Source organism: Alteromonas sp. ASW11-130 (genome assembly GCF_026183735.1).
In the GTDB taxonomy this organism is placed as follows: Bacteria; Pseudomonadota; Gammaproteobacteria; order Enterobacterales; family Alteromonadaceae; genus Alteromonas.
Genome location: NZ_JAPFRE010000015.1, coordinates 115344 through 173014, shown reverse-complemented (window position 1 = coordinate 173014; position 57671 = coordinate 115344). Strand labels below are relative to the sequence as shown.

The window sequence follows — 57671 nt, the reverse complement described above, 5'->3', positions numbered from 1 at the left end:
CCAACTTTCTTTCTAAACACGCTAAGGGGCAGGGCGTTGTTCACAAACAAGCCAAAGTTGTCGAGGTGAAAGTTGATGAATCAGGTGATATAGATAGTGTGATTTTGGATAGCGGTGAACCCGTACACGCTGATTTCTTTATTGATGCGAGTGGCTTCAGAGGGCTATTAATAGGTCAAACGTTGAACGAACCGTTTACTAGCTTTAAACAAAACTTGTTTAACGACAGCGCAGTCGTTATGCCCACCCCACAAATGGATTCTTTTAAACCGGAAACGCTAGCAACGGCGTTAAGTAATGGGTGGTGTTGGAAGATCCCGTTAATTAATCGAAATGGTAACGGCTATGTTTACAGTTCAGATTTCACCGATCATGATTCAGCAGAAACTGAACTAAGACGTCATTTAGGCTTACTCGACGCAGATGTTGAAGCAAGGAAACTCTCCATGCGCGTAGGTCAACGTGAGCGCCACTGGGTAAAAAACTGTCTGGCCGTCGGTTTATCGCAAGGATTCATCGAACCATTGGAGGCCACCGCATTGCATCTCGTACAAATAACGTTGGAATCATTCTTAACCAATGTGAAGGGAAACTATCTGGACGACAGCAAACAACCTGAATTTAACCATTCGATTACCCACCGTTTTGAACGAGTCAGAGATTACATTGTGGCGCATTATAAACTTAACAGCCGTCACGACTCAGAATATTGGCGGGCAGGTAGGGATATTAATACCATTTCTGCTTCTCTTGCAGGCATACTGGATACATGGTTTAAAAAAGGGGATTTAGAGGCTGAAGTACAGCGCCAACAGATACAGCACCATTTCGACGCTGTATCGTGGAATTGCTTGTTAAGTGGCTATGGTGTGTTTCCTCCTTTGGCGCACAACCAGCCGGGGAAAGGCGATTTGTATACCGAACAGCAGGTTAGTAATTTCTTAAATCGGTGCGCCCTAAATTTCACATCCCATAACGAAAACCTTTTTTTCCACTGAAGTGAGGCTTACAAAACACAATGCCTCCTTACAAATCCAACGGGATATCCTGAGTGTGATACCACTAACGTCAATGTATATTAGCTCATGCAAAACCTTCAAAAACATTGAGAGTGGACGAACTATTGAGGCTGCAGTGAGAGCAATAGCCATATAGTTTGTAATTATTGGCTAGTAGATATTAATACCCCGCATAGGCTGATATTGCGGTGGGGTCCCCGTGAGTTTTGATAACAAGTCAATTTTCTGAGGGCGCTAAAAGCTCTCTCGCGGACGCTGGCAGCTTGCTCATATCTACGTGAACATTCATGTTTGCTGTTTCCTGAGCAATGATAGCTCCGATTTGTTCTGGTGTTGCGTTAGGAGCGTTCTGCATGGCGGTTTCTACGGCTTCGAAAAACTTCTCGAAATGGCCAGGGGTCACTACGACTAACAGATGAGCTGGCTCATCATACGGATTCCAGAATCCATGCAGATGCCCGCGGGGCAAAGCGGCGATAGTACCGGCATCACCTTTTATCTCTTTGTCTTTATTTAAAAAGTGAACTGTTCCTTTTAGTACGATAAAGATTTCGTCTTCATTATCGTGCCGATGAGGTGGGGCGCCTAATGATTTTGGTGGCAAGGTTTCTTCAAATAAAGCGATTTTACTTTCTAAGTCGCCCGCTCGAACATGGTGATGAATATCACGACCAACGTATTGCGTGATTTTTCCTTCACCTAGTTTGGTGAATTTAGTGTGATGTTGCACGTTATCATCTTCTGCCCTCACTGTAAGCACACACATTACGGCGACAGAAGTAATAATTAGATTCAGGTTCATGCGTTCTTTTTGCCTTACGATTCTTTCGTACTCTTTAGGTTTAGAATAAAAAAAGAACGCTTGCAATAGAATAGAGAGACAAAATTTGATTTAACGAGTAGGGGTGAGCGGTTTTATTTAAGCGCCTCTTTTACGGCGTATTTGGTATGAATTTGTGTGGTATCGAAAAGCGGTATGGTGGCGAATGCCGCCATCTCCTAACTCGCTTAGTTGATGCAAAGGTAAAGTGTTGTTTTTGGAGGTCCCGGATAGGGCTTTGCCCTTCCGGGATGACGAAGTATTTTTTTTCGCCCTTCCGGGATGAGGAAGTACTTTTTTCGCCCTTCCGGGACGATGGGGTACTTTCTTCGTGGGCAGCGTATCCCGTCATGGTGGCGAATGCCGCCATCTCCTAACTCGCTTAGTTGATGCAAAAGTAAAGTGTTGTTTTTGGAGGTCCCGGATAGGGCGTCGCCCTTCCGGGATGACGAAGTACTTTTTTCGCCCTTCCGGGACGACGGGGTACTTTCTTCGTTGGCAGCGTATCCCGTCATGGTGGCGAATGCCGCCATCTCCTAACTCGCTTAGTTGATGCAAAGATAAAGTGTTGTTTTTGGAGGTCCCGGATAGGGCTTTGCCCTTCCGGGATGACGAAGTACTTTTTTCGCCCTTCCGGGACGACGGGGTACTTTCTTCGTGGGCAGCGTATCCCGTCATGGTGGCGAATGCCGTCATCTCCTAACTCGCTTAGTTGATGCAAAAGTAAAGTGTTGTTTTTGGAGGTCCCGGATAGGGCGTCGCCCTTCCGGGATGACGAAGTACTTTTTTTCGCCCTTCCGGGATGACGAAGTACTTTTTTTTCGCGCTTCCGGGATGACGAAGTACTTTTTTCGCCCTTCCGGGGTGACGAAGTACTTTCTTCGTTGGCAGCGTATCCCGTCATGGTGGCGAATGCCGCCTGCATCTGAGGTAATTGTTACTTCAACATATCCAATGTATTGGCGATACCTTTCATTGAAAGACTTATTTCATTTTCCTGATCTTGCGTAGAAAAATATCGAATGAGCAAAGTATCCTGAGCACGCATGTGCTTTTCTAATTCATCTGTAAGCGGGGCCATAACTGAGCATCCATTTTTCATGCACACCGTCATTGGGTGTGTTTGTTCATATTCGCCTATTTTAAAAGCTATGCCGGGCGGTAGATAAACGCCAAGAGGGAAGATTACCCTAAGCACAACCTGATTATTATTTTTAATGGCGCTGATCACTGCTGTAAATTTAAGTTTATTTTTAGGGTTTTCAAGTTGTTGGGTCGCAACACATTCATCGTCACACACCACTGTCCAATCTTGCTTTTGCGAGTGAGTTTGCGCCGCGGCGGCTGTTATACCCATGGCTATCGTTAACACTGTCAGACATAGTTTTAAAATCACTTCTCGACACATAACGAATCCTTATTTTAATAAAATATCACATTGCTAAATATAGAATATTTTTAATACAAAAAAACAGCAATAAGCCGGGGTATGCCGGCTTATTGCTGTTGAGTTTAATTGGCAACTGTCGAGTTTAAGCTTTACGACGAAGTCTCATTAATACAAACGCAGCGAGACCGAACATAGCAAAAACGGCTGGTTCGTCTACATCAGAATGAGGGGGTAAAGATACTCCTCCAACACCTGCAAAACCGAAAATGAAAGTAGGTGCCAAGTCAGTAGTTTCATCAATAAAGCCATCTTGATTGGTATCGTCACCAGACCAACCGAACGAGTAGGCCTCTGCGCCTACTAAACCGAGTGAAGTCAATGCAGCCGCTTCCCCAATTGCACCACCGTAAAAGATTTCGAACTCAAACGTGTCGCCCGCCGCTAACGCACCGAAGTCAAAATCAAAGTTAGCGCCATGGTCATTGGGCCCTGACGCATCAAAATCACCGCTAGCACCCGCTTCTATTGTACCGCAAAAACTGAAGGGGTCGGAACTACAGAAACCATCATCAGTAGCACCAATAACAGATGTCGCGGCGGCAGTGCCACCTATTGTGACAAACTCATTAAATGGCGTCGGTGAGGTGTCCCAATCAAAGGTTCTGCGATATCGCAGGTTGTCAATATCCGTCGCCGTCGTATTTTCAATTGACACGGTAACGCGATATAGATTGTCTGTTTCAGTTGCCAATTCGAAAGCATGAGTAACCTGCAGACTAGCGCTTGATACAACAGAAGTAGCGGTAGTAGCAGTTGAAACAAAACTGTCAAGTACTAAACCACCCCCACCCGCGGAATTATTGATAAAGCCAGATTCGCTTGTTTCAACAATACCTACACCCCAGCCTTCGCAATAACAGCCATGGGAGGTTGATTCATATTGAGAACCTGTCGCTGTATCAATGTAACGCATGCCGACAAATGTTTCACCCGCTACGTCAGCAACGCCTCCACCTATGTTGAGCTGGCCGAAATCATCAACACCGAGTGAAATATTGCCGTCAGTGATAATAGCGCTTGCACCTGCGTGTCCGGCGCACAACAAAATACCTACAGCGCCAATTAATTTAGTAAATTTAGAATTCATTCCTATCTCCTGTCCCGTCTGATTCTAGTTCCAACGTTAATTCTTATAATTACTTAAACGATCTACTGCAAAACTTTAATGTTGCTTAGTTTTTAATCATAGAGCATCATTTATGCCATGAAATTTATCCCTTATTTTTAAGGTGGTTAAAATCTGAACAAAATCGCATGTTGCTTTTTTGTAAAAAAAACTGACATTAAAATCATCAGGACGTAGGGTATCGCTGCGCATAAATGCTTTAACTGTGTGACGTACTAAGGTTTACGCCCCTGTTTTGCGGTCAATCTTGGTGTATAGAAAACTGACATGCATGAATATTGGTAAAAATTTCTTAATCACACCAAGGTGAAAACGAGTAAAAAATAGGATTTACATGTTTCGCCCTATGGAACATGAACATAGTAGTAAATCTTAATTATGTGACTTAAGGACTTACGCTATCGGCGAATATCACCTTCAACAAACGAGAAAGAATGCGCGAATTGACGCTTTTGTGGGGAGTTAATAATTGCCGTGCAGTAGCAACTTTTAGTATTTACATATGAGCCTTCAAACAAATCAGCTTACATACGGCTTTTAAAAATGAATTTTATATCTGTACGCATAAAAAATGCGTTTTGAATAAGGAAGGAAAGCGAAAAGGATTGTTAAACTTTCTTTAGGGCCTCATCAACAGCAAATTCCGCGTGAAGTTGTGCGGTATCAAATAATGGTACTTCGGTGTCCTCCTGCTCAATTAACAGACCAATTTCAGTGCAACCTAAGATAATTCCTTCAGCCCCCTCTTGATGAAGTTGTTCGAGAATACGTAGATAGGATTGCTTAGATTGGTTATTGAATTTCCCCTGACATAGCTCATTAAAAATTACGCGGTGAACCAATTCTTGATCACGCGCGTTGGGAATGAGCACATCAAGGCCAAACTGATTTTTTAGTCGGTCTTTATAAAACGGTTGTTGCATAGTGAATGCTGTTCCCAATAAACCTACAGTGGTGAGTCCTTGCTTTTTAAGCTTGATACCGGTGGCATCGGCAATATGTAACATGGGAATAGATACGGCGTCTTCTATGGCTGCTGATACACAATGCATTGTATTAGTGCAAAGAATCAGGAAATCAGCCCCTGCAGCTTGAATTTGTTGAGCCGCTTTAGCGAGTAATCCTCCTGCTTTTTCCCAATCACCCTTTTGCTGACACGACTCAATTACAGCAAAGTCAACACTGACCACAACAATCTGTGCTGAATGTAAGCCGCCCAGTTTTTGTTTGACCAAAGTGTTGATTAACCGGTAGTAACTGGCGGTACTTTCCCAGCTCATTCCTCCTATCAAGCCAATCGTCTTCATTTAATCCTCGCCCGTGCCTACGTTTCGCTCGCTCATATAGTTAGCCAAAGCTGTAGCGTCACTATTGTTACTCATTCGAAGCGAACGAAACACACCGGCTTGGTCTGCTTGATTCCTGTGTTGACCTAGCTTCTCTCGGGCGTCAATACGACTAATAATTATTTTGAAGCCAATAATGCCTTTTAATAAACCTTGTATATAGTGTTCAGGCATACGTTCATGGTCATTGAGTAACCTAGGCTCATACTGTGCAATCAATTGTTTCACCTGGCGCAGCGTCTCTTCTTCGTGTAATTGCTTAAGGTGGCCAAGACAATGCACTGCGGCGTAGTTCCAGGTGGGTACAGCGACTGGTGAAGCATCATACCAAGTAGGGGAAATATAACTATGCGGACCGGTAAATACGGCGAGTACTTCGTCACCATCACCAAATTTGCTTTGTATATTCGCCCTTGAAATATGTCCATATAGCGTTCCAAGCTTTCCTTCTTCCGGTGCAATTTGCAGTGGTAAATGGGTAGCGTCTAAAGTAGGCGATGCCAGCAGCGCAAACCCATTTTGTTCGATAAACCGACGTACTGCTTGTATATCATTCATTTTTTCCTTTTCGGGTGTATGCATTTAATTTCCTTTATTACATTTTGTTATGCTTTGTGCGCTAGTTTATGCGCATGTTTTTCCCATTCCTGCCCATTGAATTCGCTAATAGCAAATTCGGGGGGCTCGCCTTCTAAACAGCGTGCATTAACACTAATTCCATTAGGGTTTGAACGCGGAATATAAAACGATTTGATTCCACAGTAATTACAAAAATAATGTTTAGCGACATGCGTATTAAAGGTGTAGCAGTTTAAATTATCCCAACTCGTGTTCAATTTAAATTGGTTAATAGGAACGATTAGATGTAGAAAACCTGTTTTCTGACAAATAGAGCAGTTACATGCGTCAACATCGACTTTTTGTTCACAGGTAACGTCGAATTGAACCCGTTTGCAGTGGCAGCCGCCGTGGTATGTTTTCATCATTAATATAATTCCATATTGCGCCGAACTTAAATACGCTTAAGTAATGCTAATCCGATGACTTAAGCTTACTTTCAACCAATGCGCCACTATTATTTGAAATAGTATAAATAATTTCATAGCGGTCACTTGCTTAGTTATATTTACCCAACTTTAGAGTTATATCAGCGTTGTTGAAACGCTCTTTAACCATTGAGTTGCATAGGCATTACGCGTTCAGGCAACGTCATCTACATAAAAATAAATCTATCGATTAGCATGCCTGGGAGTTATTAAGCAAAATGGTATTTGCAGTACACTCAATTGGCTCTATTGTGCAATTTTCTGCTCTTCAACCAACACGCTTATATCCATAGACTGGGCTAATATTACCCAGTCTATGGATATAAAATAATGAAACATACAAAACAGTGAGCGCCCGGCGCATGACCATCCTTTTAGCTCGTATGTTTAATATACTGGCTAGTGGTGTGTTTTAACAAGGCCAAAAATGTTAGCGTCTAAGGAATAAGGTAGAGTTGTCAGAGCGAAAAAAATCGATTCATAAATAAAAAAGGCTCCTCGCGGAGCCTTTTAGATTATTTTGAGTTTGTACTTTCGAATATCTTGTCAGCTGATTCGGCTACAAAACCTTGATACAACTCGCCGTTGGGCATGTTGTAACGTTGGGCAAATTCGTAGAAACAGCTTGGAATTTCTTTCTCTTCGCTGCCGAATTGAACTACTTGGCGGTCAGCCATAATCGATGATTGTGCTAAGAATACACTTTCACCGCCTTTAATCTCTCCACCTACTGTATTTAGGGGGAAGCCTGCTTCTTTTAGTTCAGCGTTCACTTCCGCTAACGTATCAATGTGATGCAAATGATTTACACTAACAGTAAAATGATTGGCGCGGAAACCCCACGCAGCTAACCAGGCCGCGTATTCAGATTCTTCAAGCAGGGTTTCATACTCTTCTTTAGTCAGTTCCCAATGGCGGCCTGAATAAAGAAAATCTTCATTTTTCACAGCTTGCGCATCCATTTGCGCAACCAGCTTATTAATGATGGCCTGTGATTGTTCAGTGAGATCTTGAACGCGTAATTCGCTGATGAACACCTTTGGTTTGGTTGTATCCGGGTGTTCAAAGTGGCGAGCGTCTAATTTCTTCGCTTCAAAATCATAGCTACCTTTTTCTGCATAACCTAACGCCAAAAAATGCGCGGCTAATTTGTCTAAAGACGTCTTTTCCAGATTAAAAGTACGAAACGCAACATGATCGTTCACAATCTCGCTGCTATGTTCTTCATGTTTCAACAGTGCATGAACTTTATGCGCAGAAGGTGTAATGGCAACATAATCTTGCCACAAGTTGTCATACAAGGTATCAATATTGGTATGCATTAATATTAAGTCCTGCTAAGGCGTTATAGTGAGAGGCCAGGGCTTAGCTGACCCGGAAGCGTCACTTTCTCTAACTCGACTGAAGCTACAGGGTAGGCGCAGTAGTCCGCTGCATAGTACGCGCTGGCACGATGGTTGCCACTTTCACCTATACCGCCAAACGGCGCCGCGCTGCTTGCCCCTGTAATAGGACGGTTCCAATTGACAATGCCAGCACGAATACGGGCGAAGAAATAACGATAATCTTCTTCACTGTCACCGATAAAGCCCGCAGATAAGCCAAATCGCGTATTATTTGCTTCACTAATCGCTGTATCAAAATCATCGTAACGAATGATTTTTAGCAATGGACCAAAGTGCTCTTCATCAGGCATTTTATCCAGCATACAGGTTACATCAATAATACCTGGGGTTACGAAACCTTTGGCAGTATCTTGCTGTTCCATACGAACTAGTACATTTCCACCTAAGTTTTCCAATTCTTGTTGGGCACTAACCATCATGCTCGCTGCATTTGCGGAAATCATCGCACCCATGAAAGGCTGTTCTGCCGCATCATATTCGCCCACTTTGATGTTCTTGGTCACTTCAACTAAGCGGGTAACCAATGCATCTCCTTTTTCGCCCGCAGGCACGAAGAGCTTACGTGCACACGTGCAGCGTTGACCAGAGGTGACAAATGCAGATTGAACGATATCGTGTACAGCGGCATCAGTATCTGCTACATCTTTAACGATAAGTGGATTGTTACCGCCCATCTCAAGCGCAAGAATCTTACCCGGATGCCCTGCGAACTGTTCGTGCAGTAATTTACCGGTCCGAGAACTACCCGTGAAAAACAATCCATCCAGACCATCATGGCTAGCAAGCGCCTTACCTGTTTCAACTTCACCCTGAACAAGGTTAAGGACACCCGCCGGTAAACCTGCTTCGTCCCATAGTTTTACCGTTTCCTGTGCAACCAAAGGGGTAAGATCTGATGGTTTAAATACCACTGTATTACCAGCAAGTAGCGCAGGAACGATATGCCCATTTGGCAGATGGCCAGGGAAATTATAAGGGCCAAATACAGCGACCACGCCGTGAGGCTTGTGGCGAATAAACGCCTGCCCAACTGGCATTGGGTTTTCTACCGTACCAGTGCGTTCATTATACGCACGCTCCGATATTCCAATTTTACCCATCATCGCGCCTACTTCGGTGGCTGTTTCCCACTCAGGCTTGCCGGTTTCTTTGGCAATGACTTTGGTTAAATGGGGTTTATTCTTTTCTAATAGCTCACCAAAACGTTTGATTACCACCAAACGTTCCTCAGGCGTTTTCATTGCCCAGGCAACTGAGGCCTTACGAGCAGCTAGAATAGCGGCATCCACTTGCGCGGAGGAGGCAGATTTGCCGTCCCAGATAACTTCGTTTTTGGCTGGATCAATGGATTTAATGTCGTGGCCTTCGCCAGCTAACCACTCACCATTAATATAGTGTGTTGTTTGCATGTAAATTCCTGTAATTAGTCTCTGAACTGAACGGGGGCGAAGCGCACTGCGTCCCCTTCGCAGATATTTAACATTGCAGCGGTGTGTCTTGAGATAGCGACCACTTGCTGTTCTTCACTCACTGCCATTTCAGTTGCTACTGCGCGGAAATTTTGCACAGAAGTATTAATAATATAGTGTGTTTGCCCTTGAGCAGCTGTTTGATCGTCGATAACAACCGGCATTTTCCGACTGGCTAAGGCGGTGCGAATGCTGCTTAAGTTTGCTTCTACCGTTGGGCCTGCATCAAAAATATCCACATAACCCCTACAGCTAAAGCCTTCTTCTTCAAGCATGCGTAAGGCCGGCCGTGTCTTCTCGTGCACTTGACCTATCACTTGCTGGGCTTTTTCACTTAATAAGCTAACATACACCGGGTGCTTAGGCATCAGTTCAGCAATGAACTCTTTGTTCCCAATGCCTGAAAGGTAATCTGCGGTGGGAAAGTCCATTGAGAAAAAATGCTCTTCTAACCATTCCCAGAATGGCGAAGCACCGTCTTCATCACACACGCCCCGCATTTCAGCAATGACCGTTTCTGCAAACCGCTCACGGTGTTCCATCATGAATAAAAAACGGACCTTTGACAGAAATCGCCCGCTAATACCACCGCGCGCCTTTTCACGAAGGAACAAGGTACATATTTCGGTAACGCCGGTGTAGTCGTTACAAAGCGTTAAAATATCTACTGTATTGTGGATATCTAACTCACGAGACGAATGCACAACCTTACCCAGATGATAGTGATAAAAAGCGTCATCTAGCCCTACCGCAGATTCAATACCCGTGGTCCCAACTACTTCTCCGGTATTGGTATCTTCCATAACGAATAGATACGATTCACCACCAGGTTCAGTTGGGTTTGATGCAAATGCATCTTCCGCACGCTTTATTTTGTTTTCCAATAATTCCTGACAAACAGGTAACGATGTAAAACCGATACCTGACTCTTCAGCGATGGCATATAGCGCATCATAATCAGCTGATGTGATTGGGCGAATAATTCTCATGTCCGCTTGCTCGACTTCAGTTGTATTAATCAGCATTAACAACAGCAGCTACGGCGCGTTCAAAACGTGCCATACCTTCTCTGATGTCTTCTTCGCTGATAACGAGTGATGGAGCAAAACGAACAACGTTAGCACCTGCGACCAGGCACATTAATTTTTCTTGCGTCGCCGCGTTTAAGAAATCACGGGCTTTACCATGGAACTTTTCATTTAGTGCACAGCCGAGCAACAGGCCTTTACCACGAACTTCTTCAAAGAACGGGTATTTTTTGTTGATGTCATTCAGTAACGAACGGAATAATTCTTCTTTAGCAAGCACGCCTTTCAATACCGCCTCGTCATTGACGATATCCACTACTTTTTCTGCTACGGCACACGCCAATGGGTTACCGCCGTACGTACTTCCGTGCGTACCTGGTTTAAGTGACTCAGCGATTTCTTTAGTCGTTAGCATGGCGCCAATTGGGAAGCCACCACCAAGGGCCTTTGCCGTTGTCAAAATATCAGGTGTGACACCAAGATCCATATAAGCATAAAGGTGACCGGTGCGACCCACACCCGATTGTACTTCGTCAAAAATTAACAGAGCATTTTGCTTATCACAAAGTTCACGAACCCCTTTTACAAACTCAGGCTCTGGCGAAATAATGCCGCCTTCGCCTTGCAGAGGTTCCATCATAACGGCGCAGGTTTTGTCCGAGATGAGCGCTTCAAAAGCTGCTAAATCGTTATAGTCGCAATGTTCAATAGCGCCGGGTTTTGGACCGAAGCCGTCAGAATATGCTGCCTGGCCGCCGACAGTGACAGTAAAAAATGTACGTCCATGGAAGCCTTTGTTAAAGGCAATAATTTGATTTTTTTCTGCACCAAACTTATCCAAAGCATAACGACGCGCCAGTTTTAATGCCGCTTCATTTGATTCTGCACCAGAGTTGGCAAAATAAACACGGTCAGCAAAAGTAGCATCGGTTAGCTTCTTAGCTAAACGTAAGGCGGGTTCGTTAGTGAAAACATTACTTAAATGCCACAGTTTGCGACCTTGTTCTTCTAACGTATTTACTAACTCAGGGTGACAGTGGCCCAACACATTTACGGCTATACCACCTGCAAAGTCGACGTACTCTGCACCATCCTGATCCCACACCCGTGATCCTTCGCCACGAACTGGCACCATGCTAGCGGGGTTATAGTTAGGTACCATGACCTCGTCAAAAGTTGCGCGAGTAACGTTCATTTAAATTACCTCTGAGTCTGGCATTCACCCCTGCTTAACTTGCAAGTGAGAATGCGGAGTTGTTCAAATTAATTGCGCATTATGCCAGCAAATTGAACAGAAGTCTCCCCTCTAATATACCTGAACCCCTTTATATTCAAGGGGTTTGGCATAATTTGCAGTTTAACTGCATAACTATCTAATTAGGCGTGAGGCAATTTTGCCGCACATTAACTTAACGGGATTTCTATAGCGAAATAGGGGTTGCTATGGCAAAGGCAAAGCTTGTTGAGGGCACCTGAAAGGCGTATAGCTAGAACAATCCCACCCGACTGTACTTCTCAGGATTGCAGGTTAACGAACAGATAACCGTTGAATGATTATCCATAAATTTTTTAATTGTATCGTGCAGTCTGACTAAATGGAGGCGCTGACACCTGTGCGTGATTTAAAATGTCTACCGCCTCCTGTGGAAAACCAACACTTAACAAATGTATTTTTACCATCTTTCTATCGATACAGCGATGTTGAAGTAGCATCCTGACCTTAGCATATTCTCTTGCCCATGCAAGCACTCGACCCATAGGTAAAGGATTTTTGGTACTCAGTGAGTGTAAGCTCTGGCTCAATTGCAATTTACGAGGCGATATGTGCGTCAGTAGATCTACTGTAACACTGTCTGCAAATTCCTGCTGTAAAGCGATGAGGTAGTTTGGAGAAGGTTTTATATTACCTAGCACTTTATGGATATCGACCCGTTTCTTTTTTATCGCCTGCTCCATCAGTTCATTGCGGGTAGACTCAAACAGACGAAAATACAACTTGATTAATATGCATCGGCCGATGCCATGGGTGGCGCCTAGGAGGTAGGCGGCATTTGCATCTAAACGCTGTAAAGGTGCGATTAGCGAAGCGCATACGGCGCTAGAGACACCAAAATTGAATAAGTGATTTTTAATGTCGGGATAGGGATCGGTGGTTTGAGGCAACGAGCGTTTTAATATCATATAGGGAACCACTTGCTTTAAGTTTTCCAATCCAAGATAACTTAATGCCGTTCTGATCGACGCGACTTGAATACTATTTCCTTTTGCATCTTTTCTACGCAATTGGGGAAGATTAACTACCTTCATGATTTCATAGCTTAACCACGGATGGGTCTTTATCTGCTCTTCTACCTTGGTAAGTGAAGTACTATCTAGGTGCAAAATTTCCAGCAGTAATTTAATGTTGGTAGTAAACCCCAGATTTTGTGTACACACCTTACTTAAATTCGTTGTTCTCTTGCGGATAGCCGAAAAAAGGAATCTGTGAAAGTCGTGATTAACAGCGCCTTTAAACGTTGCATGGCTAAGCTCTTGCAATGATTGGTTTTTTATTGCAATTTTTTCGATGGTAAGTAGCTCGCGTCTCGCTTCCGCTTGTTCGGACTCTTCGTAACTGACTTCGCCGGGGGTGACTTTACCTGCAAGAGTTTGTGCACGTTCAAGAGAGATGAGCAAATTTTCAAAACGATCATCCACCCCGGCGTGAGATAATACGTTTTGGATAACAGATTTTTTCCCAAAATCGCTATGCATCGTTAGTCGTTCAATCATTACCGGTCTTTATCTGTGAACAGTAAAACACAGATAAAGTTTAGCTTATTTAACTTACTTAACATTCTAAATCGGTGAATCGATAAGGCTAAGCTAGTTGTAAGTAGTTATTTAACAGGGTATGCCCATGGTCGGTTAACAGCGATTCAGGGTGAAACTGTACGCCCCAGATGGGCAGGGAGGTATGCGCCAATGCCATAATTTCCCGTATCCCATCTTTATTTTCACTCCAAGCATCAACACGAAGCGTCGTTGGGAGTGAAGCGGGATTCAATACAAGTGAATGATAACGGGTGGCATTGAACGGGCTAGGAAGGTTAGTCATGATACCGCTGCTACGATGATATATTGCCGAGACTTTGCCATGCAGCACTTGCTGAGCGCGCACAACCTTCGCACCGAAAGCCTGGCCGATAGCCTGATGCCCCAGGCACACGCCTAAAATGGGAATCTGCCCAGCGAAATGTTCGATAACAGCTAAACTGATTCCCGCCTCATTAGGTGTACACGGTCCGGGGGAAATCACGATATGAGATGGGTTGAGTTTTTCTATTTCTAAAAGGGTAAGCTCATCATTTCTCACCACTTTTACCTCAACGTTCAGCTCAAAAAAGTAGCGCGCCAGGTTATGGGTAAATGAGTCGTAATTATCAATTAGCAACAACACGATTGTATTCCTGGCACGTTAATTAGCGTGGTGTAGCAATGAATCCCAATGCTTTATACACATTTTCGAGCGTGTGGGCGGCACGCGCTTTGGCTTTTTGCGCCCCTTTTTGCATGACCTCGTCCAGGTAACTGCGATCATTGCGGATTTCTTGATAGCGTTGCTGAATTGGCGTTAACAAATTGACCACAGCTTCAGCAACATCGCCTTTTAGATGGCCGTACATCTTGTCTTCATATTGAGGAACAAGCTCTGAAATTGACTGGCCGGTAGCGCACGAAAGAAGTGACAATAAATTGGATACACCAGGTTTTTCTTGCACATCAAAATAAATACGCGCCTGCTCGTCGGAGTCTGTTACGGCACGTTTTATTTTTTTCGTTAGCTTCTTGGGTTCTTCCAACAAGCCAATAAAGTTATTGGGGTTGTTGTCCGATTTTGACATCTTCTTTTCAGGCTCTTGCAAGCTCATTACCCGTGCGCCAAACTCTGGAATAAATGGCTCTGGTATAGTGAATAATTCCCCATAAATATTGTTCATGCGGGTAGCCACATCCCGAGCTAGCTCAAGGTGTTGCTTTTGATCATCACCTACCGGAACCTGATTTGCTTGATAAAGCAGTATGTCGCCGGCCATTAGTGCAGGATAAGTAAAAAGACCAGCATTAATATTACTGACATTTTTCGCAGACTTGTCTTTAAACTGAGTCATGCGATTGAGCTCACCCATTTGCGTATAGCAATTCAATATCCACGCGAGTTGCGCATGTTCGGGTACGTGAGACTGGACAAAAAGAGTACTTTTCTGGGGGTCGATACCACAGGCTAGATAAAGCGCTAGTCCGTCAAGGCAGGCTGCATTGAGCGCTTCAGGTTCTTGTCTAACGGTAATGGCATGAAGATCTACCAACATATATAGGCAATCGTGATCATCCTGCATGGAAACCCATTGTTTTAGCGCACCCATGTAATTACCGATGGTGAGTTGCCCTGATGGCTGACAGCCGCTAAGTACAATTGGTTTTTGTGTCATATTTATTACCTGAAATTCTGCTTATCTAAAAATGTTGAGTTAGCAAGATTGAATGGCTGCAAGTTCGGCCCGCATTTGATCAATGACTTGTTTGTAATCTGGTTGATTGAATATGGCAGAACCTGCCACAAACATGTCTGCGCCTGCTTCAGCAATGGCGCGAATATTATCGACTTTTACGCCGCCGTCAATCTCAATTCGAATATCTTTGCCACTTTCGATGATACGTTGTTTAACTAAACGCAGCTTATCTAAGGTTGAGGGAATAAACGATTGCCCGCCGAACCCAGGGTTTACCGACATAAGAAGAATGTGATGCAGTTTGTCCATCACATGATCTAGATAATGCAATGGTGTCGCGGGGTTGAATACTAATCCTGGTTTGCAACCTTTATCAATAATTAGTTGTAACGAACGGTCTATGTGATCAGATGCCTCCGGGTGAAAACTAATGTAAGTCGCTCCGGCATCGGCGAATTGTTCGATTAATTCATTGACCGGCTTAACCATTAAGTGAACATCAATAGGGGCGGTAATTCCATAGTCCCTTAGCGCTTTACAAATCATTGAACCAAAGGTCAGATTAGGTACATAGTGATTGTCCATCACATCAAAGTGAATGATGTCTGCGCCTGCAGCCAATACTTTGTCGACATCTTCTCCAAGACGAGCAAAGTCGGCAGACAATATCGAAGGTGCAATGGTATATGTTGTCACAAGATTACCCTTATATATGAAAAGCCAATATTCGTTGCAATAGTTTAAGCCGCGAAAAGTGCAAAGTGAAAAGTAAAAAGTAAAAAGTGAAAAGTGAAGTGTATCGGAAACCCTTGCCTTAAAAAAGCACAGAGAGCGCCCCAGTTTGGGGAATGTGCGATTTTATTGTGCAAGACTTAGCGTTGAACGGCGCCAATCTTGACTAACAAGATATAAAGAGTGTTAATTAAAATTGTTTTAGAACAAAGAGTTAGTCTATGCGTTTTTGTGGTGGAAGAACAACAAAAAGTATTCGGCATTAGTTTTGCGTTACGGCTCAACATAATCATAAGCGCCAGAACAAAATACTGTTAATAAAGAACTCACACTTCCAAGGAGAACACATGAAATTGGCAAAAAACACAACTTTACTGCTAGGAGCTATACTAGCCCTGATGGAGAGCCGCGCGTTGCTAGCTAAAAGTGAGGCTAATTTTGGCGTCACCAGTAATTATCTTTGGCGGGGAGTTACCCAAAGTAACGATAACCCTTCAGTTTTTGGGGGGCTGGATTATGCAAACGAAAGTGGCTTTTACACGGGAGCTTGGGTAGGCACAATCGACTGGGGCATGGGCGGGTCCACGGAAACAGATTTATATTTAGGCTTTAGTGGCGAGGCTGGCAAGTTCGGCTACGACGTGGGTTACATTTATTACGCTTATATCGACGACGATTATGCAGATTCCGACTTTGGTGAACTGTATTTTAACGGCAGTTATATGGGCTTTAGTTATGGGGTTGCCTATACCGTAAATAGCCAGGTAGACGACGGAATGCTGTTTGATACGGGTGATATGTATTATAACGTTTCCTATGGGTGGGAACTTGCTAATCATTTTTCTTTAGGCGTGCTGTATGGCTACTATGACTTTGATGCTGGTAGTGAGAGCGACTATGGTCATTTTCAGGTTGATATAAGTAAAGGCGATTTCACTTTTTCAGCCTCTAAAGCAGACGAAGAAGCTGGTGACGATGACGTTAAATTAGTATTGAACTGGACAACATCCTTCTAAATATGCGCAAATCTAAATAAAAATTCTACGCCAGGCTACCACTGGCGTAGCGATAAATTAACTAAATAATGCTATGGAATTTATTGTTCCTTAGCGCCAAAAGCGTATAATGAGGTGAAAATTTAAGCGGTGTGGTGAAATGTTCAATAAAGGAAGAACAAAATATTTACTCACGCTCGGCGGGACAGCTGCCGTGCTATGGATGGGTTTATCTATCAATTCAGTACCAATTGACCCTATTTGTCAGTTTCAGCCATCTACACAATTCAATGCAAGTTTACCTGCCAGCCATGTTGATAATCAATGTGCGGTAGATACTGCTGCGCAAGTAAGCTGGTTTTCCTGGTTTTTCGGTAAACCCGAAACCTACCAATTTCATTTTCTTGATTTACTAGAGTTACTCAATCGAGATGCCAATTCGGATTTTTCGAGTGGACGGGAATAAGGCGAAAAGCACCGCTAAGCCAAAGCTATTACAGGTCATTAGTAGCGTATTAGCGAGCGCTTTGGGAGTCCAATCTCATAAAAATTACTCTCGAGATTTCGAACACGGTTCGTTAGTGATTTACTTAGTCGTGGGCGTTGTTTTTGTGGCTGCTTTTGTAACCGGGCTATTAACGTTAGTTGCGGCCATCACTAGTTAAACTATCTCTAAACTTCAAAGAACTCAGTTAGTAGCAGGAGAGAATAGTGCGAGCAATTCGGATGCCGGTTTCCGTAATGCTCCATTTTGACTGATTGAACGCTTTACCGATATCTGGCTTAGCAGCGCTGGCTCATAGAGTTTACGGGTTAAGGGGACGTCATGATTAGATATCAATACAGGGATACCTCTTGCAGCCGCTTTTACCGCAAGTATTGCTAACTGATCTTGCGCTGATTCACCAAAACTATTGGCTGCGTAACTGGTAAAAGACGCCGTTTTACTAATCGGCGCATAGGGAGGATCGCAATAAATAACATTTCCCTGTCGGGCCCGGCTAAATACCTTTTCAAAAGGCAAACAGGTAAATACTGCTTGGTGAGCTTTTTCTGCAAACACTGCCATTTCATGGGCGGGAAAGTAGGGACGTTTATAACGGCCAAAGGGGACGTTGAACTTCCCACTTAGATTGTAACGACACAGACCATTATAGCCGTGACGATTAAAATACAGAAATAACAGTGAACGGTAGTACACATCACTGCTCTGGTTGAACTCGTTGCGCAAGGCATAATAGGTATCAGGGCAGTTATATTGAGGCGTAAAAAACTTTGCCGCATCCTGAATGACGTTATCAGGTTGCTGCTTTAACAAGTTGTATAGATTGATCAGATCAGGATTGATATCGTTAAGTAAATATCGTTGATAGTGAGTATTTAAAAATACTGACCCAGCACCTACAAATGGCTCGATAAGCTTATCAGCATCGGGTAAACGCGATGCAATCTGTTCAACCAGCCCGTATTTTCCTCCCGCCCATTTTAAGAAGGCGCGGTTTTTTTGTTTTGCCATGTGTAAAACGAAATCTACATGAGTGTTAACTATAAAAACCACGAAATCGGATGATAGAGCGTACTCTGGTCGGCCGGCGGTTGTTACATACCTGAAGGAAGATTGTAACGGGCTAGTTGATCCGCTACAACAACCAATTCACTATGAAAGCAAAGTTATTGATTCAGTTCAGCTTTAATTTGCTTGCCTGATTTCACAAATGCTTTATCTCGATTCGGGTAATCAGGTAAATTGTTCATCGCGGCTCGCGCTGAGTCAAGTGAAGTGAAAGGCTGATGAAAGAGTAATACAAACCAGTCAGCGCCATAACGTTGCGTCTGATACATGTTTACCACCGCTGATAATTTATAGTCTTGAACAAATTGAACCAACAGTTTGTCATCCTTAAGCCCCGCTAACTGAATATAGTAGTGTGTACCTGTAACCTCTTCTTCTTTCACTTGCTTAATCGTTGAGGTTAGCTCAGATTCGGCAGAAGCATTTTGAAGTTGGGTGTTTGAAGTGTCAGTTGGACGTGGATTGTCTTGCTGTGCCGATTCGATAACGTGTGGCGCTATCTCTTCAGCAGTATTTGTAAGTGTCTCAGTGGCCCGAGGTTCAGAAGTGCTTCTCGTTTCAGTTTGCACAAGAGCGTCTGGCCAGCTTGCTACCAATCCAGTCTCTGTATTTTTCGGATTTTTTTCTACATTTTCTGCTTCATCTACACGCTCCACCAAAGGCACCTCTGGCGCCGACACATTTTTTTCATCAACTTGGCTGCTCACCAATTCTTCATAAGCAGTGCCTACCGCGATACTTTCGGTTTGTTTGGTCGCGGGTGCGGATTCCAAAGGCTGAAAAAGCGCTATTATTTTATCACTGTACAACCATCCGACTAACGCACCGAACGTGGCTAGAAACACGACTATTATCAGGGTCCACAATATTGCAGTATTTGGGCGACCAGTCGGCAAAATCTGGTCGGCGGAATAGCGCGCGGCCAGATGCTTTTCGAAATCTTGTCTGCGCTGTGCAATAAGTTTATCAACAGTGAGTTCACCGTCAGAAGGTAATACAGATTGGCTACTGATTAATAATGGGGTCGTAGTATTTTTAGCGGGAAGCCATTGTTTGGCGCGCTCGGCCCACCGGGTTTCACCAAAAACGAGGACATTTAAATGCTGTTTATTTGCGGCAAAACGACTTTGTAAAACAAGATCCCACAGTTCCTGCAATAACTGATCAGGCATGTGCTGTGCCTGCGTAATGGTAATCAGTATGGGTCCTTCGTGATTATTAAGCGAGGAGAGTAATTCATTTAGGGGGCGAACATAACTGCCAACGGTTTGGCCCAACAACTGACGGCATAGTTGACAGCGATAGTCAGCAATTTCCATTTGTTGATTAGCAGAAATATAGGCAATTTCTGTATCATTGGGTTGATTAAAAACAAACGCCTCTAGAGTTTTCTGTTGCTGAGCCACAGAATCGCCACTCACAAAGATTAATTGTGAGGAATAGTTAACCAAATACTCCAGTCGATCATGCAGTTCTGAATGCACTTCGGAAACCTTAAATCGTTTATTTTTCAACAATGATAGTGTAGTGCAGTCACAATTTGGTGCAACGACTCTAAAACTTAGCCAAGAATCTGACGAAGTACAGCCTCTGTTACATCTTTGGTAACGACTGCGTGCCCGATGCCTTTAGGAATTACAAAACGTACCTGTCCGGCTTCAACCTTTTTGTCTCTAGCCATATGCGTTATATATGCCTCGAAAGTCATGGCGTCAGGGCCACTAGTGGGTAGTTCAAACGCTTCTATTAATGCAACAATGCGACGATATTCTGACTCAGATAGCCAGCCCAAATGCTTAGCCACTTGGCTAGCAATTACAGTGCCAGCCGCCACGGCTTCCCCATGAAGCCACTTGCCGTAGCCTTGTTCAGCTTCGATCGCGTGACCAAAGGTGTGACCGAGATTAAGGATAGCTCGTAAGCCCCCTTCTTTTTCGTCTAGGGAGACGATTTGAGCTTTAATTTGGCAGCACCGGCTTATGGCATCAATTAACGTTTTGGCATCAAGGTTAAGCAGGGCATGCTGATGAGCTTCAAGCCATTCAAAGAACGTTTTATCGTAAATAATACCGTACTTTATAACTTCAGCCATACCAGCGGCAAATTCGCGTTTGGGTAACGTGCGAAGGGCACTAACATCAATAGCGACGAATTTAGGCTGATAAAATGCGCCAATCATATTTTTGCCTAGTGGATGATTAACGGCTGTTTTGCCGCCAACAGAGGAATCCACCTGAGCTAAAAGTGTGGTAGGAATCTGCACAAAAGGAACACCGCGTTGATACGTGGCTGCCACAAAGCCACATAAGTCACCGATAACGCCACCGCCCAAAGCAATTAACGTCGTATCGCGCGCCGCATTTAACTGCAGTAAACGGGTCACTACGTGTTCAAACTGGCTAAGAGTTTTGTATTGCTCGCCGTCGGGCAGTTCGATGACTTCAACCTGTTTGTCCCCACACGCTGCTTGGACGTCGCTAAGATAAAGTGGGGCGACCGTAGCGTTGCTGACAATCACGGCCAGCGGGCCTTTTATATAAGGTAATAAAAAACCGGGCTGCTGTAACAACCCGGTTTCTATTATTATTGGATAACTACGCTCATCAAGTTCGACTGTAATTGACGACATAGTCGGGAGTGCCCTTATAAGCCAATCTGGCTAATAATTTGATTCGCAACAGCGCGGGCAGATTGATCATCCGTTTCAACGATATAATCCGCTATTTCTTCATACAATGGGTTGCGTTCACCTGCCAGGTCTCTTAATACCTGTTCTGCATTGCCATTTTGTAATAGCGGGCGACGTTTATCACGCTGCGTACGTGCAACCTGCTTATCAATTGTAGTCTGCAGATACACAACAATGCCACGAGCTGACAAACGATTGCGAACAGCTTTGCTGACTACTGAGCCACCACCTGTCGCCAACACGATACCTTGCTTGTCGGTCAAATCGTTAATAATGTTTTCTTCACGTTTGCGGAAACCATCTTCGCCTTCAAGATCGAAAATCCATGCGATGTCGGCACCTGTACGGCGCTCAATTTCCTGATCAGAATCAAAAAACTCAAGATGAAGTTCGTCAGCCAGATGTCTACCGATGGTGCTTTTGCCTGCACCCATTGGGCCAACCAAAAAGATATTACGTTTTTCAGCCATATTTGCTTGTTTCACAACTTTTTTGATGTTGAGGGTAGTGTCATAAGCCTTTCTTGACCACCCATAAACTTGTGCCTATCTATTGCCCAATAAGCACACTCTTAAACCTCGCTTAAATTTCGAGGGCGTGATTATCTCAGTTTCTCAACGACTGATGCAAGTTTTGTTGGCAGCATTTTGAAAATAACTTAAAAAACAGCCGCTTTTCGGTCTAGAGAGGGGGATTCTGAGAGCGAAAAGGAGAGCATTACGCTCTCCAAGGTGGATTTACAAATTTTCAGCGACAATTTTAGGTGTGACAAAAATAAGAAGTTCACGCTTTTGATACAGGGTTGACTTGTTTCTAAACAACGCACCGACTACAGGTAAATCACCGAACAGCGGAACTTTTGAGACGTCATCAGTATTTATTTGTTGGAAAATACCCCCTAGCACCACCGTCTCACCATTTTCAATCAACACTTGAGTTTTAATTTCCTGGGTATCAATTGCCACAGCAGGGCCGGTAGAGGTAGACACAGTCTCGCCACGGGTATCTTGTGTTACCACAAGATCCAGAATGATGCGGTTATCGGGCGTAATATGAGGCGTAACTTTCAGACTCAATACGGCTTTTTTAAATTCTACCGAAGTAGCGCCGCTTGATGTCGCCTGCACATAAGGGATCTCGGTCCCTTGCTCAATATAGGCTTCTTGTTGGTTCGCTACTGTTATGCGCGGGCTGGCGATAATTTCACCTTTGTTTTCTGATTCTAAGGCAGATAACTCTAAATCCAGAATCGTGCCGTCAACCAGGCTGGCTACCTGAAAGCCAATTCGACCTGCCGGGTTAACCACGGGCAAATTGACATTTAGGCGGTCTGATATCTGTGGGATTACGCCGCCCGCTATTGAATCAGCTCCCTCAAGACTACCGGAAACCCCGTCATCATTCTGTTTGTCTGAAAAGCCCCAACGCACACCAAGTTCCTCTCCAACGTTGTCACGTACAGTGACCATACGACTTTCGATTAGAACTTGTTTTACCGGGATATCTAACGTGTCGATCATATCGCGAGCTTCATCGATAGATTCTTGGGTATCGCGAATTAAAATGGTGTTGGTTCGTTCATCTACAGTTGCTGTACCACGGGGCGATAAGATGCCACCGTCCTGATTTTTCAATATGGAAGCTAATGCCCCCGCTTTGGCATAATTCACTACAATACTGGTCGACTTAAGCGGAGCCAAATCAGCTACTTGCTTTTGAGATTGGAGCTGCTGAGTTTCTCTGGCTGTAAGTTCTTCAGAAGGTGCAATAAGCAAAATGTTACCTTCAAGACGTTTATCCAGACCTTTAATTTTTAAAATCATGTCAAGCGCTTGATCCCATGGAACACCGGATAAGCGGATAGTTACATTACCTGACACAGTATCGGTGGTAACCAGATTGAAGCCGTTCACCTGGGCAATTATCTGTAATACTTCACGAACCGGAACATCTTGGAAATCGAGCGAAATTGGGTCGCCGGAATATTGATCGTCCTGGTTCAGTTTTGCTTGTTCCTCTTTGCTCATAGGTTTTATTTCAATGTGCAAAGCATTGCCTTCCTGCCTATGTTGGGCGAAAACAAGACCTTCGTAACGTATAACAACGCGAGCCCCTTCCTTTTCTTGAAAGGTTTCCACAGCGGAAACTGTGGTGCCAAACTGTTCAACGTTTAATTCAACCAGTTGATCTTCAGCCAATTCAGTGCCAGGTAGGGTAATGGTTAATTCGCCCTTAGATTCGATCAGTTGAGGCTCAAATTTCTTGTTGTTAAAGGTCAGTGTAGTCAGCGCCAGATTGCCGGCCTTTCGGGTAAACTGAACATCTTTTAATTCAGACGAAAAGCTATTGTGTTCAGACTTATACGGGTCGAGCAGTTGCGTTTGGTCTTCTTGTGCAATTGCTTTGGATTGCACTAAAAAATTCAATATAACGAAAAAGGCTATCGTACATGCTACCCAATACCAGGCGCTGTGACTACGGTTAAGCCGTTTATTAAAAATGTATCGCTCAGACATTCTCATTTTCTCCTGCTGCCGAGGACATGGTCAGCGTAACTTCTTTGCGTTGCCAGCACCCTGCACCGTCAGGTAACAATTGCTCGATTTTAACTGATTTGTTGTTGATTTCTTTTATTTTTCCGTAAAACAGCCCAATCCTGCTGCCAATTTGCGCTTTATGCAAGCTTCCATCGTTAGATTTAAACAATGCCCAGCGTGTTCCTTGTGTGGTAAAGCTACCCGAAAGTGCCAACGCATCCAGGCCGTACTCTTCCAGACGCGCTTTCTTACGACTGAAATCTGGTTGTAAGCAGTTGGCTTGTTTTGCAACAGCTACAGGCGTCGAAGACTCTTTAGGACGGGTAAACGGGCTACGCATATTTTGTGCTGTATATTGCGCTGAAGGGGGTTTGGTGAACTCTGGGTAAGGTTCAATATTCACTTGCGTATTCGCCTTTACTTGTGCGGTAAAGGTTGTCAAATCATTCAGACTAGGTGCGCAGGCAGTGAGGAGAAAGGTACTTACAAGCACAAGGACAGTATAATATTTCATTATTCTTGCGCTCCCTTTCGTTCCGCTAGAGCAGTGCGATAGGTTTTCGCCTGTAACTGCAGTCTTAATCCGTTTTGCTCTTGACTGAGCGTAAAATCGTGTAGTGTTACTATGCGAGGCAAATCTGCTATTTTGGCAACAAACTCGCCAAAATTATGATAACCGCCAGTGACTTCCATTTCGATGGGAAGTTCAGTGTAAAACTCTTTCGGCACTTCTTGTTGCCAGTTTAAAATTCTAAAATTCAGTCCTGAGGAAGTACCCACATAAGTGATATCGTCAAGCAAACCTGGCGTTTCATTATTGGTAGGTAATGAACGTAACATTGATGAAAAATCTTCTTCTATTCGCGTTAGCTGTTCTTTATAAGCTTCCAGGTTGACCGCGATACGGTATTTTGCTTCAAATTGTAATTTAAGCTCTTGCTCTTTTGCTTGCACACTATCCAGTACGGGTAACTTTGGACTGACCAGAAAATAGTAGCTAACTGCGGCTACAATAATGCCTACAAACACACTGACCACTATTTTGACTTCTTTAGGCCAAATAGCAATTTGTTCAAAATCAAGCTCGTTCAGCGTTTTGAGTTGGGCAAAATCGAACTTCATTATTTGCCTCCTTCTGCTGTTTCAGCTGCAGTAGGTTGAGGAGAAATGGACGGGCTAATATTAAATTTCAACGTAAAATCACTCACCGCGCCCGACGTTCGCTCATCAGCCACAATGGAAGAAAGATCGCCGCCAGTGAATATTTCAGAACGTTCTAGTTGGCGCATAAATTCGGAAAGGCGATTATTCGAGTCGCTCACACCCTCTATTTCTATAATGTTATTCATGCGTCGCATAGATTTAAATGAGACCCCAGGCGGGACGATTTTTGCTAGTTCATCAAATAATAAAGGAGCGACATTTCTACTGGTTTGTAGTTGCTCAATCAACGCCATGCGCTGTTCGATGGCATCTTTACTTTTTCTAATTTCCTGAATCTCTGCAATCTGGGAATTTAACGCATTAATTTCAGATTCAAGATACCTGTTACGAGTGTTCTGGTTAGCTATTTGTTGATCGATGGCTTGCCCAATAAACCAAAATACAAGTCCTACCAAAGCTGCAACGGCAACCAGACCCATAATATATTGCTTTTTCTGTTCCTGGCGTTGCTGTTCTCTCCAGGGTAGCAGATTTATATGTGCCATGGAGAAAAACTCCTGCTAGCTAAACCTGCGGCTATAGCAAGTTGAGGTGCCACTGCCGCCAATTTTTCCTTATCAAGTTTTGGGTTGATTTTCATACCTGAAAAGGGATTAAAAATATCAACATTGATGCCTAAATCCTGCCGTAGGCTATCGACTAACGGCGACATCGTTGCACCGCCTCCGCACAACAAAATATGTGCTGGGCGGTCAGTGTGAAAGCTCGTCATATACATTTGCAGGGCGCGGTTTATTTGCTGTAATAAATTAGCGGTGAAAATGGGTAACGTATCGTCTATCCAATTAGCTGGCAATGTGTTGGTTAACAACTGCTTTTCAGCTTCCTCACGCTCAATCATATGAATAGCCGCAAGATCCTGGATTAACATATTGGTGCCAAATGCATGTTCTTTGCTGTATATCACTTCGCCTTTTTCCCATACGCAAACTTGCAGCAATGAAGCGCCAATATTAATGCAACACACACGGTTGTCAGTATCTTGTTTTGCGTAAAAGTATTTTATGGCGTTACCTAATGCGTAACCTTCAATATCGACGACCTTTGGCTCGAAGGGAACTTCGCGAACTAACGTAATACGGCTATCTACCAAGTCTTTATGGGCAGCAGTTAAAAGCACATTTACTTTCCCTTCATGCGTCTTACTTGGGCCCATTTCTTCGAAATCCAAATAGACTTCTTCCAAAGGGTAAGGGATCAGGCTGTCAGCTTCGATTTCGATCTGGCTTTCCATTTCGAAATCATTTTGTTCCGGGTCCATATACACCATTTTATTGATGACAGAGGTACCGGCCACTGCCAATGCGACTGACTTATCTTTTACTTTCAAAGCATTTTTAACCTTTTTAAGCGACATACTTACCGCTTCGTAATCCTTTATTTCGCGATCAGCAAAAGCTATTTTGCTAATGGGTTCACATGCAAATCCTTGTAGGGTGTAGCCCTCTTCGGATTGCTCCAATAGCACTGCTTTTATTTGACGTGTGCCTATGTCTAGGCCCACAATAGATGGCAGTTTTCTTTTAAACAGCTTTTTCATCTGCTGGGTTCCGACCTAAAGGGTTAAAATTCCGATGTTAGAATCTTACGCAAATTTTTTGCGATGTAGGGTTCTAATAAACACACGTACGTATAAAATATAAGTCATTTTGGCGAAATTGGCCTGGTATCATATCTCAGTGAAGTACATCAAATATCTAATTTTATTCATTATAGTTTCTACGCTAATAGGAAGTATTGCGTTAGTTGGTATTTATTTTTATATCAAACCTGACCTGCCTAGCGTCACTGTTCTGAAGGACGTGCGTTTGCAAACACCCATGCGCATCTATACTCAGGACGGAAAACTTATTTCCCAATATGGAGTTAAACGGCGGATCCCGGTAAAACTTGAGGATGTTCCTCAAGAACTTATCAATGCCGTCATTGCCACCGAGGACAGTCGATTTTATACCCATTATGGTATCGACCCCATTGGTATTGTAAGAGCTGCATTTAACCTTGCTATTACGGGTGAAAAACAACAAGGCGCCAGTACCTTAAGTATGCAGTTAGCCAGAGGGTTCTTTTTAACTCGGGAAAAAACTTATATCCGCAAAATAAAAGAAATTTTTATTGCCCTGCATATGGAACAAGAGCTAAGCAAGCAGGAAATACTGGAGTTGTACCTGAACAAAGTAGAATTAGGACACCGCGCATTTGGGTTTGGTGCGGCGGCGCAGGTTTATTATGGAAAAACGCTGTCTGAATTAAGTCTTGCGCAAGTAGCGACGCTGGCGGGATTACCCCAAGCGCCTTCAGTATTAAACCCAATTAGCCGTCCTGATCGTTCCATTGCGCGCCGTCGAGTTGTTCTGTTACGCATGTTGGATGAAAACCTTATATCAAAAGCGCAATTTGACGAGGCAGTAAGCCAACCGGTTACTGCTCGCAAACATGGGGCGGAAATAGAGGTGGACGCTCCTTACTTAGCAAATTTAATTTATTCCGAAATGATAGAAATTTACGGCAAAGAAGAAGCCGAAACGGGTGGGTATCAAGTTTATGCCACTGCGCCATCTGATTTACAAAAAGCAGCGCAGGATGCAGTGGTAAGAAATATTCATGATTACGATGAACGCCATGGTTATCGCGGGCCGACTGAATATTTGTGGAATGAGCCTTTAGCTGAAGACGCACACCCCGATGATGAGAGTGAAACGCAAACCGACGAAGTATTGCCACAGGGCGATAACAAGCATCGTACACGCGCTGACTGGGATAATGAGTCAATCGTCAGTGCGCTTAAGCAGGTTAAGAGTTTTACGCCGTTAGTTCCTGCGGTGGTGCTGGAAGTGGAGGCACAATCTATCGTAGTAATGGATCGGACCGGTACCCAGCGAGTCATCGAGTGGGCTGGACTCGATTGGGCACGCGCCTACATTACTGATAGCAGACAGGGCAGAGAACCTGAGACGGCTGCCGATATTGTCACCGAAGGTGCAGTTATACATATTCGTGAACAGGATGGGAAATGGCGTTTATCGCAAATCCCAGATGTGAGCGGAGCGTTCGTGGCCATAGATCCCCAAAATGGCGCAGTCCAAGCAATCGTAGGCGGTTATAGCTTTTACCAAAGCCAGTTCAACCGCGCTACCCAGGCTAAACGCCAGGTGGGGTCCAATATAAAGCCGTTTGTTTATTCGGCCGCACTTGAACAGGGCTATACCTTGGCATCGGTTATTAATGACGCGCCTATTAACCAGTGGAATGCAAATACCGGAGTAGCGTGGCGCCCGGAAAACTCCCCTCCTGAGTACGATGGCCCCATCCGTATGCGTAAAGCATTAGGTAAATCTAAAAACGTAGTATCGGTGCGTTTATTGCGTGGTGTTGGATTAGATCCAACCATCAAACATTTGACGCGTTTCGGTTTTAACGAAGAGGAAATCCCCCGTGACGAAACCGTTTCACTCGGGTCAGGTTCACACTCACCTCTCGAAATGGTTCGTGCAATGAGCGTAATAGCAAACGGCGGGTTTCTGATTCAGCCGCATTTTATTGACAATATTCAGGATGAATACGGCAACGTGCTTTGGAAAGCTGAACCTTTGTGGGCGTGTAATCCTTGTGAGGCGGCCAATGATGACCTGCAGGAAAAAGATATCGAAGCGTTACTTGCTGAGCAATTAAATCAGGAACAAGCTCCTATGCCGGAAGAAAGCGAGCGTAAGCAATCGGCGCCACAAGTGATAAGCGCGCAAAATGCTTTTCTGGTAAGTGAGATGATGCGTACCGGCGTTAGAGCGAATGGCAGCTGGAACAATAAGACTTACTGGCTGGGAACTGGGTGGCGCGCTCGGAACATTCTTCAGCGCGACGATATTGCTGGTAAAACAGGTACCACGAATGATTCCCGCGATACCTGGTTCAGTGGGTTCCATCCCTCACTCGTAGCCACCGCCTGGGTTGGCTTTGACGATATGAATCGAAAGCTGGGCCGTGCCACGCGTAATCAAAACTTGATTAACCGCAACCCTGATAAGTTTAATTGGATTGGCAATGCCTTGATTGGCTCAGAGGATGGCGCGAAAGCAGCCGGGCCAGCCTGGATTCGCTTTATGCAAGTTGCCTTGAATGGTGTGCCGTATTCGCCTATGCCGATTCCAGAAGATATTGTACGAGTACGTATTGATCGTACCACTGGAAAGTTGACCAGGCGCACAGACCATACGACACTATTTGAATACTTTCTGCAAGGTACTGAACCGACAAGCTATATCCGGGAAGATGAAATTATCGACCCTGCAGAACTAAATTCAACCGATGAGCCCGAAGCTGAAGAAGTATTTTGATACTTTTTCAGGTGATTTCGGCTAGCCACTAGAATAAACAATGCGGACAAACAATGTCAGAAGATTCTAACAAGTATCTTTATATACCTCATTCCGGCCCATCATTGCTGGAAACTCCCTTACTTAACAAGGGCAGTGCATTTACTGCCCGTGAGCGCGCTCAATTTAACCTTACCGGTTTGTTGCCTCCTCGCTACGAAACAATTGAGGAACAGGTAGAACGTGCATATATGCAATACAACACATTTGATGATGCGTTGAACAAGCATATTTATTTACGGGCTATTCAGGACAACAACGAAACGCTGTTCTATAAACTGATCCAGAATCATATTGAAGAAATGATGCCCATCATTTATACCCCCACAGTAGGTGATGCCTGTGAGCAATTCTCCGATATATATCGGAGTTCGCGCGGCCTGTTCTTGTCCTGGGAAGAACGCAATCAATTAGATGATATTGTGCGCAATGCGACTAAACGAAAGGTCAAAGTTATCGTTGTAACTGACGGCGAGCGTATTCTGGGCTTGGGTGACCAAGGTATCGGTGGTATGGGTATTCCTATTGGAAAGCTGTCTTTGTACACCGCGTGTGGCGGGATCAGCCCAGCCTATACTTTACCGGTAATGCTTGATGTGGGCACCAATAATGAGAAATTATTGAATGATCCTATGTACATGGGCGCGCGTCATCCTCGAATTGAACAAGACAAGTACGATGAGTTTGTAGATATGTTCATTAAGGCGGTGACGAAACGCTGGCCCGACGTGATGATACAGTTCGAGGATTTTGCACAACCGAATGCAATGCCAATATTGAATCGCTATCGCGAACAAATTTGTTGCTTTAATGATGATATACAGGGCACAGCAGCGGTGACACTGGGGACTATTTTAGCCGCGTGTAAAGCTAAAGGGCAAAATTTATCCAACATGAAAGTAGTGTTTGTGGGCGCGGGATCGGCGGGATGTGGTATCGCAGAGATGTTGATCCAACAGATGCGCCATGAAGGCCTTAGCGATGAACAAGCACGTCGACAAATTTTTATGATTGACCGATACGGCTTGCTAACCGAAGGTATGGAAGGCTTACGTGATTTCCAGCAAAAACTGCAACAACAAAAAGCGGATATTGCTGATTGGACCTTCAGTGGTGAAAACGCATCATTGTTAGACGTAGTACATTGTGCGAAACCAGACATCTTGATAGGCGTGTCCGGACAACCAGGATTATTTACTGAGCAAGTTGTACGGGCAATGAAGCAGTACAATAATAAGCCGATTATTTTCCCCTTAAGTAATCCGTCACGACAAGTAGAAGCGCGCCCGGAACAGGTTATTGAATGGACTGAGGGCGAAGTGGTAATTGCTACAGGCAGCCCCTTTTCGCCAGTACGTTACAAAGATAAGCTCTATCCGATTGCGCAGTGCAACAACAGCTATATATTTCCGGGCATTGGCTTAGGGGTGATTGCTTCTAAAGCGCGGCTGGTTAGCGAAGAAATGCTGATGGCGGCAAGCACTGCACTTGCTGGAGCTTCACCTTTAGTTAAACAGGGCGAAGGGGCGCTGTTACCACCACTGACGCAAATTGCAGACTTAAGCAAGCAAATTGCCTTTGCCGTGGCCAAAGTTGCGATGGAGCAAGATCTTGCTTTAGAAATGTCTGATGAAGCGCTTACTGCCTCTATTGAACGTAACTTCTGGAAAGCAGAGTACCGCCCTTATAAGCGAGTAAGTATCTAATCTGCCTAAACGAGCCGAGCAATATGCTCCGCTCGTTTTTCCTAAATTCAGCGTATCCTTTTTAGTTTTTCAATTACTGTCTGCAATCGGTGACACAAGTCTCGCGATGAGTCTTTCAATATTTCTCTTTTTGCTGTAACCGTTTGTTAAATATATTTATTTTTTTCTTGGCACAGAACATGAAACAGATTTAAGTATGTAAGCCAAATCAACGGGCTTACTAACCTTCTTTGCGGGCAATGGAGTGCCCGCTTTTTCTTATGGCACAAATACACTCTTGTCATTCAGCGCTCTTCCACCGCCATAGCTTTCTCACCTGTAGCAACATTGAGAGTGGTTAGTGGGGAGAGATTAATCAAACTAAACAAGCATCAATAAGTCATCTTCTGAAGTGAAAAACGCCTAACATACGTTGCGTCGTACTGAGGTAATACGCTATGGCATTGCTCGCTGACCGCCCTGTGGTGATATAGATAGATATCGAGTTACACGCTGTCGATCTTTCATAAAACGGGTTTAAATTCGCGTTCGTTAAACCTAAACGCGTAAGCTTCGTAGTGATCAGGTGTTCAAACAGGAGCTAACATGAGTAAGAAAAAAGAATATCAGCCGCCAAAAGTGTGGAAATGGGAAAAAGAAGACGGCAGTAAGTTTGCCAACATCAACCGCCCCGTTTCTGGCCCCACCCATCAAAAAGCCTTACCTGTGGGTGATCATCCGTTCCAATTGTATTCTCTGGCCACACCCAACGGTCAAAAGGTAACGATCATGTTTGAAGAGTTACTCGCGGCCGGGGTGAAGGCGGCAGAGTACGACGCGTGGACGATAGACATCAGTGAAGGGGATCAATTCTCTTCAGGTTTTGTAAATATTAATCCCAACTCTAAAATACCGGCATTACTTGATCGAAGCAGCACGCCCCCTGTACGTGTTTTTGAATCAGGGGCCATCCTTCAGTATTTAGCCGAAAAATTCGACAAATTTATACCAGAAGAAACTACAGCCAAAACAGAATGTCGTAATTGGTTGTTTTGGCAAATGGGATCTGCACCCTATCTGGGTGGGGGATTTGGGCATTTTTATAACTATGCGCCCTATAAAATGGAATATCCTATTAACCGTTTTTCCATGGAGGCTAAGCGTCAGTTAGACGTTTTAGATAACCACTTAAGTTTTAACGAGTACCTTGCGGGAGACGAATATTCAATCGCTGATATTGCGGTATGGCCGTGGTACGGTGGTATGGTGTTAGGAAAGTTATATGATGCCGCTGAGTTTCTTCAGGTGGAAAGCTATACGCATTTATTACGCTGGGCCAAACAGGTTGGTCAACGTGAAGCAGTTAAACGCGGGAAAATAGTGAATAAAGCGTGGGGTGAAGGTATTCAGTTACTTGAGCGCCATAGCAGCAAAGATATAGACAAGATACTACAGAAGAAAAAATAGCCTACTATGTACATTGTTGAAAAAATTCGATCGGTAGTTGCCACAGTGCTGCAGATTGACGAGAAAAGAATTTCATGTGACCTATACGCTTAAGCTGCCACTGAGATGGTTGCAAAATTTCTAATGTATTAGCGGCTTTTGAATAGACGCTCATCATTTCTCGTACATTTTTCTCACAGGCAATATCGTCGTCCTCTGCCACTACCCATTTTGCAGGTAGCGTTAGTTCGTCATACAAGTGGCGAGTAATTTCTTTTCCAAAACTAGTTTTGACATACCCTTGCCCGTTACACCAGCGTCGCCACTGTTTGGCGACGCCTGGGGGAAGGGGCTCACCGATGCCCACCCATTGCGCTTTAGTATGTCCGAACAGTAAGTTAGAAAGCGGAATAAACATATTCATAAAAAAGTGTGCTTTAAGCTGATAAGAGAAACGCATGTTATGTAAACTGCCAGATGAGCTGCCCACATTAAACATGGCACATAAGTCGTGTGCATTGCGCATCAGTCCGGCAAGCTGTCCGCCTGCACTATGTCCCACCAAAAATAACGGTCGGTTTGGCGCTCTACTTTTCAGATGATTAAGTGCAGCGGTCAAATCAATTTCGCCCCATTTTATTAGGGTCGCATCGCAATCACTCACGGATTTCGACAGAGAATCCCCTATACCGCGATAATCAAAAGTTAACACGCTAAAACCGTTATCAGCTAAAAACTGAGCGAACGGTTGATAGAATTGACGTTTTATTCCTGTGGCAGAACCAATTACCACACCACCGCGAGAGTGTGATGGAACAAACAGATCGCCAGCGAGTACTGCGCCGTCCGGACATGGAATATGTTGTGAGTGCATAAACGTGTACTTTTTGAGTGGTCTTACCAGTAAAGCGTAAATTCACCGCTATTGCAATGCACGTGGCTCAACGACCGAATGTGAAGCCGAACCCACTTACCGAGGGTTCTGACTGCATCTGATACACAGTTAACCAGATTAATAACATCTATTAAAAAACTGTACGGTGGTCTGAAAAAAAACCGTGGTGATTAAACAAAACGAAGTTCAGCGTAATGGCGGGGGGCCATTAAGAGAATTATCAGGTGCCAGCGAATATATGAAATAATCAGGTGATCAAATGAAATCGACGGAGAGACTAGCACGGGTGCAGGTTACTGGTGATGCGATGTAGCAGCCCCACCATATTTATGTTGACGAATCTATTCATGCGGGTGGGTAAGGGAGTTTATCTTCCACCATAAACTGTTCAATCCGAAACGTGATTGGAAACGTCTTGGGGGCTGAGAAACGTACAATACCCTCATAAGGTAAAGTTTCGCATTGCACTAAAACCATACTTTCAGGCTGTCGGGTCGTAATTACATAAGGCTGATCGATAGCAACATTTTTACCATCGTTGTTAACGCTTCGGGCTGAGCGATAGCGAATAAGTTCAATACTGTTTTCATGCGCTACCCGACCGATAGCCTGAGTAAATTCATAAGACGTTTTACTGGTTAAACGTTTTATCGCTTCTTCATCTTCTATTGAGGTTAAGTCTAGTGCTTTGCTCGATTGCACGGCCACCGAAAATAGCTGATGTGATGAATGGACGGTTTTTTGATAGGGCGTATCCATTGCCTCAAAAAATACAAACCGATAGAAGGCTACCTCTGCGTAACAGGTGGTAACGTCCTCGCTGGCATAAAAAAAGCTGGCTTCCAGGCGTGTACCAAATCGTGAGCCATGCCGCAGTGGAGGGTAACGAAAAGGGGTTTTGATAAGGTAATGCAAGCCATCCGTACCCTCGGGGTAGGCGGGTTTAAAATCATCAATAATCTGTTCAAGCAACGCTTGTTCATCGAGGTTGTTGACTAACGAATAGGTAGCAGCTTCCTCCTGCGATTCGACCAACCGACAAACCGATGCTGAATATTCACCTTGTATTTCAGCCAGACCGAGAACATCAGCGGGCGTCAAGCTTTCGCTCGCATAGCATCAAGGTATATATTGATCTCAATTAAACCAGCGATTCGCTTAACCAGTTCTCTTGGTACACCTCGTAAATGTTTATTTGCGGTGGTAAACCAATGTCTCATCGCAGCTTCATCCCCTCCCATTATGGCGTAAAGGGACCGATAAAGGCGAATAAAATGAATCTGAATTTCGTGCTCTTTACTGGCAGGATTAAACCCCTGACTTCGAGCTAAAGTAGCGCGGGTTTTACCAATAATTGCCGCGCCTTCAGTGTCATTTAGTCCAAACATCTTGTATGCATTTTTAAATGCTTTTGCGACTACTGTTTGTTGGTCTATGTTATGTTTTTCCACCGCAAAACCCCCAGCAAATATGCTCTAATTCTATTTGTATAATTTTATACTAGTCTCTGATGAAATGTGTAATTACGATCAAAAAAAATGTTTCAAAGGTAATGCAAAGCTAACCAAGTGTTAAGTATATTTGACATTGTGTCATGTTTGTCTTACTTTTATTGTGTCCTATAATGTGGAGCAAATAGATGAGTTTATCTTATCGGGAAAAGAGTTTGTGGTTGTCGCTGTTGGTTGAGCTCATTTTAGCGAGTTATTTTGGTCGTCAAATGTTAGCGCTATTAAATACTGGCGCGGCAGTTGATCCTACGGCTATGGCAGCGTTATTACTTAAGATTGTTATCTCGTTTGTTATTGTCGAAGCGGTTTTACATTCTTTATTGGCAATGAAAAATCAAGAAGGCGCAGGAGAGCCAGAGGATGAAAGAGAGAACGCGTTCCGCTTAAAAGCCAATGAAATAGGTTATTGGTTTCTTTCAGTGGGGCTTATTGTATGTATTGTGCATGAACTGGTGAACAAGCAGCTTGCAGAAAGTGCTATTACGCATTCCGTTTACCAATCGTTCAGTTTTGCACCGCTTGAGTTAAAGTTAGTAGTTGTTTTCTGGCTATCTGAGGTGCTGCGCTTTTCTTCGCAACTTTACTTTTACAGAAAAGGTTAGAGTAGTGGCTGAATTTGCTATCCACAACAAAATACGTGAATTGCGCTTTTTTGCCGACGAAATGACACAAAGTGAATTAGCAAAACAGGTAGGAGTGACCAGACAAACGATTATGGCGATCGAGAAAGGTAAGTACTCACCCTCTTTGGAAGTGGCGTTCAAGATTGCACGTGTGTTTGATAAACCTCTGGAAGACATTTTCTCTTATGATTTACAGGATACCTAACCGAATATAAACAAGGTTACCAATAACCAATTCGGCTTGGAAATAGAAAGTACTGAGTTTTATCGCAATACAAGCGGTTACACTAAGTAGCTATTTTTTTTCAACAGCAATTATTGGGTGGATCTTACGCGGTGGATTTTCATCCAAAGCAACACCGACTGGAAAATGGTATCGTGTTGAGAACTAATAAAAAAACGTAGCACCAAATATCTTGTCGAAGGGTACTATGTCGCTTTTTATCGTTGAGGTATTCCGGATAAATTTCACGTGGTGGTGCTGTTTATCGGAATCAAGTTGGATGGCCCATAGCGGTTGTATACCTTCAACCTGCGTTGAATAGCGCAAGTCGATAATTCTATCCGGGTGTTGCGGATCTACAGCTAACCAGTTGTCCGTGAACCATCTAAAGCGACTCACGTCGTTAAATTGTACCGAGTCAGGCTTTATTTCAGGAAAGTGATACTGCATTTTCAGCTTGTCTACCACTCGCCCATCGTATAGCCGTACTTCGCCAAACAAAGGAACTGCCACGGCATTGATAAAATACTTTTCACCCGCTTCATGCAACGTACGCCAAACGATAACGTTGCCGATAGATGGAAGGGCCCTTATTCTTTGGGGCCTCGGAAAGTCTGTCATAACAAGATTTTCCACTACATTTATCGCTCGATGGTGTTGAACTACACCCAACCCCATGTACGTGAAAAAGATTAAAACGGCAACGTATATCCAGGCTTTAGTTTTGCTTACACACGCCATTACTAGCCCGATTAATAATGGAAGAGTGACAAAAGGGTCAATAATGCCAATTGAATCCCAAGCCACCCGTAAATGGGTGAAAGGCCACAATAATTGCGTGCCGTAAGAAGTACATGAATCAAGTAACCCGTGCGTGGCATAACCCGCGATGCTATACAAATAGATCGATTTAACTGTCTCTTTGCGAAAGATTAATAGCCAGAATAGTGTCGCAACGATAAGTGCCCCGAAAGGGATAAAAACTAAGGAATGGGTAAATTGGCGATGTAATTCCAGCGCTAATAGAGGATCGTGGCTTGATTGGAAAAGGATATCCAAATCAGGGGCCATGCCAGCAGCTCCCCCCACCATTGCAGCCTGTCTAAGCTTATGCTTGTTCTTAGCGACGATAATTGCTGCCGCGGCACCTAATACGCCTTGAGAAACTGGATCCATTGGCTCACTGCACAGTCTTGGTTTAATTACTATTGCGTCTTACGGTCATTCTTAACGTTTTAGATTTAATTAAACAACAAAGCGGAGAGTATCCAACACCTGCACGCTTTAGACCGATTATCTCAAGGCGAAGACGAACTACGCTGAGACGACCTGGTCATCCCTATAAGCGGATTCATCCTTGAAATGCGACGGCATTCTAGCCCGCTCTCGGGTACTTCATAGCTTTCAGCGTTCAAGTTTTTACGCTTTTGATGTTAAGCAAGCGACTGCTCCATATAATAAAATCTATCATCCTCCTGGGATATGTTAAATCCATCTCGCTTATAAAGATTAATAGCCGGGCTTATTTTCATTACTCTTAATCTGAGTTTGTCAGCGCCAGATTGCAGCGCAATTCTTTTTGTTTCAGTTAAAGACTGGGCACCAATTCCTTTATTCTGGAAAGCTTCATCTACTTGAAGGTCGCGTAAATAGCAGCCATCTTCGTCAAATGCTAAGCGGATAGCCCCTATTACTTTCCCCTGATAAAGAATATCCCAATTTTCCAGTTCAGTTATTTGTTGCAAAATTTTATTATGATCCCAATCTACAGCAAATTGTTCGTAGTAGAAGCGCATATTGCGCAGGGTCATCTCTGCTGATTTGGCCAAATCATCACAGCGCTGATAAGAAATCATATTATTTACTTCCTAAATGGTATCGGGAGAAAGATTCAGTGGCGAACCCCAGCTATAAATAAATTCTCTGGCTTTATTACCACACGGCGTAGTCCAATAGGCTAGGTCTATATGTTTTCCGCCTTTACGTTCGTAGAATTTAATTGCTTTTGGATTACATTCCAACACTTCTAAGTATAAATCATGCTCACTGAAATGCTCTAAAGCCCATTTCCCCGCTGCCTGAAGCAGCATCGAGCCAATTCCACTCCCTTTTCGTTCTGCTTTTACATGCAAATTATCAATTATGGTACCAAATTCGGGATGGTGGGCACCAAACGCACAAATGAACCCACAAAATTCTCTATTAGCTTCAGCCACTAAAACCAATTGATTAGTGGTTGGGTTTTCAAGTCGGTGGCGCCATACTTCATTCCTGTCATGCAATATTTTAGTATTAAGATAATCGGCGGATAAAACCTTGCCGTAGTTTTCTTTCCAGCTCTGTGCGTGTAAATCCGCAATGTTTGATTGATCTTTCTCGGTGCCCATTCTGATTTGTATAGTCACTGTTATATCCTTATTTTAATGATGGGTAAGGCATTGGTATTTTCACTCTCTATTCAATCCGACAAAGAAGAGCGAAACTCGACTTTTTCATCATCTTCAATCGCTAACCAGTTAGGGCAGTATACATCCTTGAAAAAATGGTAACGTGGCTGATATTACTAAAATTGTTGCGTTTATGAAAAATGGGAAGTTAATGTCTGACCCTCTGTAAATGGTTGAATCTCACAACCAACCTACATCACCATGACTTTGCTAATTACGAAAAGGTCTAGATTTGCAGATATATAGCCAATCCATCGCCCTAATCTGGCTTGAAGGGAAGAAAAAAAGTGAAAGTGATCGTCTTAATACAATTATCTTCAACCCACGCGTAGCGATAAGTGTCTACGCCACAACAAAGCTGGTATAAAACCGAGCTTTGTTGTAATGAGGGGATTAAAACGAAATAACGTCGATTTTACTGGGACCAAACTAGGTAAGAGAAACCTGATCTGTACTGACCTCCCGCAGATGGGGATGTTTGGCCACTACTCTGGCCAAATTAGCTTCTTGTTCATCTTTGGTATCGACAAAGAAAACGTGCCTGCCTTTTTTCAGTAAGGTTTGGAAGCGTTTGAATTGGTGATTTGGAACCTGTACGCCAATCAAGCCTCCTTCCCAGACACAAAAGCCCAGTATGACTAATGCTCCAAAAATAAAGGGGAGCCAGCCCACCGCCGAATTGTGCAGTTCAAGCAAATACACCACTGCTAATAGAACCGCAGCAACAGCGACACCCACAAATGCACCTAGTTCTGATGAATGAATGACGTCTTTTTTAAAAAATGGTGTGATGGCGTGTAAATGATGTTGTTCAACTTCTGTATCATTTTCGCTAAGCACGTGAATCTGACTTCTGGCAACCCCTTGTTGCTCTAACTCTCTTTCAACAACCTCTAAATCGTCGAGGTCATCACTAATATAATAGTGTCGTGACATATCAATCTCCCGCTCGTCATTTTGTAGAAATGATATCGAACCTGTTACAACGCAGGAATCTAATGGTAAGTATAGAACAGTTGTTTAAAAAATGAACAAGTTGGGGTGGTTTATTGATTTTTTATAGGGGGGATCGCTAGTTGTAACGGCTCACGATCATAAACCCGCCGACTTGATTAAATCTGCATTTGGGCTCCCATTAAGTGAGAATAAAACATGCCAGCGATTCAATCATCTAGAATGAACTCACTTCTCACTAGTTTTGTTTACATTGTTTTACCCCCCCCAATCCAGTTAGAGCGATGGTATTGCTCATTCAATTCATCGCAAATAACAAAGAATAGTAAATTAAGAATACTTCCAAGCTTGGCGATGAATATCAATAAGTATCGAAAACCCCGCCAGAAAGAAATGCATCTATACTAATCCAGTGAAGGAGTTACACACTATAAAACGAACATATTGATTATGAATTCAGTTAACTACGATAGTTTGGGATTAACGGCAAAGACGAAACCGACTTTATGTGGTTAAACACGCCGATAGTTACAATGATAGGTGATAGTGCAGGTGTTTTTATTACAACTTTTGACAATATTCGTGTTTTGCATCATCCATACTCAGGCGGGGAAGCTAAGGTTTCTAGCCGCCTTGCCCCGAAGCCGATGGCTATCTTTTTCAGGCGGTGTTTCAGTGGCCTATGTTTTTATACAGATTTTTCCAGAAATGGCCGAAATTCAGGAATCTTTTTCTGAACACGATAATTTTCTCATTGCTTTAGAACATCAAGCTTACTTACTTGCGTTAATGGGGCTTTGTTTGTTCTATGGTCTGGAAAAGTTAATTAAATCGGCCCGTGACGATGAACGCGCTACACCGGTCAAGGTACTCAATGCTTTTTCTGTTCACTTAACGTCTTTTGCCGTATACAACGCGCTGATAGGCTATTTGCTAGTTCATCGTGAAGATACCCAGCTCTCAGGATTACTCTTTTATGCTCTAGCAATAGGTTTGCATTTTTTGGTTAATGATTTTGGGTTACGAGAACACCACCAACATCGTTACCACGCATACGGTCGATGGATTTTGGCTGCAAGCATAGTGGTGGGATGGATAATTGGCTTAACTACCGAGCTAAGTGAATTAGTCATACATGGACTATTTTCGTTTTTAGCAGGCAGTATCATCCTAAATGTGCTTAAAGAAGAATTGCCCGAAGACCGCAAGAGTAGGTTCCTTCCCTTTATGTTCGGAGTGATAGCGTTTGCGGGGCTGGCATATTTGCAGTAAATAGTCTTTCTAGAGATAATTTACAGATTGATATTGGTGAAAACCGGGGCGGGAAGCGTGTGTTATAAGCACCTTTCGAGCTAAAGTTCTATGACTGACCGAAACGTAAATACGAACGTACTTTCGAAGGTTTCACCAAATTAGTTATGGCAAGCGCAGGTGGAATATTGCGGGAGCGAACTGGCCGCTATAGGGACCAGTAAATTATTAAGATTAAAGAAGTTAACTAGTCTTTTCTTCTTAAGAAACCAAGACCTGCAAGCATTAAGCAGCTCAATGCCAGCGCACCTGGTTCAGGAACTGAAAGTCATCAACATCTTGTCGGTTTCTACCCTGGCTTGATTTTACACCCCCTATACAATAGAAACACGCATTCTCGACCTCATTACTATCACAACCAAAACCTGGGGAAAAGACGGTCACTGGGAATAGAAGCAGAGAAATATTTGCCATCTACGACAAAGATATCAATTGCGATAACTACAACAGAGGAGGCTATTGAAAATTCAAGAAATCCTTTAGTGGCCCAGTTTTAAAACAAGGCGTCTTTAGAAATGCTGGGTGTAGCTGTGTTTTTTCCGGTTCCCCGGGAATGAGGTTTTTGTTATGTGCCTCATTCCACGGAGATAAAGATTTCAACTTCATTTTCACTTTTATAGAACTCGAAATCCGTGGTAAAAGTACGTTTGTAGTCACAGTCATTTGCATCGAAGTACTTCCAGACTGCCCCCCACAAATCGATAACGACTTGGGGCATCTCACCTGCGGCTTTAAACTTTACATAGTTGCCAGCTTTAACATCGTGTTTTTCCACGTTTTCTGTCAAGAGCGAATCCGAACACGCAACCACGTCGAATAAGCCAGTATGGTCCGATTCATAGTTGGTATATAGACCGAACACTCGAGCGTTTTGGTTGAGCTTCGGCGCTAACTCGCCGTAGAATTTTTCCCACAGAGAGCCGATCTTGGCAGTAGATGGGCTCATTTCGTTTGAATTTTTGGTGCGAACTGAAATCCCTGCGACACTGAACTTTTCAATTGTAGTAATGTTCACCTTCCATCCTTGCATACAACTTATAAAGAAAAGGCAGATACACTACCCTATAATCGCCTTGCGGCGTAGTATTTTTCGCTTTCTGCGCTGCGAGGTACTACACAATATGTTGTCTGGCATTCTGACGGCCATTAGTCGATTTTTGAATTAGATTAAAGATTTGCAAAAGTTGACCGCCATCATAATGAGCACTAATACAATCAGCGATAATTTGACCACTTCTATTTGACTGTTCCATGCTGGTAAATTCTTCTGGCAATTTAACATTGTCTACCTGGCTGGTGCACTTATCAAAAAGTGTTACAACATCCTATGAGCATTCACTTCCTTTGTAACTATTTTAAAAAGAGACCATTCTCTCTTTTTAACCTAATCACTGACAAAATAAAAATTCCAACCGGCGACCATAGCAATAGGGTTGCACCCAATGCTTTTAAACTAAACAGTGAGAAAAGTGGAGCATAAACTAACCATAGCGGCCAATTAAGAATGTAACTCGCTATTTCGCTACCCTGAAACCCTTGGCAACTATAGCTCATTAGCATTGCATCGGACGCATAACAGCCGATGAAGTCAGGCTTCTTTTCTCCGTACTCTACTGATAACAATACACATAAACCAGCTAAGAAGGCCAAAAGAAGTAGAGCTAAGACAGATGCTGAAAATTTCTTTAAATGAACCCAAAACATAAAGTGCCTACCTTCGTAATAATCGGCCGCCTTGTAGCGAAGTTACGCCCTTGTATTCTTACGACCTTAAACGCCATCATTTCCGGCAAATCTGGAGTGGTGTTTTTTGAGTTAGAATAGGTTAGCGCAAAGCATATTGGTATCTATTTAGTCATTTTTTATAGCAATATTAATCAACCTACCTAATGTTGCTCGTTATAAATTTTTTTACACCTTTGGAGCTAAAACTCTTATTCATACTTGTTTACGTTCCCTGTGAATAACGAAACTGTTACTCATTGAACATAAAAATTCTTCGCCCTCAAATAGCAATCTGAAAAAATCTAACTCTACACCTTGCGCAGATATTCCTTAATATATTCGATTACTCTTTTGTAGATAATATATTATTGAATAAACCAAGTAGCGTGTTTTATCACCTCATTATTGAGCGCGGGTGCATCGATATCTCATCAGCCATGCTGCCTAAAATACAAAGATTTTTATTTCGTTCTATACGAATGTAGAAAAACTTAACGTTTAGAATATTAATTTATAAACGGCGGCATTGCTACCGCTTAAGAAGTTAACGATAAGAAACTTTCACAGCGGAAGCTGAAATACCTTGGAGTTGCGCTGAAAGTTATAGAGTTCCTTTTTGCTAGTGGGAAGTGATTCAATCTTCGCTTCCACAAACCCTTGTTCCAAAAACCAGTGAGAGGTGAGGGTGGTGAGTACGAACAGGTGTTCAATGTCTTGTTCTTTAGCTGATTGCTTAATGGCGTCAAGCAAACGCTCCCCGCGATGTTTGCCGCGATACTCTTGATGTGTCGCTACACAGGCTAATTCGCCATTTTTTTCTTCATGAAACAGATAGAGTGCGGCGCAAGCGATGATCATGCCGTCTCTGACAATCACAAAGAAGTGTTCAATTTCTTGTTCAAGCCTTTCCCGTGAGCGGGTGACCAGTGCACCACTTTCTTCCAAGGGTTTGATAAGAGCCAGTATGCCGCCCACGTCATCTATGGTGGCTTTGCGTAATTGTTCATAGTGGTTCTCTAATACCAATGAGCCACAACCGTCCCGCGTGAAAAGTTCCTGAAGTAGTGCGCCATCAACCTCGTAGCTAATACAATGAGCGCGCGGGATGCCGGCTGTGACACTGCTGATAAGGGCATGAAGGACAGTTTTCTCGGCCTCGACTTCATTGTCAGTAATTAGCTTTTCAAGCTGCTGGCGCTCGATGGTGCGAAGTAGTTTTCCGCTTTGATTGAAAATGCCTTGGTGACTGGAAAAAGCTATCAGCTTATCCGCTTTTAACGCAATGGCTGCGTTCGTCGCCACATCTTCGTGGGATAGATTAAATACCTCTCCTGTAGTGGAATACCCCATGGGGGAGAGCAGTACAATAGAGCCGTCGTTGAGATGATCGCTAATACCTTCAACGTCAATGCGTCTGACTTCGCCGGTATGATCTAAATCAACGCCGTCGCGCACTCCGGCAGGTTTAGCCACCACCAAATTGCCTGAGCAGACACGGATTTGCGCGCCGTGCATGGGAGAGTTAGGTAAGCCGGTTGTCAGTAACGCTTCAATATGCGCCCTGGCGGAGCCAGCCGCATCTTTCACACATTCCAATGTACCATTGTCAGTAATGCGTTTATCGTGGGAAAAACGCGGTGGAATATTGCGTAATGCAATGCGCTCATCAACTTGCGGACGTGCACCGTGTACCAGCACCAGTCGCACTCCCAGACTGTTGAGCAGCGCAATGTCGTGAATAATATGGGGAAAATTTTCGTGTTGCAGGGCTTCACCGCCCAGCATTAAGACAAAGGTTTTGCCTCTATGTGCATTGATGTAGGGCGCAGAGCTGCGGAAAAGTGCAACTCCGTCTTGATGTGACAGTACCATGCTTTTTAACCTTCCTCGCTATCCATTTTTTCCAGTTCTCGGTAAAGCGCTTCGGTTACGGTTTTAAAAGATGTACCACCAATATTATTACGTTTGTTAATGCCATACTCTACATTCAATACTGCATAGACGTCGTCATCAATATCGGCACATAGTGTTTGCAGTTCTGACAACGGTAGTGCTTCAATAGGTTTGTCCTGGTTGATGGCTGCGACAACAATCTGCCCCGAAATATCATGAGCTGTGCGAAAAGGAATACCCTTGCCAACCAGATAATCTGCCAGTTCGGTAGCATTGGCGTAGCCCTTCATGGCCGCCTCGCGACAGCGGTCTTCGTTCAGCGTCACTGACTGCAATACTTCGTCGGCCATACACAAGCAACAATGCCACTGGTTAACCGTATCCATGGCACCTTCTTTGTCTTCTTGCATATCTTTGTTATAGGCAAGGGGTAAGCCCTTCATGGTGACCAATAGTGCTTGTAGTGCACCAAATACCCGGCCGCATTTACCGCGCATTAATTCCAATGCGTCAGGATTTTTCTTTTGTGGCATCAATGACGAACCTGAGGTTACGCTGTCGCCAAGTTGAATAAACCCGGCTTCACCAGAGTTATAAAAAATAAGATCTTCGGCCAAACGCGATAAGTGCATCATACTGGTGCTGGCAGTAAACAGCAGCTCAAGTACAAAATCACGATCAGACACCGCATCCAAGCTATTGAGGGTAGGGGAGGCAAAACCAAGCTCGTTAGCCAAAACTTCGCGATTCACCGGATAGGTGGTGCCTGCTAATGCACCTGATCCAAGAGGGCACTGGTCCATTCTGACTAACAAGTCATCCAAGCGGCTGGCATCACGCTTAAACATTTCTACATAGGCTAGACACCAGTGACCGAAAACGATAGGCTGCGCGCGTTGCAAGTGAGTATAGCCCGGTAAAATTGAATGCTGATAACGCGAAGCTGTATTGAGTAAGGTACGTCTTAATTGCACTAAATCTTGTTTCAGTGAAAGCACATGGGTTTTTACCCATAACCGAAAATCAGTCGCCACCTGATCGTTACGGCTACGTCCAGTATGCAGTTTTCTTCCCACATCACCTAGTTGCTCAATTAGTTCGGCTTCAACAAAGCTATGAATATCTTCTTCGGTGCTTGCAGCGAAATCCAACGCGCCAGACTGAGCTTGGGTTAGCATGTCCTCCAACGCAGAATGCAACTGCTGTTGTTCCTGCTCAGATAATACACCTGCTTGATATAAGGCTTTCGCCCAGGCGATTGAACCCTGAATATCTTGGGTCGCCATGGCCTGATCGAAGTTCAACGAATCATTAACCTGTTTAAACATATTACTACTGTCGGCAGTAAACCGTCCTCCCCACAATGCCATGGTCAGTCCCCCTGCTTTTGCAGCGCGGCAATGCGCGAAGGCAAGCTGTACAAACGAATGAAGCCTTCGGCATGCTTTTGGTTATAGACGTCATCTGCTCCAAAGGTAGCGAAATCTTCTGAATATAGACTATTGGGCGACTTACGTTGCACGACGGTAGCCTGGCCTTTATATAACTTTACGACTATATCGCCTGTAATTTTTTCAGCGAACACAGACGCCCCTGCCAAAATGGCATCGCGAAGGGGCGTAAACCAACGGCCATCGTAAACCAGGTGGGCGAATTCCAGCGCTAGTTGTTCGCGGTGCCTAAGTGACATCTTATCCAGTACCATGGTTTCCAGCGCTTTATACGCTTTCAGCAAAACGGTACCGCCTGGGGTTTCGTAGCATCCGCGAGATTTCATACCAACTAAACGGTTTTCAACGATATCACTGCGTCCAACCCCATGGTTTGCTGCCACTCTGTTCAATTCAGTTAACGCCTGATAAGGACTAAGCGTTTTGTCATCGACTTTGATTAATTTACCTTGATCAAATGATAGGGTGACGGTCTGTGCTGAATCAGGTGCCTGTTCCGGTGAACATGTCAATGTCCATACTTGTTCGGAGGGGGCTTGCCATGGATCTTCCAATTCACCGCCTTCGTGGGAAATATGCCAAGCGTTAGCATCACGACTATAAATCTTAGTAGCCGATGCAGTGGTAGGGATATTGCGGGTGGCGAGGTAATCCAGCAAATCTTCGCGGGATACCTTATCCCACTCACGCCATGGGGCAATAACCTGTAAATCAGGTGCTAGAGCAGCGAATGCACTTTCAAAGCGGACTTGGTCATTACCTTTACCGGTACAACCATGGCACAGGGCGTCGGCACCAACTTTACGCGCTAACTCCACTTGGGCCTTGGCAATGACCGGGCGGGCCATTGAAGTACCAAGTAAGTATTCGCCCTCGTATACTGCACCCGTGGTAATGGTCGGATATATGTAGTCGCCTACGAATGCTTCTTTTAGATCGATAATGTGGCAGGCACTCGCCCCAGACACGATAGCTTTCTCATGCAAGCCTTCAAGTTCTTCGTCCCCCTGACCTACATCAGCGGCAAAGGCTATCACTTCGCAGTCGTAGTTTTCTTTTAACCACGGGATAATGGCTGAGGTATCTAATCCACCTGAATAGGCCAATACCACTTTATTGATATTCTTCATTCTGTGTCCTGTACTTTTCACTTTTCACTTTTCACTTTTCACTTTTCGCTTTTCACTTTTCACTTTGCCAAAAGATGCGTCAAAATAGCATTTTGCCCGTGCATACGGTTTTCCGCCTGCTGCATTAATAACGATGCTTCACTGTCAATCAAACGGCTGGTAATTTCTAGTTCACGATGAACAGGTTGGCAGTGCATTATGTAGCGTGCACCGCTCTTAGCAAACAAGGTTTCGTTAACCTGATAGGGCATAAATTTTTCTTTTATTTCAGCCAGCGGCGTTTTATTACCCATCGATAACCAGGTGTCGGTATAGAGCACATCTACGCCTTTGACGGCATCGATAGCATAAGACTTCTCTATTCTAGCGCCTGTTTGCTGAGCGATAGTTTGCGCTAGTTCAACTATTTCAGGTGACGCCGAATGACCTTCAGGTGTCACGCTCAATACATTGCATCCAAGCAATGCACCGACAATCATAAGCGAATGCGTGACGTTATTACCGTCTCCCACATAAGCCAGTGAGCGACCTTTAACTGCGCCAAATTGTTCATGCAGGGTCAAATAATCAGCAAGGGCCTGACAGGGGTGATACTTGTCACAAAGTGCATTGATAACTGGTGCGTTGGCAGCGTCAGCCATAGTTTTAAGTGTATGGTGAGAAAATACCCTGGCAACGATAGCGTCGGCCCAGCAAGCTAAATTAGCTGCGGTATCGCGAATATCTTCCCGCCCTGCCAGACTGTTTGCGTGTGAATCCAGATAAACAAGGTGACCCCCTAATTTATTGATACCAATATCGAAGCTGACTCGGGTACGTAGTGAAGGCTTTTCAAACAAAGCTACGACCGAACGACCCGCCAATATATTTTTATAGTCAGCGGGGTGGTGTTTTATATGTACTGCCAGTTCAAGCAGCGACTGCATTTGTTGTGGGCTCCATACACCAAAAGTTAATAAATCCTGTTTCATGCTTTTTCCAAACTGAGTGAAGGAATAATGTGCGTGCCGCTTACTGCATTTAAAATATCCGTCAGCGAATCGTGCCAACTGCCTATAATGACAGGTTGACCGAGTAGTTTCGCAGCCTTAAATGCGGCGTTGATCTTTACGCTCATTCCGCCAGAGATAACCCCTTGGTTAAGCAACTGTTGAACAGCTTTGCCATCAAGTGATTTCAGCAGTTCGTTGTTTTCATTGAGTACACCTGAAACGTCCGATAGCATCACTAATTGTGCATTTAAAAGTTCGGCTATCGCGGTAGCGGCGTGATCTGCATTAACATTTAGCAATTGCCCGGCGGCGTCACAACCAATTGAGCTGACGATGGGCAAAAAACCGTCTTTGAGTAGTACGTCCAATAACGTGCATTGATTAATTGAAGGCACCCCAACGGCGCCGTATTCGGCGCCAAGCGGTGTGCAGGTTATTGCGTTACCATCTATTAACGACAAACCAACAGGATTTAACCCCAATACTGTGGCATGAGCGGACAGTATTTTGTTTGCTGTGCCCGCCAAAGCTCCCGCCACAATCGGCATCTGTTCGGCGGGCGTGACGCGCAAGCCGTTTATCTTTTCGCTGACAAACCCTAACTGAGACAACAGGTTTTCAGTCAGTGCACCACCACCATGAACAACCGTGATTTGTACTTGGCTTTGCAGCTGCTGAATTTGTGCAAACAGATGGTGTACAGCGTCTCGGGAATCAAGAAGCGCGCCACCTACTTTAATAACTAATCTGTTCATGGCAGCAGGCCCTGGGTCGAGGATAAGCCAAATACCAAGTTTGCACATTGCACAGCTTGAGACGCCGCCCCTTTAAGTAAATTATCAAGCGCGCAGCCTATGACCACATAGCCACTTTGCTCATCTACTTGCCAGTGCACGTCGACGAAAGGGGTGTTCGCGACATCGCTCACTTTAGGGAAAGAGCGGCTCAATCTAACTAGCGGCTGTTGGCGATAAAATTCAGCGAAGGCGTGATTAACTTGTTCTTCGTTTACCGTTTTGCCGAGTTTAGTGGTGATGGTAGCCAGGATGCCACGTTTAAAATTGCCCAGATGAGGGGTAAATATAACCTTCTGCTCAAGGTAAGATTCAATTTCAGGCGTGTGACGATGAGACAGCACGCCGTATGCTTGCAAACTCACTTCACAAAAACTGGTATTGAGAACAGCTTTGCGTCCGGCACCCGTCACCCCAGAAATAGCATTAATTACCGGACGAACGGATGAATCAAGTAACCCAGCGCGCTGCAACGGTAATAAGCCGGTTAACGAAGCTGTAGGGTAACAGCCCGGTACGGCTACCAGATCTGCCTTTGCTATATCTGCGGCAAACCATTCAGCCAATCCGTACACTGCTTTTTGTTGAATATCTGCATGAGTATTTTTAAAACCATAGTTGGCAGCAAAAATATCCAGATCTGACAGGCGAAATGCACCGGACAAATCGAAAATTTTTGCTCGCCGATTCACTAGTTGGGGCATCGCCTCATGACTGAACTCGTGCGGCGTACATAAAAAAAGAGCATCGCAGGACGCGGCAACATCAGCGCATTCTGCCACTGTGAGAGGCACAAGCGGAATTGAGGGGAAATGTGAATATTGCCTAGCTGTTTCTGAAAACACTTTATTGGCATCATTGCTGTGCGCAGATACATACAATCTGGCAATTTGCATGGCAGGATGCTGGTGAATTAAAGCTGTCAGCTGTGCGCCTGCATAGCCGCTGGCACCAATGATAGAGACGTTTAACATAATTACTTACTAATAGGAAAAATAAAAAAATTCACTTTTTACCTTTGCTTCCCCGATAGTTGTTATTCAGACTCCCGAGTGCACCAACAAAGGAAAAAAGAGGGCTACTTTATAAGTAAATCTACCCCGGCAGCTATCGTCGAAAGGGGGTACCTTGCTGGTAGCAAATCATGGGAGAAAGATTGAGTTGTAAAAATGCTTCGACGAAATGACAAGCAGGAATAATGGTCAAAACATGATTCTCCTAATTGGATTAATTAGCAATAAGTGGCAAATTCAGATAATACCTATAGTGAATTATTATGCAATAAAAATGTATAAATATTTCTTGGCGTTTTTGCTTTTAGCTTTCATTTCGGATTCTAAAGTACGTAAACTCAGTATCTAGTAAAAACATAAATGGTCTAGTGTGGCTGATCGAATTGCTACAAATTGTAAATTGATGTATTAACATTATTAATAGACTTGTAAAGGATAAAACATGCCGGAATACACCATTGCACTGGTAGCTCACGATCATAAAAAATCAGAACTTATTCAGTGGATAAAAACGCATATCAACGTAATGAAAAACTGTAACATTGTTGCTACGGGTACCACAGGAAAGCTGATTGCAAAGGAGACAGGGCTAGAGGTGAAGCGTTATCAAAGCGGTCCCCTCGGGGGCGACCAGCAAATCGGCGCACTCATCGCAGAAGGAACGCTGACTGCACTGTTTTTCTTTTGGGACCCTCTAAATCCCGCTCCCCACGATCCAGATGTTAAAGCGTTATTACGTTTATGTTCAGTGTGGAACGTCCCTGTGGCCTGTAATGCGGCGAGTGCCGACCTCATGGTGACCTCACCATTATTTCTATCGATGGACTATCAACCCGCTAAACCAGAATACGACCGCGCCAATTAACTCGCAAAGCGCCCTAGTCCATTCGTTTAATATGCTGTCTGAACTCTGCTCTTTCGTTTGAGTTTTAGCGAGCGTAAAGAGGAGCTGAACCCGGTTTAGCCATTGCAAATTCTGCAGGCGAGTTGCATCATGGTACTATTGAAGCCACCGCATACTTGCCGAAAGGATTGAAGATTACTATTGAGTTACCTCGGCGTAAATAGGAAAAGATACTGGAAATGAAGTGGACGCTGACATCTGAAAAGCATCTTGCTGAAACATACGCAAATCATATTAATCCGTTCTGGAAAGGTGCAGTTAATACTGGTGAGTTTAAAGGTAAGCATGACGTGATGGTTCACTATGCCTGGTGTCAGCCTGAAAACGCTCATACTCATGTGGTCATCAGTTCAGGCCGTATCGAATCGCTGTTGAAATATAAAGAACTGATGTATGACTTTTTTCGTAATGGCTTTGCGGTGTATATTCTTGATCACCGAGGGCAGGGCTTATCGGGAAGAATGACGTCTGACCCACAGCATGGCTATGTTGCTGATTTCGACGATTATGTCGATGATTTACTATTTTTCTGTGATTCCATTGTTGCTTCACAGACCGACGAACCCTTGCACTTACTTTGTCACTCTATGGGAGGCGCAATAGGAACCTTAGCGTTATTAAAAGCGCCCAAGCGATTTGCTTCTGCCGTGCTGTGTTCTCCCATGTTCGGCGTCCGCCCAGCGTTACCAAACTGGTTAGCAAAATCACTTATCTGCCTGAGCCTCAAGCTGCAAAAATTAATGAAGCGTGATAGCGGTTACTTCTTCGGCCAAACCCCGTACCTTGCTTATCCTTATGCCATCAATACGTTAACCCATAGCGAGAATCGTTATCGTTTATTCCGTAAGCTATACGATGATATGCGCGAAATTCAATTAGGCGGTGTTACAACACATTGGTTACGGGCTGCTGTCGAGGCGATGGATACTATTGAAATGCGAAGCAATGAAATTGAGAAACCGGTACTTTTGTTCAGCGCCAGCGGCGATAAAATTATCGATAATACTCGACAGTTGGCGGTCGCAGAGAAATTCAAGAATGCCGATATCAGGAAAGTTCCCGAAGCATATCATGAATTATTTGCCGAATCGGATGAGTATCGTGGCCCTGTTTTGCAACAAATCATGTCTTTTTTACACGATAGACGCGAGTCTACAGATGAGCGTTACTCCACCCATTAATATTAATTCTTTCTATTAAACCAGTGCGAAATGAAGTGAGGACAGCCTAAAAAAGGGGGGGAATCTGATTCAGGCACGTTGACTAAGTATGTCTTTATGCGACAATTCTATGCAGTCCAGTGTAGTTACCTACGTCTTTCACGAGCGTCCAATAGCGCGGCCTTTACAGCTTTTAACCTGCTCCTGTGTCACTCTTTTAGCGCAAACACCGCCGAACTAATTGGTGGGGCAAAAGTTGTAACATTATTCCATTAGCGCAGATTTTCGAGTATGACTATTTTCCCGTTTACCCGTTGAAACTAAGCTAAAAACTATCAAGGCATAGATCCTGCTAATAACTTTTACCATGAGAATGTAAGCATTTTCTATGCTTGGCAGAACGAATTTGTATAAGGGTACAGCATGGATAGTCGCGAAGGCTTTAAACGTGAATGTATCGTTGCCGAGGGAGGGGCTCCTTTGAGCGACGTTTATGGTTTCACGTGTAAGGCTACAATAGATGAGTTTTCGGCTCCTGCGGAGATAGCTGATAGTGAAGATTGCTTTGATGTAGAGTTACACAATAACCGTATTGTTCGTCGAATGTTGCTGAATTAGGAAAGATACTGAGTGGTAACTATTTGGAGGCGTTGATGGCGGCAAGTATAAATTTAACAGAAGCGATGGATGAGCTGGTGAAAAACTCATCTGGTGAAAAAGCTACTGTACACGATATGGTAGAAGCGCTCGAAAATAGAGGTTATGGTCCATTACTTCTCGCTCCATCGATTATTGTAATTCTGCCAACAGGGGCGATCCCCGGCGTTCCATCTATTTGTGGTATCACCATATTTTTAATTACTATCCAGTTGGTTTTCGGGAAGATGCACCCGTGGTTACCGCAACAGTTTGAGAAGGTTGAATTTGAAAGGGATACACTTAAATCAGGAGTAGAAAAAGTAAAACCCTATACAAAGAAGATCGATAAACTCTTTAGGCCACGCTTAGAATTTTTCATTCAACCAATCGTAATGCGACTGCTTGCATTGGTTTGCGGCTTAACAGCCTTATTAATGATTCCACTTGAAGTGATTCCATTTGCTGCGGCGCTGCCAGCGTTAGCAGTGGGGTTTATTGGCATCGGGCTTAGCACCAAAGATGGGATGATGGCGCTTATTGGGTTGCTTATAGCGACCGGAAGCGTTTATCTCGTATTAAATCAAATTATTTTGTGACCTTTATTTTCCATTTATAAATTCATGCTGTCGCCAAGCTTCATAACTTACTATGGCCACGGTATTCGATAAATTGAGGCTACGCGCATCAGCTTGCATTGGAACCCGAATACGGTAATCGCTCGTTAAATTGTTTAAAATGCTATCAGGTAACCCGGCGGTTTCGGAGCCAAATAATAATACATCACCCTCTCGATAGTCAGGGGTGGTGTAGCAACGGCTGCCTTTTGTTGTAAGCGCAAAGATGCGATGACCCGTAAAGCGCTGTAGAAATGCTTCATAACTGTCGTGTACAGTGACGTGAGCTAAATCACGATAATCTAGTGAAGCCCTTCTTAGCTTTTTTTCATCCAGTTCAAAACCAAGCGGCTCTATTAAATGAAGATGGCAACCGTTATTGCTGACTAATCGGATAATGTTCCCGGTGTTTTGGGGCATCTTTGGTTCGTGCAAAGCGATATGAAACATAATGTGAGCCTGGTAATTTAAAAAGCCAGATTTTGTTCCGGTTAATTTTAATTTTTTACTTTTACTTTTTACTCTTGCTTAAGGTCTCGGCCTAGCAAGGATAACGCAGCGTCTTTGGGCGACTTACCTTCGTAAAGTACAGAATAAATCTGCTCACAGATAGGCATTTCGACCTTTAAACGTTGGGCAAGGATGCGAACTTCTTCAGTATTGCGGTAGCCTTCAACAACCTGACCGATTTCCTTTTGCGCTTGATCTACGGATTTCCCTTCACCTAATGCCAGACCGAAACGCCTATTACGTGATTGGTTGTCAGTGCAGGTTAATACTAAGTCTCCCAGGCCAGCCATACCCATAAAAGTCTCAGGTCTTGCGCCGACTTTAATGCCTAAACGACAAAGTTCAGCTAAACCGCGGGTAATTAATGCAGTTCGCGCATTCGCTCCAAAACCTAAACCGTCAGCCAATCCGGCACCGATCGCAATCACATTCTTGACGGCACCACCAAGCTGAACCCCAATAAAGTCAGGGTTTTTATACACCCTGAATGATTTGGCACAGTGTAGTTTGGCGGCAAAGGTATCCACCAAGTTCTCATCGGTGGAGGAAAGGGATATTGCGGTGGGCAGTCCTGCGGCCATTTCTTTAGCGAAAGTGGGACCCGATAACACAGCGAGAGGATATTGCTCCCCCAATATGTCCAGCGCAACGTCTCTTAATAGTCTGCCCGTGCCTGGCTCTAGCCCTTTGGTCGCCCATATTATGCACTGTTCAGGTTGTAATATAGGTTGAATAGCTTTCAGCATACCACTGAATGCATGACTAGGAACAACCACTAACACAAACTTACTTCGCTTCACGGCGGCTTCTAAATTAGCTTCAATCTGCAACGTGTCGGGAAGCCTGAACCCTGGTAAATAACGTCTATTTTCGCGCGTTACCGCCATTTCCGCCATGTGTTCTTTATCTCGCCCCCAAAGCACTGTCGAGGTGCAGTTACGAGCAAGGCAAAACGCAAGGGCGGTGCCATAAGACCCCGCCCCTAAAACAGTTACTGAATCGCTACTCATGTAATTTTACGCGTCAAGCTTCTGTGGGGTCTCTTCACCTTGGGCTTGCTGTGCACGTTTTTGCATGTATGCTGCAAAAATAGCGTCGAAGTTTACAGGCGCAAGATTAAGTGGAGGGAAAGTACCACGATTAACCATATTTGAAACCGCTTCACGAGCATAGGGGAACAACATGTTAGGGCAGAACGAACCCAGGGTATGGGCTTTATTCTGGTCTGGCATGTCAATAATAGTAAATAAACCAGCTTGCTGAACTTCGCATAAGAATGCTGTTTCTTCACCTAGCGTGGCGGTAACTGTCACCGACAATACAACCTCAAATAACGTATCATTTACTTTGTCGGTTTTAGTGTCGATATCTAATTTGATCTCTGGCTTCCATTCTTTATTAAACATCGCCACTGGGTTAGGAGATTCAAACGAGATATCTTTTACGTAGATTCGTTGAACATGAAATTGTGCATTAGGTGTTTGGTTTTCACCTGCAGCTTGATTTTCTTCAGCCATTATACTTCCTATACTTGTTGTCGTTGCCTGCAATTTACTTTATTCAGCCAGCAGGTCATCCAGTTTATTCTGCATATCAAGAGCAACTAAGTCGTCACATCCGCCAATATGCTGCTCATTAATAAAAATTTGTGGCACTGTCCAGCCGCCATGAGCACGAGAAATCATTTCGTCGCGCAATTCGGGCTGTACGTCAATTGCGTATTCTTTAAAACCTACGCCTTTTTCGTCAAATAATGCTTTTGCACGATGACAATACGGACAATAGCCTTTTGTATAAATTTCTATATTAGCCATCAAAGCCTCTTATCTGCTGATAGGCAAGCCGGCGCTTTGCCATGCGTTCATGCCACCTTTTAATACGAAGACTTTATTGAAGCCATTCTTTGTCATTGATGAGGCTACCCCACGGGCACTGTTCCCCATCGCACACACCACAATAATGGGCGTATCTTTAAATTTTTCAAGTTTAGTGAAATTTTTCTCGCGGATTTCTTCCGGTTTAATTTGCTGCGCGTTGATAATACGGCCTGCTTTGAAGTCTTTTGCCTGGCGAGTATCCAGTACGACCGCATCTTCTTTATTAATAAGTTGGGTCATTTCATGCGTATTGACTTCTTTTACTTTTGAAGTCATTGAGCTGATAAAGCTGTAAACCAGCATGGCGACCAATGCAAGCCAGATCCCACTTAATAAAAAGTGATTTCCCGCGAATTCTATTAGCTGTTCCATTTTGAAACCTTTGTACTTCTACCCACAAAATCGACTGCAAAGTATATAGAAAATCAGCGCAGAAACCAGATCGTGCCGCTAATTAAACGCATCATACTTGTTACCTTTCTGAAAACCTGTTGAAATGGCATGCAGTTTTTCTGGGTTAGTCGATGTAATGCCTTCAAAATTTAGTATTAAAATGGACATGATAATGCGCACGTTTACTTTGTGCAGCGCAATATTTTTATCATTTTCAGTCTTGGCACAAGATTCCCATCAAGAACAATTGGCCGAACTCCAGGCAGAACTAAAAGCACGCCAACAACGGCTGGCAGCAAGCCAGGCATCGGCTGAAGAACTACAGCAAGCTTTGCAGCGGTCAGAAGAAGAAATAGGCCGGGTAGCTTCTCAGCTGCAAATAACTAAAAATAAACTGGCGTCCAACCATCGAGAACAATCGAAACTGCAAACTCAGCAAAAGCACCTGATAGACGCGATTATTCAGCAACAATCCGCGCTGGCCAGTCAGTTAAAAAGTGCGTTCATGTCGGGTAACTACGATTACGCTAAGCTGTTTTTCTATCAGGAAGAGGCCAGCAAATTTGAACGAATTTTGACTTACTATCAGTACATCAATAAAGCTCGTCAGCAAGAAATTACCAAATTTCGCAGCAATGTCGAATCACTGAAAGCCGTCAATGCGGAGCTTGAAGTTAAAGCAGAAGAGTTGGCTGCACTGTTAAACCAACAAGAATCGCAGCAGGCACAATTGCAAGCTCGTCAGGATGATCGTAAACAAACCTTGGCGAAGTTAAATAGTAGCATTGCGAGTGATGCCGCGCAGGTCGCGTCACTGCAGGCCAGCGAGAAAGCGTTGATGCAAGCTATTGAAGAAGCCAATTTACGGGCAGCTGAACAGCGGCAAGTGAAGCTTAACGGTCTAGCCTCTTCGAAAGGCAAGCTTTTGCAACCGGCAGATGGAACAGTAAGAAGATTATTTGGGCAGCGCCGACAAGGTCAGGTACGCTGGAAAGGTATCGTTATTGAAGGTTCAGAAGGCAGTGCAGTTAAAGCCGTTTCTCAAGGACGCGTTTTATACGCTGACTGGCTACGCGGTTTCGGACTGGTAACGATAGTCGACCATGGCGAAGGCTATATGAGTGTATATGGTCATAATCAGGCCTTGTTAAAACAAGCAGGTGATGATGTCCGTCGAGGTGATTCCATCGCATTGGTAGGGCAAAGCGGTGGTCAAAGTTATCCCAATCTTTACTTTGAAATCAGGCACAAGGGGAAGGCGTTAAATCCTTCAAATTGGTTGGAATTGTAGGGGGGAATGGTGAACGTTATTTTACTGCGCTTTACAATGCCATTTGTGTTTAGAAGCGTACTGCGTTTGACTGCATATCAATTAACTATGTAAAGTCATAGTCTTAGCATTGAGCCAACCGAGTTGTTAGCTATATGGAAAAGGATATCGATACGCATAGTCATTATGTCATGGATGGACGTTGGCAGTTCACCCCCACTCACAAAACGCTCAAGTACCCTGGCGGAAATTATATATTGAGGAATAAGACAGTTGATGTACTGCTTTTATTACTTCAAACCCCCGGACAGATTGTCCAAAGCAAAACATTTTTCGATGTAGTTTGGCAGGGTAAATGTGTAAGCGAAAATGTACTGAAGCAGAGTATTAGCGAGCTGAGGCAATGTTTCAAGGACAACCCTAAGAATATAATCGTTACCATTCCGAAGGTTGGCTATTTGTTGCAGTGCGATGTAGTAACTTATGCCACTTCAACCTCTGATCCATTAGCTAATTCAATATTTCTGCCCGACAAGGTCGTCTTGGAGCAAGAACGTAAGCCTGAAAAACCCGACGTTTCAAGACCTATTGTTAATACCGAACAAGTAAAGCGCATTAATTCAAAAGCGATCTCCTCGAAAGCAACTGCGTTCTTACTAGGTTCCCAGTGTGTTTTAATTACGATAATCGTATTGGCGGGCATATCCCTTTACAAAAAAGATAGTGAAACTAAGCTGCTCAGCAAAAAACAAAGTGAATTGACTGCTCAGGTTGCGCTTTATGAATCAATGCACAATGGTTTACTGAAAAAAGTAAACAACAGTGCAATGGATGGAAAATCGCAATTAGATACTAAATTTCACGAACTACTTGCGCACCAAGAGG

At 43.9% G+C, this 57671-nt stretch carries 60 protein-coding genes and 1 pseudogene (2 of these 61 cut by a window edge); 16 read left to right on the top strand and 45 right to left on the bottom strand.

The features are described 5' to 3' along the window. Window positions 1-998: the 3' portion of a tryptophan halogenase family protein gene (locus OPS28_RS03895; protein WP_265608141.1), read on the top strand. The gene continues 496 nt to the left of window position 1, outside the view; only the last 998 of its 1494 coding nucleotides appear in the window; its start codon lies beyond the left edge, outside the window; its stop codon occupies window positions 996-998. 238 nt (window positions 999-1236) lie between these two features. Here OPS28_RS03895 and OPS28_RS03890 read toward each other — a convergent pair whose 3' ends face one another. From OPS28_RS03890 to rpe, 14 genes are all read right to left on the bottom strand, one after another. Further along, a complete protein-coding gene (locus OPS28_RS03890) occupies window positions 1237-1821 on the bottom strand; it encodes a cupin domain-containing protein (protein WP_265608140.1) in 585 nt (194 codons plus the stop codon). A gap of 955 nt (window positions 1822-2776) precedes the next feature. Beyond that, window positions 2777-3247, bottom strand: coding sequence for an invasion associated locus B family protein (locus OPS28_RS03885; protein WP_265608139.1), 471 nt, complete (start codon window positions 3245-3247; stop codon window positions 2777-2779). 124 nt (window positions 3248-3371) lie between these two features. Beyond that, window positions 3372-4376 carry a hypothetical protein gene (locus tag OPS28_RS03880; protein ID WP_265608138.1) on the bottom strand — a complete coding sequence of 335 codons (1005 nt, stop codon included), beginning with the start codon at window positions 4374-4376 and terminating at the stop codon, window positions 3372-3374. Between the two features lie 647 nt (window positions 4377-5023). After that, a complete protein-coding gene (locus OPS28_RS03875; protein WP_265608137.1) occupies window positions 5024-5722 on the bottom strand; it encodes an aspartate/glutamate racemase family protein in 699 nt (232 codons plus the stop codon). Further along, window positions 5723-6343, bottom strand: a complete 621-nt coding sequence (locus tag OPS28_RS03870) for an FMN-binding negative transcriptional regulator (protein WP_265608136.1) — start codon at window positions 6341-6343, stop codon at window positions 5723-5725. It lies immediately after the preceding gene. A 23-nt stretch (window positions 6344-6366) separates the two neighbouring features. Further along, window positions 6367-6747, bottom strand: a complete 381-nt coding sequence (locus tag OPS28_RS03865) for a GFA family protein (RefSeq protein ID WP_265608135.1) — start codon at window positions 6745-6747, stop codon at window positions 6367-6369. Between the two features lie 575 nt (window positions 6748-7322). Beyond that, a complete protein-coding gene (locus tag OPS28_RS03860) occupies window positions 7323-8129 on the bottom strand; it encodes a DUF1338 domain-containing protein (RefSeq protein WP_265608134.1) in 807 nt (268 codons plus the stop codon). A 23-nt stretch (window positions 8130-8152) separates the two neighbouring features. After that, the gene (gene astD, locus OPS28_RS03855; RefSeq protein WP_265608133.1) at window positions 8153-9622 is read right to left on the bottom strand and encodes a succinylglutamate-semialdehyde dehydrogenase; all 1470 of its coding nucleotides are present in this window, start codon (window positions 9620-9622) and stop codon (window positions 8153-8155) included. Window positions 9623-9636: 14 nt separating this feature from the next. After that, window positions 9637-10671, bottom strand: coding sequence for an arginine N-succinyltransferase (astA, locus tag OPS28_RS03850; RefSeq protein ID WP_265608374.1), 1035 nt, complete (start codon window positions 10669-10671; stop codon window positions 9637-9639). A 25-nt stretch (window positions 10672-10696) separates the two neighbouring features. Further along, window positions 10697-11905, bottom strand: coding sequence for an aspartate aminotransferase family protein (locus OPS28_RS03845; protein WP_265608132.1), 1209 nt, complete (start codon window positions 11903-11905; stop codon window positions 10697-10699). Window positions 11906-12279: 374 nt separating this feature from the next. Continuing rightward, window positions 12280-13482 (bottom strand): HDOD domain-containing protein, encoded by a 1203-nt coding sequence (locus OPS28_RS03840; RefSeq protein ID WP_265608131.1) that lies wholly within the window; start codon window positions 13480-13482, stop codon window positions 12280-12282. Between the two features lie 88 nt (window positions 13483-13570). Then, complete coding sequence (locus tag OPS28_RS03835; protein WP_265608130.1) at window positions 13571-14149, bottom strand: anthranilate synthase component II; 579 nt, start codon at window positions 14147-14149, stop codon at window positions 13571-13573. Between the two features lie 22 nt (window positions 14150-14171). Further along, a complete protein-coding gene (trpS, locus tag OPS28_RS03830) occupies window positions 14172-15182 on the bottom strand; it encodes a tryptophan--tRNA ligase (RefSeq protein WP_265608129.1) in 1011 nt (336 codons plus the stop codon). 39 nt (window positions 15183-15221) lie between these two features. Continuing rightward, window positions 15222-15899: a ribulose-phosphate 3-epimerase gene (rpe, locus tag OPS28_RS03825; protein ID WP_265608128.1), complete on the bottom strand. Its 678-nt coding sequence runs from the start codon at window positions 15897-15899 to the stop codon at window positions 15222-15224. Between the two features lie 383 nt (window positions 15900-16282). On the opposite strand from rpe, the gene OPS28_RS03820 reads away from it, so the two are divergent. From OPS28_RS03820 to OPS28_RS03810, 3 genes are all read left to right on the top strand, one after another. Beyond that, window positions 16283-16951 (top strand): TorF family putative porin, encoded by a 669-nt coding sequence (locus tag OPS28_RS03820; protein WP_265608127.1) that lies wholly within the window; start codon window positions 16283-16285, stop codon window positions 16949-16951. A 139-nt stretch (window positions 16952-17090) separates the two neighbouring features. After that, window positions 17091-17396: a hypothetical protein gene (locus OPS28_RS03815; RefSeq protein ID WP_265608126.1), complete on the top strand. Its 306-nt coding sequence runs from the start codon at window positions 17091-17093 to the stop codon at window positions 17394-17396. After that, window positions 17362-17595: a DUF2970 domain-containing protein gene (locus OPS28_RS03810; RefSeq protein WP_265608125.1), complete on the top strand. Its 234-nt coding sequence runs from the start codon at window positions 17362-17364 to the stop codon at window positions 17593-17595. The genes OPS28_RS03815 and OPS28_RS03810 overlap by 35 nt, the downstream gene beginning before the upstream one ends. A gap of 23 nt (window positions 17596-17618) precedes the next feature. Here OPS28_RS03810 and OPS28_RS03805 read toward each other — a convergent pair whose 3' ends face one another. The 9 genes from OPS28_RS03805 to pilM all read right to left on the bottom strand — a co-directional run bounded on the left by OPS28_RS03805 (window position 17619) and on the right by pilM (window position 26493). After that, the gene (locus OPS28_RS03805; protein ID WP_265608124.1) at window positions 17619-18446 is read right to left on the bottom strand and encodes a Dam family site-specific DNA-(adenine-N6)-methyltransferase; all 828 of its coding nucleotides are present in this window, start codon (window positions 18444-18446) and stop codon (window positions 17619-17621) included. Window positions 18447-18601: 155 nt separating this feature from the next. Continuing rightward, a complete protein-coding gene (locus OPS28_RS03800) occupies window positions 18602-19987 on the bottom strand; it encodes an SPOR domain-containing protein (RefSeq protein ID WP_265608122.1) in 1386 nt (461 codons plus the stop codon). A gap of 77 nt (window positions 19988-20064) precedes the next feature. After that, entirely contained in the window at window positions 20065-21132 is a 1068-nt protein-coding gene (gene aroB / locus OPS28_RS03795) for a 3-dehydroquinate synthase (RefSeq protein ID WP_265608120.1), read from the bottom strand. A 14-nt stretch (window positions 21133-21146) separates the two neighbouring features. Continuing rightward, window positions 21147-21662, bottom strand: coding sequence for a shikimate kinase AroK (aroK, locus tag OPS28_RS03790; protein WP_265608119.1), 516 nt, complete (start codon window positions 21660-21662; stop codon window positions 21147-21149). A 267-nt stretch (window positions 21663-21929) separates the two neighbouring features. Further along, the gene (locus OPS28_RS03785; protein ID WP_265608118.1) at window positions 21930-23708 is read right to left on the bottom strand and encodes a type IV pilus secretin PilQ; all 1779 of its coding nucleotides are present in this window, start codon (window positions 23706-23708) and stop codon (window positions 21930-21932) included. Beyond that, window positions 23701-24243 carry a pilus assembly protein PilP gene (locus OPS28_RS03780; protein WP_265608117.1) on the bottom strand — a complete coding sequence of 181 codons (543 nt, stop codon included), beginning with the start codon at window positions 24241-24243 and terminating at the stop codon, window positions 23701-23703. The genes OPS28_RS03785 and OPS28_RS03780 overlap by 8 nt, the downstream gene beginning before the upstream one ends. Continuing rightward, window positions 24243-24851, bottom strand: a complete 609-nt coding sequence (locus OPS28_RS03775) for a type 4a pilus biogenesis protein PilO (RefSeq protein ID WP_265608116.1) — start codon at window positions 24849-24851, stop codon at window positions 24243-24245. Before OPS28_RS03775 ends, OPS28_RS03780 begins: the two co-directional genes overlap by 1 nt. After that, window positions 24851-25438 (bottom strand): PilN domain-containing protein, encoded by a 588-nt coding sequence (locus OPS28_RS03770; protein WP_265608115.1) that lies wholly within the window; start codon window positions 25436-25438, stop codon window positions 24851-24853. The genes OPS28_RS03775 and OPS28_RS03770 overlap by 1 nt, the downstream gene beginning before the upstream one ends. Further along, on the bottom strand, window positions 25426-26493 hold the full coding sequence (pilM, locus tag OPS28_RS03765; RefSeq protein ID WP_265608114.1) for a type IV pilus assembly protein PilM: 1068 nt from the start codon (window positions 26491-26493) through the stop codon (window positions 25426-25428). The genes OPS28_RS03770 and pilM overlap by 13 nt, the downstream gene beginning before the upstream one ends. A gap of 139 nt (window positions 26494-26632) precedes the next feature. Here pilM and OPS28_RS03760 point away from each other — a divergent pair, with 139 nt between their 5' ends. The 3 genes from OPS28_RS03760 to yghU all read left to right on the top strand — a co-directional run bounded on the left by OPS28_RS03760 (window position 26633) and on the right by yghU (window position 32478). Then, window positions 26633-29287, top strand: coding sequence for a penicillin-binding protein 1A (locus OPS28_RS03760; protein WP_265608113.1), 2655 nt, complete (start codon window positions 26633-26635; stop codon window positions 29285-29287). A 53-nt stretch (window positions 29288-29340) separates the two neighbouring features. Beyond that, the gene (locus tag OPS28_RS03755) at window positions 29341-31032 is read left to right on the top strand and encodes an NAD-dependent malic enzyme (RefSeq protein ID WP_265608112.1); all 1692 of its coding nucleotides are present in this window, start codon (window positions 29341-29343) and stop codon (window positions 31030-31032) included. 585 nt (window positions 31033-31617) lie between these two features. Further along, the gene (gene yghU, locus OPS28_RS03750) at window positions 31618-32478 is read left to right on the top strand and encodes a glutathione-dependent disulfide-bond oxidoreductase (RefSeq protein ID WP_265608111.1); all 861 of its coding nucleotides are present in this window, start codon (window positions 31618-31620) and stop codon (window positions 32476-32478) included. A gap of 4 nt (window positions 32479-32482) precedes the next feature. On the opposite strand, the gene OPS28_RS03745 is transcribed toward yghU, so the two are convergent. The 3 genes from OPS28_RS03745 to OPS28_RS03735 form a co-directional block, all read right to left on the bottom strand. Next, window positions 32483-33331, bottom strand: a complete 849-nt coding sequence (locus OPS28_RS03745; RefSeq protein WP_265608109.1) for an alpha/beta hydrolase family protein — start codon at window positions 33329-33331, stop codon at window positions 32483-32485. A gap of 366 nt (window positions 33332-33697) precedes the next feature. After that, window positions 33698-34453 (bottom strand): RES family NAD+ phosphorylase, encoded by a 756-nt coding sequence (locus tag OPS28_RS03740; protein WP_265608107.1) that lies wholly within the window; start codon window positions 34451-34453, stop codon window positions 33698-33700. Then, window positions 34450-34803 carry an MbcA/ParS/Xre antitoxin family protein gene (locus OPS28_RS03735; RefSeq protein ID WP_265608105.1) on the bottom strand — a complete coding sequence of 118 codons (354 nt, stop codon included), beginning with the start codon at window positions 34801-34803 and terminating at the stop codon, window positions 34450-34452. Before OPS28_RS03735 ends, OPS28_RS03740 begins: the two co-directional genes overlap by 4 nt. A 188-nt stretch (window positions 34804-34991) precedes the next feature. On the opposite strand from OPS28_RS03735, the gene OPS28_RS03730 reads away from it, so the two are divergent. Beyond that, window positions 34992-35465, top strand: a complete 474-nt coding sequence (locus OPS28_RS03730; RefSeq protein WP_265608104.1) for a hypothetical protein — start codon at window positions 34992-34994, stop codon at window positions 35463-35465. A gap of 4 nt (window positions 35466-35469) precedes the next feature. Next, on the top strand, window positions 35470-35691 hold the full coding sequence (locus OPS28_RS03725) for a helix-turn-helix transcriptional regulator (RefSeq protein WP_332017551.1): 222 nt from the start codon (window positions 35470-35472) through the stop codon (window positions 35689-35691). 183 nt (window positions 35692-35874) lie between these two features. On the opposite strand, the gene OPS28_RS03720 is transcribed toward OPS28_RS03725, so the two are convergent. From OPS28_RS03720 to OPS28_RS03705, 4 genes are all read right to left on the bottom strand, one after another. Then, window positions 35875-36885: a metal-dependent hydrolase gene (locus OPS28_RS03720; protein WP_265608102.1), complete on the bottom strand. Its 1011-nt coding sequence runs from the start codon at window positions 36883-36885 to the stop codon at window positions 35875-35877. Between the two features lie 257 nt (window positions 36886-37142). Continuing rightward, window positions 37143-37565, bottom strand: coding sequence for a GNAT family N-acetyltransferase (locus tag OPS28_RS03715; protein ID WP_265608100.1), 423 nt, complete (start codon window positions 37563-37565; stop codon window positions 37143-37145). A gap of 12 nt (window positions 37566-37577) precedes the next feature. Beyond that, a complete protein-coding gene (locus OPS28_RS03710) occupies window positions 37578-38114 on the bottom strand; it encodes a GNAT family N-acetyltransferase (RefSeq protein ID WP_265608098.1) in 537 nt (178 codons plus the stop codon). Window positions 38115-38585: 471 nt separating this feature from the next. Further along, window positions 38586-39092, bottom strand: a complete 507-nt coding sequence (locus tag OPS28_RS03705) for an NAD/FAD-utilizing enzyme (protein ID WP_265608097.1) — start codon at window positions 39090-39092, stop codon at window positions 38586-38588. 693 nt (window positions 39093-39785) lie between these two features. Between OPS28_RS03705 and OPS28_RS03700 the strand changes: the two genes are divergently transcribed. After that, window positions 39786-40382: a hypothetical protein gene (locus OPS28_RS03700; RefSeq protein ID WP_265608096.1), complete on the top strand. Its 597-nt coding sequence runs from the start codon at window positions 39786-39788 to the stop codon at window positions 40380-40382. Between the two features lie 226 nt (window positions 40383-40608). Here OPS28_RS03700 and OPS28_RS17130 read toward each other — a convergent pair. The 10 genes and pseudogenes from OPS28_RS17130 to argC all read right to left on the bottom strand — a co-directional run. Then, window positions 40609-40677, bottom strand: a pseudogene (locus tag OPS28_RS17130) (PEP-CTERM sorting domain-containing protein); the annotation flags it as partial. A gap of 318 nt (window positions 40678-40995) precedes the next feature. After that, on the bottom strand, window positions 40996-41436 hold the full coding sequence (locus OPS28_RS03695) for a GyrI-like domain-containing protein (RefSeq protein ID WP_265608095.1): 441 nt from the start codon (window positions 41434-41436) through the stop codon (window positions 40996-40998). 97 nt (window positions 41437-41533) lie between these two features. Then, on the bottom strand, window positions 41534-41674 hold the full coding sequence (locus OPS28_RS03690) for a hypothetical protein (protein ID WP_265608094.1): 141 nt from the start codon (window positions 41672-41674) through the stop codon (window positions 41534-41536). 97 nt (window positions 41675-41771) lie between these two features. Beyond that, entirely contained in the window at window positions 41772-42125 is a 354-nt protein-coding gene (locus OPS28_RS03685) for a hypothetical protein (RefSeq protein ID WP_265608093.1), read from the bottom strand. A gap of 582 nt (window positions 42126-42707) precedes the next feature. Further along, window positions 42708-44018 (bottom strand): amino-acid N-acetyltransferase, encoded by a 1311-nt coding sequence (gene argA / locus OPS28_RS03680; RefSeq protein WP_265608092.1) that lies wholly within the window; start codon window positions 44016-44018, stop codon window positions 42708-42710. A gap of 5 nt (window positions 44019-44023) precedes the next feature. Next, window positions 44024-45409: an argininosuccinate lyase gene (argH, locus tag OPS28_RS03675; protein WP_265608091.1), complete on the bottom strand. Its 1386-nt coding sequence runs from the start codon at window positions 45407-45409 to the stop codon at window positions 44024-44026. A gap of 2 nt (window positions 45410-45411) precedes the next feature. Continuing rightward, window positions 45412-46620, bottom strand: a complete 1209-nt coding sequence (locus tag OPS28_RS03670; protein WP_265608090.1) for an argininosuccinate synthase — start codon at window positions 46618-46620, stop codon at window positions 45412-45414. A 59-nt stretch (window positions 46621-46679) separates the two neighbouring features. Beyond that, entirely contained in the window at window positions 46680-47591 is a 912-nt protein-coding gene (locus tag OPS28_RS03665) for an ornithine carbamoyltransferase (RefSeq protein ID WP_265608089.1), read from the bottom strand. After that, window positions 47588-48367, bottom strand: coding sequence for an acetylglutamate kinase (gene argB, locus OPS28_RS03660; RefSeq protein WP_265608088.1), 780 nt, complete (start codon window positions 48365-48367; stop codon window positions 47588-47590). The genes OPS28_RS03665 and argB overlap by 4 nt, the downstream gene beginning before the upstream one ends. Next, complete coding sequence (gene argC / locus OPS28_RS03655) at window positions 48364-49380, bottom strand: N-acetyl-gamma-glutamyl-phosphate reductase (RefSeq protein WP_265608087.1); 1017 nt, start codon at window positions 49378-49380, stop codon at window positions 48364-48366. The genes argB and argC overlap by 4 nt, the downstream gene beginning before the upstream one ends. Window positions 49381-49861: 481 nt before the next feature. On the opposite strand from argC, the gene OPS28_RS03650 reads away from it, so the two are divergent. The 4 genes from OPS28_RS03650 to OPS28_RS03635 all read left to right on the top strand — a co-directional run bounded on the left by OPS28_RS03650 (window position 49862) and on the right by OPS28_RS03635 (window position 52718). Beyond that, window positions 49862-50284: a methylglyoxal synthase gene (locus OPS28_RS03650; RefSeq protein ID WP_265608086.1), complete on the top strand. Its 423-nt coding sequence runs from the start codon at window positions 49862-49864 to the stop codon at window positions 50282-50284. Between the two features lie 218 nt (window positions 50285-50502). Continuing rightward, on the top strand, window positions 50503-51504 hold the full coding sequence (locus tag OPS28_RS03645; protein ID WP_265608084.1) for an alpha/beta fold hydrolase: 1002 nt from the start codon (window positions 50503-50505) through the stop codon (window positions 51502-51504). 402 nt (window positions 51505-51906) lie between these two features. Beyond that, window positions 51907-52101 (top strand): hypothetical protein, encoded by a 195-nt coding sequence (locus OPS28_RS03640; protein ID WP_265608083.1) that lies wholly within the window; start codon window positions 51907-51909, stop codon window positions 52099-52101. A gap of 35 nt (window positions 52102-52136) precedes the next feature. Beyond that, window positions 52137-52718, top strand: a complete 582-nt coding sequence (locus OPS28_RS03635) for an exopolysaccharide biosynthesis protein (RefSeq protein WP_265608081.1) — start codon at window positions 52137-52139, stop codon at window positions 52716-52718. Between the two features lie 3 nt (window positions 52719-52721). Here the strand turns inward: OPS28_RS03635 and OPS28_RS03630 are convergent, their stop codons facing one another. The 5 genes from OPS28_RS03630 to OPS28_RS03610 all read right to left on the bottom strand — a co-directional run bounded on the left by OPS28_RS03630 (window position 52722) and on the right by OPS28_RS03610 (window position 55495). Beyond that, window positions 52722-53186, bottom strand: coding sequence for a tRNA (cytidine(34)-2'-O)-methyltransferase (locus tag OPS28_RS03630; protein WP_265608080.1), 465 nt, complete (start codon window positions 53184-53186; stop codon window positions 52722-52724). 68 nt (window positions 53187-53254) lie between these two features. Beyond that, window positions 53255-54256, bottom strand: a complete 1002-nt coding sequence (gpsA, locus tag OPS28_RS03625) for an NAD(P)H-dependent glycerol-3-phosphate dehydrogenase (protein WP_265608079.1) — start codon at window positions 54254-54256, stop codon at window positions 53255-53257. A 6-nt stretch (window positions 54257-54262) separates the two neighbouring features. Continuing rightward, window positions 54263-54763 (bottom strand): protein-export chaperone SecB, encoded by a 501-nt coding sequence (gene secB, locus OPS28_RS03620; protein WP_265608077.1) that lies wholly within the window; start codon window positions 54761-54763, stop codon window positions 54263-54265. 39 nt (window positions 54764-54802) lie between these two features. Beyond that, on the bottom strand, window positions 54803-55060 hold the full coding sequence (gene grxC, locus OPS28_RS03615) for a glutaredoxin 3 (RefSeq protein ID WP_265608075.1): 258 nt from the start codon (window positions 55058-55060) through the stop codon (window positions 54803-54805). Window positions 55061-55069: 9 nt separating this feature from the next. Next, window positions 55070-55495, bottom strand: a complete 426-nt coding sequence (locus OPS28_RS03610; RefSeq protein ID WP_265608073.1) for a rhodanese-like domain-containing protein — start codon at window positions 55493-55495, stop codon at window positions 55070-55072. Between the two features lie 193 nt (window positions 55496-55688). Here OPS28_RS03610 and OPS28_RS03605 point away from each other — a divergent pair, with 193 nt between their 5' ends. Next, window positions 55689-56807 (top strand): murein hydrolase activator EnvC family protein, encoded by a 1119-nt coding sequence (locus OPS28_RS03605; RefSeq protein ID WP_265608072.1) that lies wholly within the window; start codon window positions 55689-55691, stop codon window positions 56805-56807. A 134-nt stretch (window positions 56808-56941) separates the two neighbouring features. Beyond that, on the top strand, window positions 56942-57671 hold the 5' portion of the coding sequence (locus OPS28_RS03600; RefSeq protein ID WP_265608071.1) for a winged helix-turn-helix domain-containing protein. It continues 1301 nt past the right edge of the window; the window shows 730 of its 2031 coding nt (coding positions 1-730); it begins with the start codon at window positions 56942-56944; the stop codon falls past the right edge of the window.

Bases quoted from the DNA above. Each gene is read 5' to 3' on its own strand.
- OPS28_RS03870 (WP_265608136.1), bottom strand. From the start codon at position 6,343: ATGCATACACCCGAAAAGGAAAAAATGAATGATATACAAGCAGTACGT.
- gpsA (WP_265608079.1), bottom strand. From the start codon at position 54,256: ATGAGTAGCGATTCAGTAACTGTTTTAGGGGCGGGGTCTTATGGCACC.
- OPS28_RS03640 (WP_265608083.1), top strand. From the start codon at position 51,907: ATGGATAGTCGCGAAGGCTTTAAACGTGAATGTATCGTTGCCGAGGGA.
- trpS (WP_265608129.1), bottom strand. From the start codon at position 15,182: ATGACACAAAAACCAATTGTACTTAGCGGCTGTCAGCCATCAGGGCAA.
- OPS28_RS03880 (WP_265608138.1), bottom strand. From the start codon at position 4,376: ATGAATTCTAAATTTACTAAATTAATTGGCGCTGTAGGTATTTTGTTG.
- OPS28_RS03635 (WP_265608081.1), top strand. From the start codon at position 52,137: ATGGCGGCAAGTATAAATTTAACAGAAGCGATGGATGAGCTGGTGAAA.
- OPS28_RS03705 (WP_265608097.1), bottom strand. From the start codon at position 39,092: ATGTCACGACACTATTATATTAGTGATGACCTCGACGATTTAGAGGTT.
- OPS28_RS03845 (WP_265608132.1), bottom strand. From the start codon at position 11,905: ATGAACGTTACTCGCGCAACTTTTGACGAGGTCATGGTACCTAACTAT.
- OPS28_RS03780 (WP_265608117.1), bottom strand. From the start codon at position 24,243: ATGAAATATTATACTGTCCTTGTGCTTGTAAGTACCTTTCTCCTCACT.
- argH (WP_265608091.1), bottom strand. From the start codon at position 45,409: ATGGCATTGTGGGGAGGACGGTTTACTGCCGACAGTAGTAATATGTTT.
- OPS28_RS03865 (WP_265608135.1), bottom strand. From the start codon at position 6,747: ATGATGAAAACATACCACGGCGGCTGCCACTGCAAACGGGTTCAATTC.
- OPS28_RS03690 (WP_265608094.1), bottom strand. From the start codon at position 41,674: ATGGAACAGTCAAATAGAAGTGGTCAAATTATCGCTGATTGTATTAGT.
- OPS28_RS03730 (WP_265608104.1), top strand. From the start codon at position 34,992: ATGAGTTTATCTTATCGGGAAAAGAGTTTGTGGTTGTCGCTGTTGGTT.
- OPS28_RS03630 (WP_265608080.1), bottom strand. From the start codon at position 53,186: ATGTTTCATATCGCTTTGCACGAACCAAAGATGCCCCAAAACACCGGG.
- astA (WP_265608374.1), bottom strand. From the start codon at position 10,671: ATGAGAATTATTCGCCCAATCACATCAGCTGATTATGATGCGCTATAT.
- OPS28_RS03810 (WP_265608125.1), top strand. From the start codon at position 17,362: ATGCCAATTCGGATTTTTCGAGTGGACGGGAATAAGGCGAAAAGCACC.
- OPS28_RS03785 (WP_265608118.1), bottom strand. From the start codon at position 23,708: ATGTCTGAGCGATACATTTTTAATAAACGGCTTAACCGTAGTCACAGC.
- pilM (WP_265608114.1), bottom strand. From the start codon at position 26,493: ATGAAAAAGCTGTTTAAAAGAAAACTGCCATCTATTGTGGGCCTAGAC.
- OPS28_RS03720 (WP_265608102.1), bottom strand. From the start codon at position 36,885: ATGGATCCAGTTTCTCAAGGCGTATTAGGTGCCGCGGCAGCAATTATC.
- argA (WP_265608092.1), bottom strand. From the start codon at position 44,018: ATGGTACTGTCACATCAAGACGGAGTTGCACTTTTCCGCAGCTCTGCG.
- OPS28_RS03670 (WP_265608090.1), bottom strand. From the start codon at position 46,620: ATGAAGAATATCAATAAAGTGGTATTGGCCTATTCAGGTGGATTAGAT.
- aroB (WP_265608120.1), bottom strand. From the start codon at position 21,132: ATGTCGTCAATTACAGTCGAACTTGATGAGCGTAGTTATCCAATAATA.
- OPS28_RS03685 (WP_265608093.1), bottom strand. From the start codon at position 42,125: ATGTTTTGGGTTCATTTAAAGAAATTTTCAGCATCTGTCTTAGCTCTA.
- argB (WP_265608088.1), bottom strand. From the start codon at position 48,367: ATGAACAGATTAGTTATTAAAGTAGGTGGCGCGCTTCTTGATTCCCGA.
- OPS28_RS03775 (WP_265608116.1), bottom strand. From the start codon at position 24,851: ATGAAGTTCGATTTTGCCCAACTCAAAACGCTGAACGAGCTTGATTTT.
- OPS28_RS03645 (WP_265608084.1), top strand. From the start codon at position 50,503: ATGAAGTGGACGCTGACATCTGAAAAGCATCTTGCTGAAACATACGCA.
- OPS28_RS03885 (WP_265608139.1), bottom strand. From the start codon at position 3,247: ATGTGTCGAGAAGTGATTTTAAAACTATGTCTGACAGTGTTAACGATA.
- OPS28_RS03770 (WP_265608115.1), bottom strand. From the start codon at position 25,438: ATGGCACATATAAATCTGCTACCCTGGAGAGAACAGCAACGCCAGGAA.
- OPS28_RS03875 (WP_265608137.1), bottom strand. From the start codon at position 5,722: ATGAAGACGATTGGCTTGATAGGAGGAATGAGCTGGGAAAGTACCGCC.
- OPS28_RS03890 (WP_265608140.1), bottom strand. From the start codon at position 1,821: ATGAACCTGAATCTAATTATTACTTCTGTCGCCGTAATGTGTGTGCTT.
- OPS28_RS03860 (WP_265608134.1), bottom strand. From the start codon at position 8,129: ATGCATACCAATATTGATACCTTGTATGACAACTTGTGGCAAGATTAT.
- OPS28_RS03815 (WP_265608126.1), top strand. From the start codon at position 17,091: ATGTTCAATAAAGGAAGAACAAAATATTTACTCACGCTCGGCGGGACA.
- OPS28_RS03665 (WP_265608089.1), bottom strand. From the start codon at position 47,591: ATGAAACAGGATTTATTAACTTTTGGTGTATGGAGCCCACAACAAATG.
- yghU (WP_265608111.1), top strand. From the start codon at position 31,618: ATGAGTAAGAAAAAAGAATATCAGCCGCCAAAAGTGTGGAAATGGGAA.
- argC (WP_265608087.1), bottom strand. From the start codon at position 49,380: ATGTTAAACGTCTCTATCATTGGTGCCAGCGGCTATGCAGGCGCACAG.
- astD (WP_265608133.1), bottom strand. From the start codon at position 9,622: ATGCAAACAACACACTATATTAATGGTGAGTGGTTAGCTGGCGAAGGC.
- grxC (WP_265608075.1), bottom strand. From the start codon at position 55,060: ATGGCTAATATAGAAATTTATACAAAAGGCTATTGTCCGTATTGTCAT.
- OPS28_RS03745 (WP_265608109.1), bottom strand. From the start codon at position 33,331: ATGCACTCACAACATATTCCATGTCCGGACGGCGCAGTACTCGCTGGC.
- OPS28_RS03650 (WP_265608086.1), top strand. From the start codon at position 49,862: ATGCCGGAATACACCATTGCACTGGTAGCTCACGATCATAAAAAATCA.
- OPS28_RS03610 (WP_265608073.1), bottom strand. From the start codon at position 55,495: ATGGAACAGCTAATAGAATTCGCGGGAAATCACTTTTTATTAAGTGGG.
- OPS28_RS03820 (WP_265608127.1), top strand. From the start codon at position 16,283: ATGAAATTGGCAAAAAACACAACTTTACTGCTAGGAGCTATACTAGCC.
- OPS28_RS03805 (WP_265608124.1), bottom strand. From the start codon at position 18,446: ATGGCAAAACAAAAAAACCGCGCCTTCTTAAAATGGGCGGGAGGAAAA.
- aroK (WP_265608119.1), bottom strand. From the start codon at position 21,662: ATGGCTGAAAAACGTAATATCTTTTTGGTTGGCCCAATGGGTGCAGGC.
- OPS28_RS03840 (WP_265608131.1), bottom strand. From the start codon at position 13,482: ATGATTGAACGACTAACGATGCATAGCGATTTTGGGAAAAAATCTGTT.
- OPS28_RS03715 (WP_265608100.1), bottom strand. From the start codon at position 37,565: ATGATTTCTTATCAGCGCTGTGATGATTTGGCCAAATCAGCAGAGATG.
- secB (WP_265608077.1), bottom strand. From the start codon at position 54,763: ATGGCTGAAGAAAATCAAGCTGCAGGTGAAAACCAAACACCTAATGCA.
- OPS28_RS03605 (WP_265608072.1), top strand. From the start codon at position 55,689: ATGCGCACGTTTACTTTGTGCAGCGCAATATTTTTATCATTTTCAGTC.
- OPS28_RS03755 (WP_265608112.1), top strand. From the start codon at position 29,341: ATGTCAGAAGATTCTAACAAGTATCTTTATATACCTCATTCCGGCCCA.